The organism is Leclercia sp. EC_58 (assembly GCF_019584355.1).
In the GTDB taxonomy this organism is placed as follows: Bacteria; Pseudomonadota; Gammaproteobacteria; order Enterobacterales; family Enterobacteriaceae; genus Enterobacter.
In genome coordinates, this window is the sequence record NZ_VDAM01000001.1 from 2,302,311 (window position 1) to 2,359,981 (window position 57,671).

47 protein-coding genes, 2 pseudogenes and 1 CRISPR repeat array (1 of these 50 only partly in view) are annotated in these 57,671 nt (G+C 60.2%); of the genes and pseudogenes, 28 read left to right on the top strand and 21 right to left on the bottom strand.

The window, feature by feature from the left end; translation table 11 throughout:
* Window positions 1–87: 87 nt before the first annotated feature.
* Entirely contained in the window at window positions 88–660 is a 573-nt protein-coding gene (gene cas6f / locus FHC51_RS11295) for a type I-F CRISPR-associated endoribonuclease Cas6/Csy4 (RefSeq protein WP_220435559.1), read from the top strand.
* Between the two features lie 129 nt (window positions 661–789).
* Window positions 790–1,899: direct repeats of the CRISPR family, unit length 28 nt; unit sequence GTTCACTGCCGTACAGGCAGCTTAGAAA.
* A gap of 123 nt (window positions 1,900–2,022) precedes the next feature.
* On the opposite strand, the gene FHC51_RS11300 is transcribed toward cas6f, so the two are convergent.
* From FHC51_RS11300 to FHC51_RS11315, 4 genes are read right to left on the bottom strand one after another with little or no spacing between them, the layout of a single operon-like run.
* Complete coding sequence (locus tag FHC51_RS11300) at window positions 2,023–3,522, bottom strand: FGGY family carbohydrate kinase (protein ID WP_220435560.1); 1,500 nt, start codon at window positions 3,520–3,522, stop codon at window positions 2,023–2,025.
* A gap of 14 nt (window positions 3,523–3,536) precedes the next feature.
* Window positions 3,537–4,955, bottom strand: a complete 1,419-nt coding sequence (locus tag FHC51_RS11305) for an L-fucose/L-arabinose isomerase family protein (protein WP_220435561.1) — start codon at window positions 4,953–4,955, stop codon at window positions 3,537–3,539.
* 34 nt (window positions 4,956–4,989) lie between these two features.
* Window positions 4,990–5,940 carry a transketolase family protein gene (locus FHC51_RS11310; protein ID WP_220435562.1) on the bottom strand — a complete coding sequence of 317 codons (951 nt, stop codon included), beginning with the start codon at window positions 5,938–5,940 and terminating at the stop codon, window positions 4,990–4,992.
* Window positions 5,933–6,763 carry a transketolase gene (locus FHC51_RS11315; RefSeq protein ID WP_220435563.1) on the bottom strand — a complete coding sequence of 277 codons (831 nt, stop codon included), beginning with the start codon at window positions 6,761–6,763 and terminating at the stop codon, window positions 5,933–5,935. Before FHC51_RS11315 ends, FHC51_RS11310 begins: the two co-directional genes overlap by 8 nt.
* A 296-nt stretch (window positions 6,764–7,059) precedes the next feature.
* Between FHC51_RS11315 and FHC51_RS11320 the strand changes: the two genes are divergently transcribed.
* A complete protein-coding gene (locus FHC51_RS11320) occupies window positions 7,060–8,013 on the top strand; it encodes a sugar-binding transcriptional regulator (RefSeq protein WP_220435564.1) in 954 nt (317 codons plus the stop codon).
* A 115-nt stretch (window positions 8,014–8,128) separates the two neighbouring features.
* Here FHC51_RS11320 and FHC51_RS11325 read toward each other — a convergent pair whose 3' ends face one another.
* From FHC51_RS11325 to flhA, 6 genes are all read right to left on the bottom strand, one after another.
* Window positions 8,129–9,217: an ABC transporter permease gene (locus FHC51_RS11325; protein ID WP_103824133.1), complete on the bottom strand. Its 1,089-nt coding sequence runs from the start codon at window positions 9,215–9,217 to the stop codon at window positions 8,129–8,131.
* Between the two features lies 1 nt (window position 9,218).
* Window positions 9,219–10,745, bottom strand: coding sequence for a sugar ABC transporter ATP-binding protein (locus FHC51_RS11330; RefSeq protein WP_199182739.1), 1,527 nt, complete (start codon window positions 10,743–10,745; stop codon window positions 9,219–9,221).
* Window positions 10,745–11,353, bottom strand: coding sequence for a DUF2291 family protein (locus tag FHC51_RS11335; protein ID WP_220435565.1), 609 nt, complete (start codon window positions 11,351–11,353; stop codon window positions 10,745–10,747). The genes FHC51_RS11330 and FHC51_RS11335 overlap by 1 nt, the downstream gene beginning before the upstream one ends.
* An 11-nt stretch (window positions 11,354–11,364) precedes the next feature.
* Window positions 11,365–12,306: a D-ribose ABC transporter substrate-binding protein gene (locus FHC51_RS11340; RefSeq protein WP_103824134.1), complete on the bottom strand. Its 942-nt coding sequence runs from the start codon at window positions 12,304–12,306 to the stop codon at window positions 11,365–11,367.
* 135 nt (window positions 12,307–12,441) lie between these two features.
* Window positions 12,442–13,086 carry an enterobactin synthase subunit EntD gene (gene entD / locus FHC51_RS11345; protein WP_220435566.1) on the bottom strand — a complete coding sequence of 215 codons (645 nt, stop codon included), beginning with the start codon at window positions 13,084–13,086 and terminating at the stop codon, window positions 12,442–12,444.
* Between the two features lie 57 nt (window positions 13,087–13,143).
* Entirely contained in the window at window positions 13,144–15,228 is a 2,085-nt protein-coding gene (flhA, locus tag FHC51_RS11350; protein WP_220435567.1) for a formate hydrogenlyase transcriptional activator FlhA, read from the bottom strand.
* 95 nt (window positions 15,229–15,323) lie between these two features.
* Here flhA and FHC51_RS23230 point away from each other — a divergent pair.
* The 9 genes and pseudogenes from FHC51_RS23230 to fdhF (FHC51_RS11390) all read left to right on the top strand — a co-directional run.
* Window positions 15,324–15,389 (top strand): annotated as a pseudogene (locus FHC51_RS23230) (IS1 family transposase); the annotation flags it as partial.
* A pseudogene (locus FHC51_RS11355) lies at window positions 15,383–15,478 on the top strand (IS1 family transposase); the annotation flags it as partial. The pseudogenes FHC51_RS23230 and FHC51_RS11355, both read left to right, overlap by 7 nt.
* A gap of 461 nt (window positions 15,479–15,939) precedes the next feature.
* Entirely contained in the window at window positions 15,940–16,629 is a 690-nt protein-coding gene (locus FHC51_RS11360; protein WP_220435568.1) for a hypothetical protein, read from the top strand.
* A gap of 216 nt (window positions 16,630–16,845) precedes the next feature.
* Complete coding sequence (locus FHC51_RS11365; RefSeq protein ID WP_114387711.1) at window positions 16,846–17,325, top strand: type VI secretion system tube protein TssD; 480 nt, start codon at window positions 16,846–16,848, stop codon at window positions 17,323–17,325.
* Window positions 17,326–17,483: 158 nt separating this feature from the next.
* Window positions 17,484–18,029: an electron transport protein HydN gene (hydN, locus tag FHC51_RS11370; protein ID WP_114315672.1), complete on the top strand. Its 546-nt coding sequence runs from the start codon at window positions 17,484–17,486 to the stop codon at window positions 18,027–18,029.
* A 37-nt stretch (window positions 18,030–18,066) separates the two neighbouring features.
* Complete coding sequence (gene fdhF, locus FHC51_RS11375) at window positions 18,067–20,217, top strand: formate dehydrogenase subunit alpha (protein WP_220435569.1); 2,151 nt, start codon at window positions 18,067–18,069, stop codon at window positions 20,215–20,217.
* Window positions 20,218–22,440, top strand: coding sequence for a carbamoyltransferase HypF (gene hypF, locus FHC51_RS11380; protein ID WP_220435570.1), 2,223 nt, complete (start codon window positions 20,218–20,220; stop codon window positions 22,438–22,440).
* A gap of 20 nt (window positions 22,441–22,460) precedes the next feature.
* Window positions 22,461–23,474: a HoxN/HupN/NixA family nickel/cobalt transporter gene (locus tag FHC51_RS11385; protein WP_375373821.1), complete on the top strand. Its 1,014-nt coding sequence runs from the start codon at window positions 22,461–22,463 to the stop codon at window positions 23,472–23,474.
* 150 nt (window positions 23,475–23,624) lie between these two features.
* A complete protein-coding gene (fdhF, locus tag FHC51_RS11390; RefSeq protein ID WP_220435572.1) occupies window positions 23,625–25,772 on the top strand; it encodes a formate dehydrogenase subunit alpha in 2,148 nt (715 codons plus the stop codon).
* Between the two features lie 711 nt (window positions 25,773–26,483).
* Here fdhF (FHC51_RS11390) and FHC51_RS11395 read toward each other — a convergent pair.
* Together FHC51_RS11395 and FHC51_RS11400 are read right to left on the bottom strand one after the other, a co-directional pair.
* Window positions 26,484–26,747, bottom strand: coding sequence for a hypothetical protein (locus FHC51_RS11395; RefSeq protein ID WP_220435573.1), 264 nt, complete (start codon window positions 26,745–26,747; stop codon window positions 26,484–26,486).
* A gap of 238 nt (window positions 26,748–26,985) precedes the next feature.
* The gene (locus FHC51_RS11400; protein ID WP_114315666.1) at window positions 26,986–29,226 is read right to left on the bottom strand and encodes a TonB-dependent siderophore receptor; all 2,241 of its coding nucleotides are present in this window, start codon (window positions 29,224–29,226) and stop codon (window positions 26,986–26,988) included.
* Between the two features lie 254 nt (window positions 29,227–29,480).
* Between FHC51_RS11400 and fes the strand changes: the two genes are divergently transcribed.
* Genes fes through entF form a run of 3 tightly spaced genes read left to right on the top strand, consistent with a single transcriptional unit; the run spans window position 29,481 to window position 34,773 of the window.
* Entirely contained in the window at window positions 29,481–30,683 is a 1,203-nt protein-coding gene (gene fes, locus FHC51_RS11405) for an enterochelin esterase (protein ID WP_220435574.1), read from the top strand.
* 14 nt (window positions 30,684–30,697) lie between these two features.
* Complete coding sequence (locus FHC51_RS11410) at window positions 30,698–30,910, top strand: MbtH family NRPS accessory protein (RefSeq protein WP_103824164.1); 213 nt, start codon at window positions 30,698–30,700, stop codon at window positions 30,908–30,910.
* A complete protein-coding gene (gene entF / locus FHC51_RS11415) occupies window positions 30,907–34,773 on the top strand; it encodes an enterobactin non-ribosomal peptide synthetase EntF (RefSeq protein ID WP_220435575.1) in 3,867 nt (1,288 codons plus the stop codon). Before FHC51_RS11410 ends, entF begins: the two co-directional genes overlap by 4 nt.
* A gap of 160 nt (window positions 34,774–34,933) precedes the next feature.
* Here entF and fepC read toward each other — a convergent pair whose 3' ends face one another.
* Genes fepC through fepD form a run of 3 tightly spaced genes read right to left on the bottom strand, consistent with a single transcriptional unit; the run spans window position 34,934 to window position 37,718 of the window.
* Complete coding sequence (fepC, locus tag FHC51_RS11420; RefSeq protein WP_114315663.1) at window positions 34,934–35,728, bottom strand: iron-enterobactin ABC transporter ATP-binding protein; 795 nt, start codon at window positions 35,726–35,728, stop codon at window positions 34,934–34,936.
* Complete coding sequence (gene fepG, locus FHC51_RS11425; protein ID WP_220436683.1) at window positions 35,725–36,714, bottom strand: iron-enterobactin ABC transporter permease; 990 nt, start codon at window positions 36,712–36,714, stop codon at window positions 35,725–35,727. Before fepG ends, fepC begins: the two co-directional genes overlap by 4 nt.
* On the bottom strand, window positions 36,714–37,718 hold the full coding sequence (fepD, locus tag FHC51_RS11430) for a Fe(3+)-siderophore ABC transporter permease (RefSeq protein ID WP_220435576.1): 1,005 nt from the start codon (window positions 37,716–37,718) through the stop codon (window positions 36,714–36,716). Before fepD ends, fepG begins: the two co-directional genes overlap by 1 nt.
* A gap of 111 nt (window positions 37,719–37,829) precedes the next feature.
* Here fepD and entS point away from each other — a divergent pair, with 111 nt between their 5' ends.
* A complete protein-coding gene (gene entS / locus FHC51_RS11435) occupies window positions 37,830–39,065 on the top strand; it encodes an enterobactin transporter EntS (RefSeq protein ID WP_220435577.1) in 1,236 nt (411 codons plus the stop codon).
* A gap of 318 nt (window positions 39,066–39,383) precedes the next feature.
* On the opposite strand, the gene fepB is transcribed toward entS, so the two are convergent.
* Window positions 39,384–40,343, bottom strand: a complete 960-nt coding sequence (gene fepB / locus FHC51_RS11440; RefSeq protein WP_220435578.1) for a Fe2+-enterobactin ABC transporter substrate-binding protein — start codon at window positions 40,341–40,343, stop codon at window positions 39,384–39,386.
* A 187-nt stretch (window positions 40,344–40,530) separates the two neighbouring features.
* Between fepB and entC the strand changes: the two genes are divergently transcribed.
* The 9 genes from entC to FHC51_RS11485 all read left to right on the top strand — a co-directional run bounded on the left by entC (window position 40,531) and on the right by FHC51_RS11485 (window position 48,948).
* Entirely contained in the window at window positions 40,531–41,706 is a 1,176-nt protein-coding gene (gene entC / locus FHC51_RS11445; RefSeq protein WP_220435579.1) for an isochorismate synthase EntC, read from the top strand.
* 9 nt (window positions 41,707–41,715) lie between these two features.
* Entirely contained in the window at window positions 41,716–43,314 is a 1,599-nt protein-coding gene (gene entE, locus FHC51_RS11450) for a (2,3-dihydroxybenzoyl)adenylate synthase EntE (RefSeq protein ID WP_220435580.1), read from the top strand.
* 10 nt (window positions 43,315–43,324) lie between these two features.
* On the top strand, window positions 43,325–44,179 hold the full coding sequence (locus FHC51_RS11455; protein WP_220435581.1) for an isochorismatase: 855 nt from the start codon (window positions 43,325–43,327) through the stop codon (window positions 44,177–44,179).
* Window positions 44,176–44,928: a 2,3-dihydro-2,3-dihydroxybenzoate dehydrogenase EntA gene (entA, locus tag FHC51_RS11460; RefSeq protein ID WP_220435582.1), complete on the top strand. Its 753-nt coding sequence runs from the start codon at window positions 44,176–44,178 to the stop codon at window positions 44,926–44,928. Before FHC51_RS11455 ends, entA begins: the two co-directional genes overlap by 4 nt.
* The gene (entH, locus tag FHC51_RS11465; RefSeq protein ID WP_220435583.1) at window positions 44,929–45,342 is read left to right on the top strand and encodes a proofreading thioesterase EntH; all 414 of its coding nucleotides are present in this window, start codon (window positions 44,929–44,931) and stop codon (window positions 45,340–45,342) included.
* 159 nt (window positions 45,343–45,501) lie between these two features.
* On the top strand, window positions 45,502–46,020 hold the full coding sequence (locus FHC51_RS11470) for a hypothetical protein (RefSeq protein ID WP_246842299.1): 519 nt from the start codon (window positions 45,502–45,504) through the stop codon (window positions 46,018–46,020).
* Entirely contained in the window at window positions 45,998–46,378 is a 381-nt protein-coding gene (gene bamE, locus FHC51_RS11475; protein WP_255584834.1) for an outer membrane protein assembly factor BamE, read from the top strand. Before FHC51_RS11470 ends, bamE begins: the two co-directional genes overlap by 23 nt.
* A gap of 207 nt (window positions 46,379–46,585) precedes the next feature.
* Window positions 46,586–48,691, top strand: a complete 2,106-nt coding sequence (gene cstA / locus FHC51_RS11480; protein WP_114315654.1) for a pyruvate/proton symporter CstA — start codon at window positions 46,586–46,588, stop codon at window positions 48,689–48,691.
* Between the two features lie 59 nt (window positions 48,692–48,750).
* The gene (locus tag FHC51_RS11485) at window positions 48,751–48,948 is read left to right on the top strand and encodes a YbdD/YjiX family protein (protein WP_014169079.1); all 198 of its coding nucleotides are present in this window, start codon (window positions 48,751–48,753) and stop codon (window positions 48,946–48,948) included.
* Here FHC51_RS11485 and FHC51_RS11490 read toward each other — a convergent pair.
* The 4 genes from FHC51_RS11490 to FHC51_RS11505 all read right to left on the bottom strand — a co-directional run bounded on the left by FHC51_RS11490 (window position 48,945) and on the right by FHC51_RS11505 (window position 51,719).
* The gene (locus tag FHC51_RS11490; RefSeq protein WP_114315653.1) at window positions 48,945–49,349 is read right to left on the bottom strand and encodes a helix-turn-helix domain-containing protein; all 405 of its coding nucleotides are present in this window, start codon (window positions 49,347–49,349) and stop codon (window positions 48,945–48,947) included. The two genes, FHC51_RS11485 and FHC51_RS11490, sit on opposite strands and share 4 nt — an antisense overlap.
* Window positions 49,330–49,626 (bottom strand): type II toxin-antitoxin system RelE/ParE family toxin, encoded by a 297-nt coding sequence (locus FHC51_RS11495; RefSeq protein ID WP_114387690.1) that lies wholly within the window; start codon window positions 49,624–49,626, stop codon window positions 49,330–49,332. The genes FHC51_RS11490 and FHC51_RS11495 overlap by 20 nt, the downstream gene beginning before the upstream one ends.
* A 190-nt stretch (window positions 49,627–49,816) precedes the next feature.
* Window positions 49,817–50,560 (bottom strand): SDR family NAD(P)-dependent oxidoreductase, encoded by a 744-nt coding sequence (locus FHC51_RS11500; RefSeq protein ID WP_220435584.1) that lies wholly within the window; start codon window positions 50,558–50,560, stop codon window positions 49,817–49,819.
* 61 nt (window positions 50,561–50,621) lie between these two features.
* Window positions 50,622–51,719 carry an oxidoreductase gene (locus tag FHC51_RS11505; RefSeq protein ID WP_220435585.1) on the bottom strand — a complete coding sequence of 366 codons (1,098 nt, stop codon included), beginning with the start codon at window positions 51,717–51,719 and terminating at the stop codon, window positions 50,622–50,624.
* A gap of 158 nt (window positions 51,720–51,877) precedes the next feature.
* On the opposite strand from FHC51_RS11505, the gene FHC51_RS11510 reads away from it, so the two are divergent.
* The 4 genes from FHC51_RS11510 (at window position 51,878) to FHC51_RS11525 (ending at window position 56,784) form a co-directional block, all read left to right on the top strand.
* Entirely contained in the window at window positions 51,878–53,380 is a 1,503-nt protein-coding gene (locus tag FHC51_RS11510) for a sugar ABC transporter ATP-binding protein (protein ID WP_220435586.1), read from the top strand.
* The gene (locus FHC51_RS11515) at window positions 53,377–54,372 is read left to right on the top strand and encodes an ABC transporter permease (RefSeq protein ID WP_114315648.1); all 996 of its coding nucleotides are present in this window, start codon (window positions 53,377–53,379) and stop codon (window positions 54,370–54,372) included. The genes FHC51_RS11510 and FHC51_RS11515 overlap by 4 nt, the downstream gene beginning before the upstream one ends.
* 20 nt (window positions 54,373–54,392) lie before the next feature.
* Window positions 54,393–55,457, top strand: a complete 1,065-nt coding sequence (locus FHC51_RS11520) for a sugar ABC transporter substrate-binding protein (RefSeq protein WP_220435587.1) — start codon at window positions 54,393–54,395, stop codon at window positions 55,455–55,457.
* Window positions 55,458–55,542: 85 nt separating this feature from the next.
* Window positions 55,543–56,784, top strand: a complete 1,242-nt coding sequence (locus FHC51_RS11525; RefSeq protein ID WP_220435588.1) for an LVIVD repeat-containing protein — start codon at window positions 55,543–55,545, stop codon at window positions 56,782–56,784.
* 90 nt (window positions 56,785–56,874) lie between these two features.
* On the opposite strand, the gene mtnK is transcribed toward FHC51_RS11525, so the two are convergent.
* A protein-coding gene (mtnK, locus tag FHC51_RS11530; RefSeq protein ID WP_220435589.1) for an S-methyl-5-thioribose kinase crosses the window boundary here: on the bottom strand, window positions 56,875–57,671 show its 3' portion. Its footprint extends 403 nt past the window's final position; the window shows 797 of its 1,200 coding nt (coding positions 404–1,200); its start codon lies beyond the right edge, outside the window; it ends in the stop codon at window positions 56,875–56,877.

Below are 57,671 nucleotides of genomic sequence, written 5' to 3' on the forward strand. Positions count from 1 at the left end.
ATTTCCATACGAATCTCAAAAGTGATCATAAGCTCCCCTGTATTCAGAGGAGCAGATTAACCCCTGGATCAATTTTCAACCGCTGGGGTGGATCAGTTTTGCACCGTTGGTAACAATCAGGAAATCCGTGTACTGCCCGATCCTGAGTTTACCGAGGAGACGCTGATGGCTGCACTGTTTGCCAAACTGCATCGGGCGTTAGGGGCATATGGAAAGGGAGATATTGGTGTCAGCTTCCCGGAACATGCTCAAACACTGGGTGGCGTTATTCGCTTGCACGGTAGCCAGGCTGCGCTCAGCAAACTCGAGGAGAGCAGGTGGCGAGCAGGTTTGAATGACTACAGTACCGCGACGGCGATCCAGGCGATACCAGACGTGACCGGCTGGCGCGTGGTCAGCCGTGTGCAGGTAAAGAGTAGCGTCGAGCGTCTGGTTCGTCGTTCGTTACGTAAGGGGTGGATAACCGAGGAGCAGGCGCAGCAGCGAATAGCGGAAGGGAAAGACAAACGCTGTCATTTACCGTTCTTACATCTTAAAAGCTTATCTACTGGTCAGCGTTTTAGGTTATTTATCAGTCATAGTGAATTACAAACGGCACCTGTCAGCGGTTCGTTCAGTAGCTATGGCCTGAGTGACACGGCAACAGTCCCCTGGTTTTGACCCTTTTTTCTCGTAATATGCTAATGCGCTGATTTTTAAAAGTTAATATTAACGGCAATAAAAAAGGGTTAAACGGTGAGAAAGTAGTTTTATTTAGAAGGAACAAAAGGATAGCGGTTTTTTGTTCCAGTTCACTGCCGTACAGGCAGCTTAGAAAAATACCAGCGACGCCGATCGCCACGATTAAAAGTTCACTGCCGTACAGGCAGCTTAGAAAGATGATGATCGGGTCGGCCAGGTCCTCATTGAAGTTCACTGCCGTACAGGCAGCTTAGAAATGTGCTGCGTGGCGTTCGTTAGCGTTCATGGTGTTCACTGCCGTACAGGCAGCTTAGAAAACACAACGAACCCGCCCCGGCGAAGCCAAAGAGTTCACTGCCGTACAGGCAGCTTAGAAATCACCGCCGCTATCAACCCCCATGCAAAGAATGTTCACTGCCGTACAGGCAGCTTAGAAAAGTTTCCTGGCGAGTTTATCGGCCCTGGCGTGGTTCACTGCCGTACAGGCAGCTTAGAAATGAAAACGCGTTAACCCGGTCAGCCAGATTGTTGTTCACTGCCGTACAGGCAGCTTAGAAAGATCACCGCCGAATCAATGTCGGTGATCATCGGTTCACTGCCGTACAGGCAGCTTAGAAATTCCTGCAGCTTCGGCTTATAGGTTTCCGCACGTTCACTGCCGTACAGGCAGCTTAGAAAACTCCCATGAGCCATCTGGCGTTGGGTATGCAGTTCACTGCCGTACAGGCAGCTTAGAAAACAAAAGAAGCTGATCGTTAACGTGGGCCACGGTTCACTGCCGTACAGGCAGCTTAGAAATGGATAACTTTCTGCGGGTCAGCTGACGCACAGTTCACTGCCGTACAGGCAGCTTAGAAAGTGATGCGGTATCTGCAACACACCGTGTTGAGGTTCACTGCCGTACAGGCAGCTTAGAAAAGTAGCAAAGCACAGCCAGACCAAACCAAACCGTTCACAGCTGCACAAGCAGCTTAAAAAAGTACGGTGAGGTCGATAACGTGGTGCCGGGGGTTCACTGCCGTACAGACAGCTTAGAAAAGCTCTATGTTGCTGCCGTTCATAGCGTAGATGTTCACTGCCGTATAGGCAGCTTAGAAAATTCGGTCAACGCAGCCACGGATGCGGATCATGTTCACTGCCGTATAGGCAGCTTAGAAAGCAAAAGAGGAGGCCGCAAAATGATCCTGACCGTTCACTGCCGAACAGGCAGCTCAGAAATCGGCTATCAAAGAGCCTTGCATAACTGGCGTACACGAATATCAATCCCCGCTTAATCCGTGCCGGTCTGGTACAGGCACCCGTTTTTTTGCCCCGTCTGGCGTATCGCCGGACGGGGCATTTTTATTGGCGTACCAGCGCAACGGCCTGCTGCCAGGCCTGCCAGCGGCTCTGCAACCGGACGTGACGTGCCATATCCGGCGTAAAAGTGACATGCTCTGGCAGATACTGGCGCAGCTGGGCGGTGGTCAGGTTAAACAGCGCCTTACGGGCCAGCAGTGCCGCCCCCATCGCTGAGAGTTCCGCCACGTCGCTGCGCATCACCGGGCAGCCGAGCAGGTCCGCCTGGTACTGCATCAGCCAGTCGTTTTTTGTCGGCCCGCCGTCAACCATCAGCGCGTTCAGGGTAAAGCCCGGATGGGCGCGCATCGCCTGCACCACGTCGGCAATTTGATAGGCGATCGACTCCAGCGCCGCGCGGATCAGGTGCGCCCGCTTCACGCCGCGGCTCAGGCCGTGGATCATCCCGCGGGCGTTTTCATTCCACCACGGCGCGCCAAGGCCGGTCAGCGCCGGAACAAAGTAGACGCCGAGCGTGGAATCTACCGAGCGGGGGAGGGTGTTGAGCTCATGGATAAGCTCCGCCTGCGACAGCTCGCTTAGCCCGGTGCTGTCCGCCATCCACGCCACCGCGTCACCGGTATGGGGGATATTCCCCTCCAGCCCGTAGACCAGCGTATCGCCGTCGTGCCAGGCCACGGTGGTGGCCAGCGCGCTCACCTCGCTGCGGGCGGAGGCCACCGGCGCCATCACCGACGAGCCAGTGCCGTAGGTCGCCTTCACGCAGCCCTCCGCCCCCAGACCGTGGGCAAACAGCGCGGCGTGAGAGTCACCGATCATCGCCATCACCGGCAGTCCGTCCGGAATGGAGGGGCCGCCGCGGGTGTAACCAAACAGTCCGCTGGAAGGTTTGATATCAGGCAGGGCCGCGCGGGGGATGCCAAACAGCGCCAGCATCTGCGGGTCCCACTCGGCGCTGTGCAGGCTCATCAGCTGGGTGCGGGCAGCGTTGGCGTAATCGCAGCTAAACGCCTGCCCCTGGGTCAGGTTCCACAGCAGCCAGCTGTCAACGGTGCCGAGGCAGATCTCACCCCGGGCGGCACGCGCTGCGCCGTCGGGGATGTTCTCCAGCAGCCAGCGCATTTTGGAGGCAGAAAACAGCGGCGCGATGGGCAGGCCCGTGGCCGCTCTAATCTCCGGGCCGTGGCCCTGCTCACGCAGCTGGTGGCAAAAGGCCGCGGTGCGGGAACATTGCCAGCTCAGCGCCGGAGCAATAGGTTTGCCCGTTGCCCGCTCCCAGCCCACCACGGTTTCACGCTGATTGCTGATCGCCAGCGCCGCCACTCTCTCTACCCCGACGGTGGCCAATGCGCGGGCCACCACCTCCAGAGAGGCCTCCACCAGCAGGTCGGCGGATTGTTCAACCCAGCCTTCGTGAGGCGTCTGGATCGCCAGCGCCCGGGAGAAGCTCGCCACCACATGCCCGCTGGCATCCAGCGCCACCGCTTTGGCATTGGTGGTGCCCTCGTCGAGGGCGATGATAATGTCCTTGTTCACCGACATAGCGGCCTCCAGCCTTAACGATGAAGGTAAGTTGAGACGCCGAGGTAGCGGGTAAAGGCTTCATGCAGGATCTCCGCGCTGGCGGAGTGGTTCATCGCCACGTGATGCTCAAAGCCGTTGCGGCAGATCCAGTTCAGCAGGTTCTCCAGATGTGGCACCTGGATCACCGCCCGGCAGCCCACCGTGTCGAGCGGATCGTCCACCGACTGGCCCTGGCCCACGTAGGCTTTAATTTCCCCGGTCAGATCGTCGGTGCTCAGGCGGAAGTAGGTGAGGGGGCCGCTTTTCAGACGACCATGCACCGCGCCGCAGGTGTTCTCTTTCCCGACCGTGGTGCCGATGATGTCGGCAGTGCCCATATGCGGGGATTCCAGGCTTTCGGCGGCGAAGTTACCGCAGTGGAACAGCACGCACTTGTCGCGCTCGTCGCCGAAGTTGTTGTTCCAGTCGGCAATGGAGGCCGGGTTCATATTGCTGCTGGCCAGGGCGTACATGGAGAGTGCCCCCATCACGTCCACCTCGCAGGCGCTTGGCATCAATTGCCCGGACATGACGCTCATGATCGAGCAGACGTTAATGCCCAGGTTCTCCTGCAGCGAGGTCCAGCACTGGATGGCGGTAGTATCGATATCGTTGGCAACCACCCACTCGCTGATGACCACAAACAGCTTCGCCATGGTCACCAGCTTGTCGGCCGGAATGCGGCTGGCGTCGGCGTTATCGATCAGGATCCGCCGTTTTTCATCCACGCGGATGTCATCGTCGCGCAGGGTTTTAATCCGGGTAAAGACTTCGGACAGATCGAGTGTCTCCACGGCGATGCCCAGTCTCTCCAGTAATTTTTCGCTGTAGCGGACGGTGTTAAAGCCCGCCGGACGCGCACCGATCGCCCCCACGCGCACGCCGCGCATGCTGCTTACCACGCGGCAGACCTGCTCGAAACGCTTCAGATCCTGCTCAAACACCTCACCGTTGAGGGCGCAGACGTGCTGGGTGGTAAGGGTAAAAGGAATGCCGTACTGACGCAGGTTGTTGCACAGGGAGATTTTGCCGCAGAAGCTGTCGCGGCGGGTCGCCAGCCCCATTTTATCGAGGTTGTCCTCCTCGGCCTGCACCAGCACCGGCACGTTCAGGCCGGAGAGACGCAGGGTCTCGGCGATGGCTTTTTCATCGCCAAAGTTAGGCAGCAGCACCACCATGCCGTGAATGCTGTCGCGGTGGGCGCGAAACAGCTCGGCGCAGGCTTTTGCATCCTGACGGGTTTCCACGCCGCCGAGTTCGGTCTGGCTGGGGTCGAGCATAATGGTGTTGATACCCAGACGGCCAAAGAGGGCGATCGCCTGCTCGCGCGCTTCCGCCACCAGATAGCTTGGGAAGAACCCCCGGTTGCCGATGACCACGCCCATTGTCAGTTGTTGAGGAATTCGGGACATTGCTTTTCTCTCCAGTAAGATGTTGTTGTTATTTTCAGCAAACCTGTCGCGTCAGCATTTCCCGGGCGTGCTTCACCACCCCAGCGACATCAATCTCGTGGCGTGCCCGCGTTGACGCTCTGTCGGCAGCAATCGCGTATTCTCCATCCGGGATCCCCAGCCGTTTCAGCGGCACGGCGCATCCCGCTTCGGCCAGCACTTCCGCCACCAGGCTGCCGACGCCGCCGTTGACGTTATGCTCTTCGACGCTCACCACTGCCTTGCACGGGGCGAGGGCGGCAAGCAGCTGTTGGGTATCACAGGGACGAATAGATGGAATGCTGATAACAGTTGCGTCAATACCTTCTTCCGCGAGTTGTGCAGCAGCTTCCACAATTTCATGTACCGTCGAGCCCATCGCCACCAGCGCCACGTCCTGGCCTACGCGCAGGACGTCAATCTTGCCCGGCGCAAAACGGTAGCTGTCGTCATGCAGTTCCGGCAGGTTTTTCCCGTCGAGACGGATATAGACCGGGCCCACATGATCGAGGGCGTAGTCGATGATCTGGCGGCACTCGTTCGGGCTCGACGGGGCGTAAATTTCGATATTGCCGAAGCCGCGCATAATGGCGATATCGTCGATGCTGTGGTGGGTGCTGGCGAGCGGCCCGTAGCTGGCCCCCGCGTTCAGGCCGAACAGCTTGACGTTGGTGTTGTTGTAGCAAATGTCGACTTTGATCTGCTCGTTAGCGCGGGAGATCAAAAATGGCGCGGCGTTGCAGGTGACGGCGATCTTGCCGCCGATTGCCAGACCGGCAGCGGCACCCACCAGCGTCTGCTCAGCGATGCCGACGTTGACCAGGCGGCCCGGGAAGCGCTGCATAAAGGGGGCAATTTTCGCCGTGGAGGTGGAGTCCGCCACCACCGGCACCAGGTCCACGCCGCGTTCAACGGCGTCAATAAAGGCATTCACCATCACCGTGGCGAGGTGTTCGCTATTACTCATCTTTCAGTTCCTCCAGCGCCAGTTCAATCTCTTCCCCTTTCGGCACCCGGTGGTGCCATTCAGGCCGTCCCTGAATAAACGAAATTCCCGCGCCCTTGGTGGTGTGGGCGATCACCACATGGGGTTTGCCGTTGGGTTTCAGCCCTTCCAGGGTGGCGACCACGTCCGCCATGTCGTTGCCGTTGCAGGCGGTCACCTCCAGGCCGAACGCTTTCCATTTCTCATCCAGCGGATCGGTATTGAGGATCTCTTTGGTGGAGCCCGCCAGCTGCAGATTGTTTTTGTCGTTGATAATGAACAGGTTATCCAGCTGATAGTGGGCGGCGACCAGCGCAGCCTCCCAGTTGCTGCCTTCCGCCAGCTCCCCGTCACCGGTCACTACAAACACCCGGCGCTTGCTGTTGTTGCGTTTTGCCGCCAGGGCGATCCCGACCGCTACCGGCAGACCATGCCCCAGCGCGCCGGTATTCAGTTCAATCCCCGGCGTTTTATGTTTCACCGGATGGCCCGGCAGATGGGAGTCGGCATGCTGATAGGTGGAGAGCCACTCAACGGGGATAAACCCGGCTTCGGCCAGCACGCAGTAATAACCGCCCACCGCGTGGCCTTTCGACTGGATATAGATATCGCGTTCATCGCTATCCTTCAGCTGCGGGGAGCAGTTCAGAATGCGGAAGTAGAGGGCGGTGAGCAGTTCGACCTGCGACAGATCGGCCCCGGTGTGGCCGCCCGCCGGGCTTTCGGCATTCAGCACGATGATCCGGCGACGAATCGAGCGCGCCCGGGTTTCGAGCTCCGCGATGGAGAGCGAAAACGGATTCATAACATACCTCCTGAATTTATAATCTGATATGAATAATTATTCCAGCCGGGTGAGCTATTTCCCTGTTCTCTCTGTCAGAGCAGGGGTTTATGACCGCTTTGAATATATATTCAATGCTGATTTATTATTCATATAATGTAAGATATGCCCAGTCAGGAGGTTTGTCTACGGTTTGAGCGGGCAAATTTCGAAGAAAGGAGAAAAGGATCACATTTGCCTGGCGGATCGGGCGGGCGCTTGCTTGTTAAATATTCAGTGATGAATAAAAATAACGACAGCCGATTAAGGGGAACGTTATGTCGAAACAGGATGAACAGCGATTGCTGGTGAAGATCGCCACACTTTACTACAGCGAAAATAAAAAGCAGTCCGAGATTGCCTCCCTGCTGCACCTCTCGCAATCCTTCGTGTCGCGGGCGCTGACGCGCTGCCAGAAAGAGGGGCTGGTCAAAATTACCGTCGTTCAGCCTACCAATATTTTTGTCTCGCTGGAAAAGGCGCTGGAGGAGCAGTACGGCATTCGACAGGCCATCGTGGTGGATGTGGGCGAGAACCCGTCCAGTGCCCAGATCAAGCACGCCATCGGCAGCGCGGCGGCGCACTATGTCGAAACCCGTCTGCGTCCGGAAGACCTGGTGGGGATCTCCTCCTGGAGCAGCACCATCCGCTGCATGGTGGATGAGATGCACCCGCAGAATATTCGCGCCGCGGGGGTGATCCAGCTTCTTGGCGGCGTGGGTCCCAACGGCAACGTGCAGGCGACCATTCTTACCCAGCAGCTGGCGGCGCATCTTGGCTGCCCGGCGTGGCTGTTGCCGTCGCAAAGTATTGAGCACTCGGTAGAGGAGCGCGCCAGGCTGGTGAGCAGCCCGGACGTGGCGGCGGTGGTGAGCAAATTTGCCGAAGTGGATGTGGCGATCGTCGGCATCGGCGAGCTGGAGCCGTCGCAGCTGCTGAAAAACTCCGGCAACTACTACAACGAAGAGATGCTTAAACTGCTGGCCGAACGCGGGGCGGTAGGGGATATCTGCCTGCATTACTACGATGCGAAAGGCGAGCCGGTGCTGAGTGCGGAAGAAGATCCGGTGATTGGTATGGAGCTGGCGCAGATCCGCGCCTGCCCGCAGGTGATCGCCCTGGCGGGCGGGGAAGAGAAACGCAACGCCATTCGCGGGGCGCTGGAAGGGAAGTATATCGACGTGTTAATCACCGATTACCCGACGGCGCGGAGTTTGTTGAAAACGGCATAAGGCAAAACGCCCGGGATCGGCGCGGCCTGATGCCCTCACCCTGGCCCTCTCCCACGGGGAGAGGGTACAAACATCAAAAACGGCAACGTGCGTTGCCGTTTTGCTTTTACCTCCGCTACTTCCCTTCCATCACCGCCTTCTGCGCCACCACCGCCGCTTTCTGCTGCATCCGGTTTTGCATCTGGTCGATAATCACCGCCACGATAATCACAATCCCTTTGATCACCATCTGCCAGAACTCGCTCACCCCCATCATCACCAGGCCGTCGGCCAAAAAGCCGATGACGAAGGCGCCGATCAGGGTGCCGAGGATGGTGCCGCGGCCTCCGGCAAGCGAGGTGCCGCCCAGCACCACCGCGGCGATGGCGTTCATCTCAAAGGCGGTGCCGTTGGCCGGATGGCTGGCTAACAGCTGGGCAGAGACCACAATCCCGGCGATAGCGGCGCAGAAGCCGGACAGGGTATAGACCAGCACTTTCACCTGCTTGACCCGCACCCCGGAGAGTTCTGCCGCGCGCTCGTTATCGCCGATGGCGTAGACGTGGCGGCCAAAGGGCAGGCGGCGGGCGATGTAGGCGATCACCAGCGCCAGCACGATCATCATCCAGATGGCCCACGGAATGCCGAGGAACGTGCCTGCGCCAATCTCATCAAAGCCGGTATTCCCCAGCTGCGGGTTACCGGAGAGCCCCGGGAAGGTCTGGCCGTCGGAGGTCAGCATCGACGCGCCACGCAGCACGTACATGGTGCCCAGCGTGCAGATAAAGGGCGCCACGTTATAGCGGGTGATGATCCAGCCGTTCACCGCCCCTATCAGCGCACCAATCAGCAGCACCACGGGCACAATCACCCACACGCTCGGGAAGATGGCGATGCCAAACATCGGCAGCACAATCCCTTTGGTGATCATCCACCCGGCAATCATCCCGCACAGCCCCAGGGTGGCGCCGATAGAAAGGTCGATCCCGGCGGTGATGATCACAAAGGTGATCCCCAGCGCCAGAAATGCGTTGATGGCGATATGCTTAATCATGATCACCAGGCTGCCGGTGGAGAGAAAGCCCGGCACGGTCATGGTGAAGAAGCCGACAATCAAAAACAGCGCAATGAAGGTGCGCATTTTCAGCAACAGCAGCAGAACATTTTCCCGGGAAAGCGCGGCCCCTTTATGCGGCGCCAGCGCGACAGACTGTGTCGTTTTCATCTTAGAACCCCTGAGCACTTGCGGTTACCAGTGCCGACTCTTCGGCCCGATCGCGAACAATATCGGCGGTCAGTTTGCCGCCGGACATCACCAGAATGCGGTCAGATACCGCCATAATCTCTTTCAAATCCGAGGTGGAGAAGACCACCGCGATCCCCTGCTCAGAGAGCTGCACCATCATACGGAACACGTCCGCTTTGGCCCCCACGTCGATGCCGCGGGTCGGCTCATCAAGGAAGAGCACCTTCGGGTTGGTCAGCAGCGAGCGGCCAATCACCACCTTTTGCTGGTTGCCGCCGCTGAGCGCCTGGATCTCTACTTCCGGGGTGGAGACCTTGATCGACAGGTTGCCGATGGTGCTGGCGACGACCTGCTGCTCCGCCTTTTGCGCGATGGCAAAGCCGCGCTGCAACCGACGCCACAGGCTGGCGATGGTCAGGTTGCTGGCCACCGACGAGCCGGGAAAAATGCCGGTGCGTTTGCGGTCTTCCGGCACCAGGCTCATCCCCATGCGGATACGCTCGGCGGTGGTTAAGCGCTGGGGCACCGGCTTACTGTCGAGCCACAGCTTGCCCAGATAGTTGCGCTCGGTGCCGAGCATGCACTCGAACAGCTCCGTGCGTCCGGCCCCCATCAGGCCGTAGATGCCGACGATCTCCCCGGCTTTGACCTGGAAGCTGACGTCGTTGACCACCGTATTGCCGGCAGCGTTGACGCAGGTGATGTGCTCCGCCTCCAGCACCGGCGCGCCGAAGGTACGGCCCGGCTCAAGGAAGTTACTCACCGGGTCGCTGCCGAGCATCTCGCGCACAATCCACGGCACGTCGATATCCTGCACCTTCGCCTCAGCCTGGAATTTGCCGTCGCGCAAAATGGTGATCACATCACCTATCGCCATCAGCTCTTCCAGCCGGTGGGAGATATAGATGATGGAGACCCCCTGACGGGTCAGCTCGCGGATCACCCGAAACAGGATCTCCACCTCGGTTTTACTCAGCGCCGAGGTGGGCTCGTCGAGGATCAGGATGTCGGCATCCTCGGCCAGCGCCTTGGCGATCTCGATCAACTGCTGCTGTCCCACCTTCAGATTGCCCACCAGCTCCCGCGGGGAGATTGGCTGATCGAGGCGCTTCAGCAGCTCCGCGGTGCGGGCCTCCTGTTCCGCCTCGTTGATCGGCGTTATCCCTTTTTGCAGCTCGCGGCCAAGGAAGACGTTCTCCGCCACGTTGAGGTTCTCAAACAGGTTCAGCTCCTGGTGCACCATGCCAATGCCGTGGGCGGCGGCATCCCGGGTACTGGCGAACGAGACCTGTTTGCCGTTGAGCCACATCTCGCCGAGGCTGGGCTGCTGGACGCCTGCGAGGATCTTCATCAGCGTCGATTTCCCGGCGCCGTTCTCGCCAATAATCACGTTCACTTTGCCGCGCCAGACGCGGTAATCGACCTTATCCAGCGCCACGGTGCCGGGAAAGAGCATCGAGATGCCGCGGGTGCTGAGGATAATGTCGTCTGCCGGGGTATCGCTCATCACGGCGTCTCCTGTTTCAGTTCCAGCGCTGCCGCCTCATTCGCCTTGCCGCCCGTCAGGGTGGTGGCGAACAGCACGGTGGCATTTTTGCCGCTCCAGCTGTCGTCGATTTTCGGCAGATGCTTCGCCGCCTCGCGGTTCAGGGCGCGGGAGAGCTGGGCATACTGAACCTGGTTGGTAAATTCATCGAAGCGGAACCCGGCGGCGTCGCGGATGGCGTTGCCGCGCATCACCGGCCCGCTCTGGATCTCCATCGGCTGGCCGTTCACCGTCATCACCAGCTTCTGCTCACGCGCGTTGCTGGCATCCACGCGCTCCACCTTGCCGGTGAGGCGCACGAAGACGCTCTGCGGTGTGGCTGCGGGCGTGTTCAGCTGGGTGGAGAGGGCGCTGGCGTCCAGGGCATGATTTTTCGCGGCGTCGAGGATCCGCGGCTGCCAGGTTTGTTGCGCGATCTGCTGTGGGGTCTGGTTGTCAAAGCTCGCTTTGGCGTTGGGATCGGCAGGCATGATCGGCTTGCCGTTCTCATCCAGATCCACCACGGTGCAGGCCGTCAGCAACAGGGCGGCTGCGCCTGTCAGCGCGGCGCCCCATTGTGTTAATCGCATACTGCCTCCGCTTATTTGCTGAGGTTAAACAGGTTCAGCTTGCTGGCGTTGGATTCGTCGATGAGCACGCAGTCCATCAGCTGCTTCTCATCTTTTTGCGCTTTGCCGTTTTTCAGGTAGTAGTCGGCCTGCTCAACGGCCATCTGCGCCTGCTGCCAGCCTGGCTGCAGCACCGTGGCTTTGATGTTGCCGTTCTTCAGGATCGAGTCGCGGGTGTAGTCGCTGCCGTCAAAGCCGACCACAATCACGTTGTTCTTCCCGGCGGCCTTCAGGGCGGCTTCGGCGCCCAGCGCCATGGTGTCGTTACCGGAGATCACGCCCACGATATCGGGGTTGGTCTGCAGGATGGCTTCCATACGGGTGAAGGCTTCGGTCTGGCTCCAGTTGGCGGTCTGCTGCGCCACCATCTTCATGTCCGGGTAGTCGTCGATGACGTCGTGATAGCCCTGGGAGCGCACGTGGGCGTTGGTGTCCGACGGACGGCCCAGCAGCTCAACGTATTTCCCTTTGCCGTCCAGCAGCTTGACGAATTTCTCCGCACCGAGCTGCGCCCCCTGATAGTTGTTCGAGACAATTTGCGCTACCGCCACGCCGGTTTTGTTGATTTCACGATCGATCAGGAAAGCAGGGACGCCTGCCGCTTTGGCCTTCTCCAGCGGACCGACGGTGGCATCCGCCCCGGCGTTATCCAGGATGATCGCTTTCGCCTTACGGGCAATGGCGGTTTCAATCAGCTGGTTTTGTTTGTTCACGTCATCGTCGTGCGAGGCGACAAGGGTGGTGTAGCCCAGCTCCTTTGCCTTCGCCGCCGCGCCGTCGGCTTCAGCCTTGAAGAACGGGTTGTCGTGTGAGGGGGTAATAATCGCAATGAGTCCGTTATCGGCGGCAAACAGGGAACCGGAAGCGGCGATCATTGAGGCCAGTAAAGCGGATTTTACAAAGGTCGTGTTCATTCTTTTTCTCCACATTGAATATTTATTCAATAATGATTTATTATTCAATGTAACGATAAGACTGCCTGATAAAACTGTCTACGGTTCAGGCAGCTAATTTGTTTAAAAGGAGAAAAGGATCACGATCCTGAGCAATTATTCATCACAGATCAGCGTCACGACCGTCGCGTCTTTACGCAGCCAGTGCGCGGTAAATACCTGATTTTGTGTGAAGGGAGGAAGCGGGCGGGTCAGCGTTAAGGTCAGAGCGTCGGCGGTCAGGGAGGTGACGCGCGCGCATTCAAACCCCATCCACGCCTGTACCTGAGGGAAGAGCGCTTTGAACAGGCTCTCTTTGGCGCTAAACACCAGAGTGAAGGCGAGAGCGAAGGGAAGACCGCAGTCGGCCAGCACCTGGGCTTCAGCAGGATCAATCACGCCATCCTGAATCTCACGCGCTTCGTTTTCCGCGATAATCGCTTCGCAATCGATCCCCACCAGGCCATTATCGCGGCAAATCGCTACCGCCTGCGTGCCGCTGTGGGAGAGGCTGCCCCGCACCCCGGCAGGCCACAGCGGTTCGCCGCTGCTGCCGATGCCGGGAATGGCCTGCCGGTTCAGGGCATGAAAGGCAGCGATGCGCCCGGCCAGGTGGTCGGCTTTGCGTTTGCGTCCGGCGTCAGAAAGCTGGGGATGGTGCGGAAGCCAGAGCAGATCGGCCTCGGTGAAGGTGGCGGGATCGAAGGTGACGCGGTGCACGGTCTGTCCGGCGAGAAGAAATGTGGCGTGGGTGGTCTGCATGTTCTTCTCGCGGTGGACAAAAGGAGCGCTATCTTAACCTGTTTGCGGCCCGGTTGCTCAAAGGAGGGCGTTTTTGTCGATCCCCAGGCGCTTCATGCGCGACAGCAGGGTGGTGCGTTTCAGCCCCAGACGCTGGGCTGCGCCTCGCGGTCCGGCGATCACCCCGTTGGTCTCTTTCAGCACCCGCACGATGTGCTGATACTCCTCCTCGCCTTCGCGGATATCGCTTACCACGGTCTCCGGCGCGGCACTGCTGGCGCGATGAAAATCGATATCCGGCATCGAAAGCTGCAGGACATTGCCGCGGGTGAGCAACACGGCACGCTCAATCACGTTTTCCAGCTCGCGCACGTTGCCCGGCCACTCCATCCTGCTGAGCTGGCGCAGGGTCTCTGCCGGTATGCTGTCGATGTTGCGTCCCAGCCGGTGGGCAATCTTAAAGGTGAAAGATTTCACCAGCAGGGGAATATCTTCCGGCCGTTCGCGCAGCGGCGGAAGGAAGATGGGGAAGACGTTAAGGCGATAGTAGAGATCGCTGCGGAATTCGCGGTCGGCCACCATCTGCGTCAGGTCGCGGTTGGTGGCGGCAATCAGCCGCACGTCGGTGTGGATGATGCGGTTGCTGCCGAGGCGCTCAAACTCCTGCTCCTGGAGCACGCGCAGCAGCTTGGGCTGAAGCTCAATGGGCATATCGCCCACTTCATCCAGGAACAGGGTGCTTTTGTCTGCCAGCTCAAAGCGGCCAATGCGCTGGGCGCTGGCGCCGGTAAAGGCCCCGCGTTCGTGACCAAACAGATCGCTCTCCAGCAGTCCGGCAGGCATCGCCGCGCAGTTCATCTTCACCATCCGCCGATCGCGGCGCCCGCTCAGGTTGTGAATGGCGCGGGCAATCAGCTCCTTGCCGGTGCCGGTCTCGCCGAGGATCAGCACGGTGCTGTTACTCTGGGCGACCATCTCCACCTGCTTCATTACCGTCATCATGGCGCTGCTGCGGCCAATGATTTCGCCAAAGTCGGTGGCAACGTTGTTGATCTGCTCGGTCAGGGCCAGGTTTTCGTCGATCAACCGCTCCTTAAGATGGCTGATTTCCCGGTAGGAGAGGGCATTATCCACGGCGATGGCGACACGTTCAGCAATCTGGTTCAGCAGCTTCAGATTGGACGGGGTAAACACCTGGGCTTTGCACTGCGCCAGCTTCAGGGTGCCCAGCACCCGATCGCGGAACATCAGCGGGAACAGGCACAGGGTCTGATCCTGCTCCCCCCACATATCAAACAGCATGCGTTCGTAGGGGGCGTGCTGATCCCGGTGATGCAGGTTAAGCATCAGCATCTGCTTGTTGCGCATCACTTTTTCAGACAGCGTGCCTTTTTCGTCCACCTCGCTCTGGTCGTGCAGGGGCGCCTCTTTATCGAGATAATGGGTGGAATAGACAAGGAGCTTCCCTTTGCGATCGCTGCGCAGCACCATGCTGATGGAGTCAATGCCGAAGTTGCGCTGGATCTCCTGCGCCACCTCCGACACCAGCTCATCAAGGTCGAGCTTCGACAGTACGGCGTTGGTGATCGCCACCAGCAGGCGAAAATCGTTACGCTCCCGCCAGAGCAGGTCATAGTTGTCGCTGTTGTGCATCCGCGCCTGGATCTGCTCCACGGCCAGTCCGGCCGCCTGGGTCAGGGTTTGCAGGCGGGAAAAATCGCTGTCGCTCCAGGGCTTCTCCTGAGCGCGCAAGAACTCGCAGCCGCCGAAGATGCGGCCGTCGGCGGCGATGGGCGTCAGGCAATAGTGAGCAAACGAAGGATAACGATCGAGGGCGGCAAGCTGCGGCCAGGTCTCGTTAAAGGCCGCCGCCGTGCAGTGCAGCACGTCCGGGCGGGAAAGCATGCGGCGGAAAGGGCCGCTCGCCAGCAGGGGCTCATCTTCGTAGCGGATATCACAGCCCTGTTCGTCGGTGCTGTAGAGATAAACCCGGCGCGATTCCGACTGCCAGAGCAGAATATGGACGCTATCGGCGAGGTTTATCTGCCGGACATGCTGGGTCAGCGCCTGCGCCAGGGCGCAAAGATCGGTCTGTTGCAGCAAAGTACGGGTAATGTCGAACAATCCGTGATCGACAGGATCGTTGGTGGGTGTATACGACATGCGTTTTATCCAGAGTATCCAGAAAAATGAGAGACGAATGGGTAATGCTGCCAACTTACTGATTTAGTGTATGATGGTGATTTTAAGGTGCTTGCGTGGCTTCCATTTCCATCAGATGTCCTTCCTGCTCCGCTACTGAAGGCGTGGTGCGTAGGCAAGGCTGGGACGGAAGTCACTGTCGTTCTCAAAATCGGTGGAGCTGCATGACAAGGTCATCGGGCATTATCTGAACATAAAACACTATCAGTAAGTTGGAGTCATTACCCGCTGCTGCGACTTATAAATATCGCTATGTAGAATACGGGTTCCTGCGACCGATTGTGGATTTGCCGCAACGCAGTCACTCTACGAGCCTGATTACAGTTATAAAAGCGTTAACCATGAATTGGATAAGGTTAATTTAGAGGTTGCGAGGCACTTTCCAGAAAGTCTATGCCGGGCGCGCTTCGCTTGCCCGGCCTACGATGTTGATACTATTGCTTATCATGAAAATGATATTTCCTGCCCCTTTAACATCCGCAGCGAAAATATCAAAACTGTCATCGTTACTTATGTCGATGACAGCCCCTATAAATGCCATAACTATTACCCAGAACGTTTAAAAGTTCTCTTATGAACTTATTAGATGCAAAATATAATTTGCTTATTTACTCATTAAATTTTACCTCTTATACTCGCTGGGTTGACTTAAGCTAAATTGCCAGGGCGGCTATGAATTATAACAATGACGTTATTAGCTATTTACAAGCAAACAATATTCTTGCGTTAAAGCTCGATCGTGCGCTAACAGGCGTTAGAGAAGTGGTTTCCACGCAGATAGAAACCATAGGCGCAGGTGCTAAACGAGCCCTTTATTACACATCCTATTTTACAGATGATTATCAGGATGTTTGTAGAAACCAAAAGAATGAAGATGTTCGTTTTGCAAATGGCGTTGTACAGGTCTTTCAGAACAATGATATTGCCTGTGAAATGCTTCGTATTTATTTCAATGATATATTTCAGTACAAAACGTCTGAGCAGTTAGAGAATATCAAGCGTAAGTTAATGGCGGTTAACGTTCATATTGACGCAAATGCTCTCACCAGCGCAGGATTCGCGCTAGCGGTCGCTTACTGTGTCGCTATTGGTATGAACTTAAGTCTTGAAATGAGTGCGTCGGTTGGCGGTAAGGCCGGAGGAGTTGTTGCCGTTGTGGGTATGTATGGCGTCGTGCAGAAAGCGGCCGACAGTGCGCAACGTCTGAAATATATCTATCCAGCCTATTACGCAGCGTTGTGCTCACGGGAGCTTGAAATGATGTATTTCCTGGTAGAACCATTATTTGAACGAGCCGGAGCATTCTCTCATTCAACATCGGATAGCGATATAGCTGATATCATCACTAAGATGATTAGTTAACCATGATTAATATAATATATAGAATATTCAGGCGGATATTTAAGTCTTTACTCTCTTACTATGGTCCGTCCATTTTAACAATATTATTCGCATTGGTGCTGATACATTTTTTTCCAAACGGTCCTTTATGGCCTATACCTGTGTTTTTTTTAGTTGTTCTAATTTTCATTAAGTGGTAAAGCTCAATTTAAATTTTTGAAATAATAAGGACGTTATATGTCTACACCCGCCCATTTATGGCTTGAAGATGAAAATGGCTCTCCAGTTGTAGGTGGCTGCATTATGCCGCTACGGTTAGGCTCAATTGAGCTTAAGTCATTCTCCCACGGTGTCACCATTCCGGTGGATCCGAATCTGGGAAAGCTTACCGGGACGCGTGTCCATCGCCCCGTCACTATAGTAAAAGAGTTCGACCGGACCACGCCGCTTCTTTATCGTGCAGTATGTGAAGGAAGAACGATGAAGAAAGCCACAATTAAGATGTACCGAATCATTGATTCAGGTATTGAGGCTGAATATTTTAATATCATTCTGGAGAATGTGAAATTTACAACTGTTGCACCCTATCTGGCTCCGAATGGAATGAGTAGTACTCATCTTGAAACGCTGGAGTTACGTTACGAGGCGATCACCTGGAAATATACAGATGGGAATATTATCTACCGTGACTCATGGAATGAGCGATGCTGTGCATGATCGAGTTCATCATTTCTAAATAAAAGTGCAATCCTGTCATCGTCACTTCTGACGACGACAGTGACACCTCTCAATAAAACCCTTTAAATTCAACGCTATAATTTCTGGCGCGATTTATGCATACCCCCTCCCGCTTATTACCCAGCCGGAGTTAAAGGATGAATCGCTTTATCATTGCCGATGCCAGCAAATGCATCGGCTGTCGTACCTGTGAAGTGGCCTGCGTTGTTTCCCATCACGACACCCAGGACTGCGCGTCGCTGACCCCGCAGAACTTCCTGCCGCGTATTCACGTCATTAAAGGCGTCAACGTCTCCACCGCCACCATGTGCCGCCAGTGCGAAGATGCTCCCTGTGCCACCGTCTGCCCGAACGGGGCGATCACCCGCGATAACGATTTTGTTCACGTCCACCAGGAGCGCTGCATCGGCTGCAAAACCTGCGTGGTCGCCTGTCCGTACGGCGCGATGGAGGTGGTCCTGCGTCCGGTTGTACGCAGCATCGGTAGCGGGCTGAACGTGATGTCGGAGAAGGCCGAAGCCAACAAGTGCGATCTCTGCTACCACCAGCCGGACGGTCCGGCCTGCGTGCAGGCCTGTCCGACCAACGCCATTGTCTGCATCGACAGACAAAAACTTGAGCAGCTGAGCCAGGAGAAACGCCGTCGGGCGGCACTGGACACTGTCTCTTCCATGATGCTGTAAGCATTTTCTCTTTTCACTTTTAGCAGGTCTGTTACTGATGAAAAAAATCACCAGCGTTTGCCCTTACTGCGGTGCGGGCTGCAAATTAAAACTCGTCGTTGAGAACAACAAAATCGTCCGTGCCGAAGCGGCAGAGGGGGTGACCAACCAGAACCAGCTGTGCCTGAAGGGCTACTACGGCTGGGACTTTCTCAACGACACCCGCATCCTGACGCCACGCCTCACGCAGCCGATGATCCGCTACCAGAAGGGCGGCAAGTTTGTGCCAGTCTCCTGGGAGGAGGCCATTCGCTACACCGCGAAGCGGCTGGGGGAGATCAAGGCGAAGTTTGGCCCGCGGGCCATTATGACCACCGGCTCGTCCCGCGGAACGGGGAACGAAACCAACTACGTGATGCAGAAGTTTGCCCGCGGGGTGCTTAACACCAACAACGTCGACTGCTGCGCCCGGGTATGTCACGGCCCGAGCGTGGCCGGGCTGCAGGAGACGCTCGGCAACGGGGCGATGAGCAACTCCATCAGCGATATCGAGCACTCAAAATGTCTGCTGATCTTCGGCTACAACTGTGCCGACTCGCACCCCATTGTCGCCCGGCGGGTGATCAAGGCGAAACAGCACGGCGCGAAGGTGATCGTCTGCGATCCGCGCAAAATCGAAACCGCGCGCATCGCCGACCGCCATCTGCAGATCAACAACGGCTGCAATATGGCGCTGGTGAACGCCTTCATTTATACGCTGCTGGAGGAGAACCTCTACAACAGCGACTACGTGGCGCGCTACACCGACGGGCTGGAGAGGCTGCGCGAGACGGTGCGCGAGTACGCCCCGGAAAACGTCGAGGGCATTACCGGCGTCAGCGCCCGGCAGATCCGGGATGCGATGCGCATCTACGCCGCCGCGCCATCCGCCACCGTGATGTGGGGGATGGGCGTCACCCAGTTCGGGCAGGCGGTGGACGTGGTGAAAGGGCTCTCAACCCTGGCGCTGCTCACCGGCAACCTCGGGCGCGAACACTGCGGCGTCGGCCCGGTGCGCGGTCAGAACAACGTCCAGGGGGCCTGCGACATGGGTGTCATTCCCAACCAGTTCCCCGGCTATCAGGATGTGACCGACCCGCAAGTGCGGGAGAAGTTCGCCCGGGCGTGGGGCGTCGATCCCCAGCGGATGGATGACCAGGTCGGCGTGCGCATCACCGAGGTGCCGCACCTCGCCCTGGAGGGTAAGGTCAAAGCGTACTACATCATGGGCGAAGATCCGCTCCAGACCGAGGCGGACCTGGGCCTGGTGCGCAAAGGCTTTGCGGCCCTCGATTTTGTGGTGGTGCAGGACATCTTCATGACCAAAACCGCCGAGGCGGCGGACGTGCTGCTGCCCGCCACCTCCTGGGGCGAGCATGGCGGGGTCTTTACCTGTGCCGACCGCGGCTTCCAGCGCTTTGAAAAAGCCGTTGAGCCAAAAGGCAACGTCAAGCGCGACTGGGAGATCATCAGCCTCATCGCCACAGAGATGGGCTACCCGATGCACTATCGCGACAACCAGCAGATCTGGGACGAGATGCGCGAGCTCTGCCCGCTCTTCTACGGCGTCACCTGGGAAAAAATGGGCGAGATGGGGCACATCCAGTGGCCTTGCCCGACCCTCGACCATCCCGGCACGCCGTGGCTCTATGCGGATAACCGCTTCGACACCCCGAACGGCAAAGGCCAGCTTTTTGCCGCCCCGTGGCGCAAGCCGGCGGAAGTGCCAGACGATGAATACCCGCTGGTGCTCTGCACCGTGCGCGAGGTGGGGCACTACTCCTGCCGCTCCATGACCGGCAACTGCGCCGCGCTGCAGGCCCTGGCGGACGAGCCGGGCTTTGTGCAGATGAACCCGCAGGACGCGGCAAAACTGGGCGTTCAGGATCGCCAGCTGGTGTGGGTCAGCTCCCGCCGCGGGAAGGTGATCAGCCGGGCGGACGTCAACGAGCGCATCAACCAGGGGGCGGTGTATATGACCTATCAGTGGTGGATCGGGGCCTGTAACGAGCTGACCCAGGACAACCTCGACCCGGTCTCGAAAACGCCGGAAACCAAATACTGCGCCGTCAAAATCGAGGCCATCGCCGATCAGCCCTGGGCGGAACGCTACGCCCAGACTACCTATCGCGACATGAAAACCCGCCTGCGTGAGGCGGTGGAGAGTTAAATGAGTACAAACGGCACGCGGGTGCGCATTCGCGGTAAAGTCCAGGGCGTCGGGTTCCGCCCCTGGGTCTGGCAGGTGGCCCAGCAACTGGGGCTCAGGGGCGACGTCTGCAACGACGGGGCAGGGGTGGAGGTGCGTCTCGTCGGTGGGGCGCAGGCCTTTATCCGCCAGCTTGCCGTCGGCTGTCCGCCGCTGGCGCGTATCGATGATATCCAGGAGCAGCCCTGGCGCTGGGCGCAGCCTCCGGTGGATTTTACCATTCGTGCCAGCGCCCACAGCCAGATGACCACCCAGGTGGTGCCGGATGCCGCTACCTGTCCGGCCTGTCTGGCGGAGATGAACGACCCGCGCGAGCGCCGCTACCGCTACCCGTTTATCAACTGCACCCACTGCGGGCCGCGCTTCACCATTATCCGGGCGATGCCCTACGATCGCCCGGCCACCACCATGGCGGGGTTTGCGCTCTGCCCGGCCTGCGAGGCGGAGTACCGCAACCCGGCGGACCGGCGCTTTCACGCCCAGCCGGTGGCCTGCCCGGAATGTGGGCCGCAGGTCAGTTGGGTGTGCGGCGAGGCGCGAGAGGAGCGGGAAGCCGCCCTGAAGGCCGCCGTATTGATGCTGAAACAGGGCGGGATCGTGGCGGTAAAAGGGCTGGGGGGCTTCCATCTGGCCTGCGATGCGCAAAACGTTGCGGCGGTAAACAGGCTGCGGGAACGTAAACGCCGCCCGACCAAGCCGCTGGCGGTGATGATCCCCGCGCGTCTCGCCGCATGGCTGCCTGACGACGTGCAGGCGCTGCTGCGCTCCCCGGCCGCGCCGGTGGTGCTGGTGGCAAAACACACTCTCTTCTGCGAGGCCATCGCCCCCGGGCTTAATGAGGTGGGGGTGATGCTGGCCGCCAATCCGCTCCAGCACCTGCTGATGCAAGATCTCGATCGCCCCCTGGTGATGACCTCCGGCAACCTGAACGGCTGCCCGCCTGCGCTCACCAACGCGCAGGCGCTGCGCGATCTCGCCGGGATCGCCGACGGCTGGCTGCTGCATAACCGCGATATCGTCCAGCGCATGGACGACTCGGTGATGCGCGCCAGCGGGGAAATGCTGCGCCGCGCCAGAGGCTTTGTGCCGGATGCGCTGCCCCTGCCGCCCGGTTTTGAACAGGCGCCTTCGCTGCTCTGCCTGGGGGCGGATCGTAAAAATACCTTCTGCCTGGTGCGCGGCGGCCAGGCGGTGCTGAGCCAGCATCTGGGGGATCTGCATGATGACGATGCCGAACGTCAGTGGCAGCAGGCTCTGACCACCATTCAGGACATCTGGCAGTTTATCCCTGAGCGGGTGGTGACCGACGCCCACCCTGGATACCGCGCCACGCAGCTCGGTCAGCAGATGCCCTATCCGCAGCATCAGGTGCTGCATCATCACGCCCACGCTGCGGCCTGCATGGCAGAACACGGCTGGCCGCGGGACGGCGGGGATCTCATCGCCCTGGTGCTGGACGGTATCGGTCAGGGGGAAAACGGCGCGCTGTGGGGCGGGGAGTGCCTGCGGGTGAACTACCGCACCTGCGAAAAGCTGGGTGGGCTACCGGCGGTGGCGCTGCCCGGCGGCGATCTGGCGGCGCGCCAGCCCTGGCGCAACCTGCTGGCCCAGTGGCAGGCGTTTGTCCCCGAGTGGCGGACGCTGCCGCAGGCCGCCCTCCTTCTGAACAAACCCTGGCAGCCGCTGGCCCGGGCGGTTGAACGCGGGGTGAATGCGCCGCAGGCCTCCTCCGCCGGGCGGCTGTTTGACGCCGTGGCCGTGGCGCTCAACTGCGCCCCGGAACAGATCAGCTACGAAGGGGAGGCCGCCTGTCGGCTGGAAGCCCTGGCCCTGAGCGCCGCGCCGCAAAGCCACCCGGTCACGATGCCGGTGCGCAACGGCGAGCTGGATATGGCCACCTTCTGGCGCCAGTGGCTTAGCTGGCAGGCGCCGGACAACGCCCGGGCGTGGGCCTTTCACGACGCGCTGGCCCAAGGGCTGGCGACCCTTGCGGGCGAACATGCCCGGCGGCTGGCGCTCTCCACCGTTGTCTGCAGCGGCGGGGTGCTGCACAACCGCCTGCTGCGCGAGCGTCTGCAGTTCTGGCTGAGCGATTTTACCGTGCTGTTTCCCGGGCGGCTTCCCGCCGGTGACGGGGCGGTGGCTTTTGGGCAGGCAGTGATTGCCGCCGCGACTTTTCTTTGAATCTGGATCTGACTATGTACATGAAATATTTCAATAACCATCCCAAAGCCATGGCGCTGATGCTGGCGTTAATCGCAACCAATATTCTCGCCTGGGGACTGGCGTTCTACCTCTTTCACGCCACGCCGTCGCTGCTGGCGGCGAGCCTGCTGGCCTGGTGCTATGGCCTGCGCCACGCAGTGGATGCCGACCACATTGCCGCCATCGATAACGTCACCCGCAAGATGATGCAGCAGGGCAAGCGTCCCTGCGGCGTGGGGGCCTGGTTCTCGCTGGGGCATTCGACGATTGTGGTGCTGGCCTCCATTGCCATCGCCGCCACCGCTACGGCGTTCAGCCGCAATATGGCATGGTTCCACGAAACCGGCGGCACCATCGGCACGGCGGTCTCCGCCTTCTTCCTGCTGGCGATGGCGCTGGTCAACCTGGTTATTCTGCGCGACGTCTGGGGCAGCTTTAACAAAATGAAGCGCGGCGAAAGCGTGCCGGAAACGGTGTCGTTTGCCCGCGGCGGGGTGATGAACTGGCTGTTCCGCTCGGCGTTTCGCCTGGTCACCCGCAGCTGGCACATGTATCTGGTGGGCTTCCTGTTTGGCCTCGGTTTTGATACCGCCACCGAGATCGGGGTGCTGGGGATCTCCGCGGCGGGTGCCTCCAGCGGCATGTCGGTGTGGGCGATCATGGTCTTCCCGCTGCTGTTCACCAGCGGCATGGCGCTGATCGACACCCTCGATAACCTGATTATGGTGGGCGCATACGGCTGGGCCTTCAACAAGCCCCAGCGCAAGCTCTATTACAATATGACCATCACCGGCACCTCGGTGGTGGTGGCGCTGTTTATCGGCGGGCTGGAAGCGCTGGGCCTGCTGGCAGATAAGCTGGGCCTTGAAGGTGGCCTGTGGAACGGCGTCGCGGCGCTGAACGATAATCTCGGCAATGCCGGGTTTATCGTGGTCGGGCTGTTTGTCGCCTGCTGGGTTATCTCGTTAATCAACTACCGCTTTAAAGGCTACGACGCCCTGGTCGTACGCTAACGTCATCGCTGTCCGTTCGTCATGACACTTTTGACGAACGGACCACTCCCCGCCATTTATTCCTCTTATTTTCAATGACTTAATTTTATATTTCAGACTGGCATAGTTAATGTATACCGCTGGGGACATATTACCAACGGAGTAACACCGATGAAGAAAGTCGTCACGGTTTGCCCCTATTGCGCATCGGGTTGCAAAATCAACCTGGTGGTCAATAACGGCAAAGTCGTCAAGGCTGAAGCAGCACAGGGTAAAACCAACCAGGGCGATCTCTGCCTGAAGGGGTATTACGGCTGGGATTTTATCAACGACACCAAAATTCTCACCCCGCGCCTGAAGACGCCAATGATCCGTCGCCAGCGCGGCGGCAAGCTGGAAGCCGTCTCCTGGGACGAAGCGCTGGACTATGTTGCCAGCAAGCTCAGCGCCATTAAGGCTGAGCACGGCCCGGACGCGATCATGACCACCGGTTCATCCCGCGGTACCGGGAATGAAACCAACTACATTATGCAAAAATTTGCCCGCGCGGCAGTCGGCACCAACAACGTCGACTGCTGCGCGCGCGTCTGACACGGCCCATCGGTTGCAGGTCTGCACCAGTCGGTCGGTAACGGCGCTATGAGCAACTCCATTGTCGGCATTGAAAAAGCGGACATGGTCTTTATTTTTGGCTACAACCCGGCGGATTCGCACCCTATCGTGGCGAACCGCGTGATCAAGGCCAAACGCAACGGGGCGAAGATTATCGTCTGCGATCCGCGCAAGATCGAAACCGCGCGCATCGCCGATATGCACCTGGCCCTGAAAAACGGCTCCAACATCGCACTGCTTAACGCGATGGGGCATGTGATTATTGAAGAAGAACTTTACGACCGCGCCTTTGTGGCGGCGCGTACCGAGGGCTTCGAGGAGTATCGTAAGATCGTCGAAGGCTATACGCCGGAATCCGTTGAAGAGATCACCGGGGTCAGCGCGGCGGAGATCCGCCAGGCGGCGCGGATGTACGCGGCGGCTGAAAACGCGGCGATCCTCTGGGGCATGGGCGTGACCCAGTTCTACCAGGGCGTGGAAACCGTGCGGTCGCTCACCAGCCTGGCGCTGCTGACCGGCAACCTCGGCAAACCGTATGCAGGGGTGAACCCGGTGCGCGGACAGAACAACGTGCAGGGCGCGTGTGATATGGGTGCGCTGCCGGATACCTATCCGGGCTATCAGTACATCAATAACCCGGAAAACCGGGCCAAGTTTGCCAAAGCCTGGGGCGTGGATTCACTGCCGGCCCATACCGGGTATCGCATCAGCGAACTGCCTCACCGGGTGGCCCACGGGGAAGTGCGCGCCGCGTACATCATGGGAGAAGATCCGCTCCAGACGGACGCCGAGCTCTCTGCGGTGCGTAAGGCGTTTGAGGGGCTGGAACTGGTCATTGTGCAGGATATCTTTATGACCAAGACCGCCGCCGCCGCGGATGTGATCCTGCCGTCCACCTCCTGGGGTGAGCACGAAGGGGTCTACACCGCTGCTGACCGCGGTTTCCAGCGCTTCTTTAAAGCGGTTGAGCCGAAGTGGGATCTGAAAACGGACTGGCAGATCATCAGCGAAATTGCCACGCGGATGGGCTACCCGATGCACTACAACAACACCCAGGAGATCTGGGATGAGCTGCGTCATCTGTGTCCGGATTTCTATGGTGCCACCTACGAGAAGATGGGCGAGCTGGGCTATATCCAGTGGCCGTGCCGGGACGAGTCCGAGGCCGATCAGGGGACCGATTACCTGTTCGAGAAGGAATTCTCCACCCCGAACGGGCTGGGGCAGCTCTATACCTGCGACTGGGTTGCGCCGATCGACAAGCTGACGGAGGAGTATCCGCTGGTGCTCTCAACCGTGCGTGAAGTGGGGCACTACTCGTGCCGCTCGATGACCGGGAACTGTGCGGCGCTGGCGGCGCTGGCCGATGAACCGGGCTATGCGCAGATCAACACGGCGGACGCCGCACGTCTGGGCATCGAGGATGAAGCGCTGGTGTGGGTGACGTCGCGTAAAGGCAAAGTCATCACCCGCGCGCAGGTGAGCGATCGTCCGAACAAAGGGGCGGTCTATATGACCTATCAGTGGTGGATCGGGGCTTGTAATGAGCTGGTGACGGAGAACCTGAGCCCGATTACCAAAACGCCGGAGTATAAGTATTGCGCCGTGCGCGTGGAGGCGATTGCTGACCAGCAGGCTGCGGAACAGTATGTGATTGATGAGTATCATAAGCTGAAGAAGCATCTTAGGGAGATGGCAATGGGTTGAGGGGAACATGCGGATGCTGTGGTGGTTCCGTTCACCTTGCGTTCGCTGCTTCTCTGTTAACCACGTCGCTCGTGAACGTGCCAGGGGGGCTCGCCGCCTCCCCCCTGGCAACCCCGGCTCCCGGCCAGGAAAATCGCCGCTACGCGGTCCCTTCGGCTTATTCCCTTCGGCTTTCGGGTCGGGGGCGATCCTACATCCCTGTAGGTCGCCCCCTCTCGGCGCGTCCCTGCGCCTCGCCCCGGCCTGCGGTCAACGCCTCAGCGATTTTCAGCCGGACACGGGCATCGCCGTGAGTCATTTATTCTTTTTACGATTCTTCAGTGCTGTGATTTTGCTGGTGCAGGTTTTGTGTTTTGTAGGCCCGTGCAAGCGTAGCGCCGCCGGGCGGGGGCTGGGCTTGGGTGGCGGAATAAGTGGCGGTGGAGGGGGTTCCGTTCACCATACGTTCGCTGCTTCTTTGTTAACCACGTCACCTGTGAACGTGCCAGGGGGGCTCGCCGCCTCCCCCCTGGCAACCCCGGCTCCCGGCCAGGAAAATCGCCGCTACGCGGTCCCTTCGGCTTATTCCCTTCGGCTTTCGGGTCGGGGGCGATCCTACATCCCTGTAGGTCGCCCCCTCTCGGCGCGTCCCTGCGCCTCGCCCCGGCCTGCGGTCAACGCCTCAGCGATTTTCAGCCGGACACGGGCGTCGCTGTGAGTCATTTATTCTTTTTACGATTCTTCAGTGCTGTGATTTTGCTGGTGCTGGTGCTGGTGCTGGTGCTGGTTTTGTGTTTTTGTAGGCCCGTGCAAGCGTAGCGCCGCCGGGCGTGGGCGCAGCACGACATCAACGCCGGGTGGCGGCTTCGCCTTACCCGGCCTACAAAACCAAAAAAACAGCGATGAAGAAATAACAAAAAACAAAGGCCTTACAGCGGCTTCCTGGTCCGGCTGAAAATCGCCGAAGCGTTTCCGGAAGGCCGGGGCGAGGCGCATGGATGCGCCGAGAGGGCATAGCCTGCAGGGATGCAGGCTGGTGCCCGACCCGAAAGCCTGAAGGAATAAGCTGAGGGCACCGCGAAGCGGCGATTTTCTTGCCGGGAGCCGGGATTGTTAAGGGGGCGGCGATAGCCCCCTTAACACGTTCACGGGTGACGTGGTTTACAGAGAAGCAAGGAAAGTATGGTGAACGGAACCACCTCCACCGCCACATGTTCCCCCACCCGACAAACTATCAGAACCGCGTATTCACACTCATAAACCACGTCCGTCCCGGTTCATTATAGGTATACGCCCCCGCACCATACATATACGCCCCCGTCGTCGCATTCCCCGTCGTCTGGGCATTCCCCGCACGCCACTGGCGTTTATCGAAGACGTTATCCACGCCCCCGGTCAGGCTCACGTATTTCGTCACATCCCAGGTCGCGCTCAGGCCGACGATGCTGTACGGGCTCACTTCGTCTTTCTCAGAGCCGCTCACCGGCTGACCTTTGTAGTTGTACTTCTTCGGCTGCTGCTTGCCGTACCAGGTAAAGGTCGACTGCAACGACACATCCTGCTGCACCTGCCAGCTCAGGGTGGAGTTCAGCGTATACTCCGGGATGATCGACAGACGGTCGCCGGTCTCCTTGTTCTTGCTTTGCAGCATATAGGTAATGTTGTTGGTCCAGTTGATGGCGTCGCTGACCGGCACATTCAGGGTGCCTTCCAGCCCTTCAACTACCGCCTTCGGCACGTTTTCCCACTGATAAATATCAGTGCGGGTTCTCCCGGCAGAGGTCTGGCCGATCGGCGCATAGCCCGCTTCAATCTTGTCGCGGTAGTCGTTGCGGAACCAGGTCACGCCCGCCAGCCAGCCGTCGCGTTTCCACTCCAGACCAATCTCTTTGTTGATGCTGGTTTCCGCTTTCAGATCTTCGTTACCCAGCATGTAGCAGCCCACGCCGTCGGCGCTGGCATAGCAGCCCTGGCCCTTGCTGTAGAGCAGGTAGTTCGGGTTGGTCTGGTAGAGGCTCGGCGCTTTATAGGCCCGGGCGATGCCCATCTTCAGGGTGAAATCATCTCCCAGCCCCTGGGAAAGGTTCAGGGACGGGCTCCAGTTGTTGCCGACGATGGAGTGATGATCGAAGCGCAGCGCCGGGGTCAGCATGGTGGTGTCGGTCAGCTCCATGTTGTTTTCAGCGAACAGGGAGAAAATTTCCGCATCGGAGTAAGGGCTGCGATTATCGCTCATTCCCGCAATGGCGCCGCCCTGCAGGGCCTGGCCGTTGGAGGACATATCCTTCATCCGCTGCTGATCCCACTCGGCGCCCAGGGTCAGGTTCTGGTTGACGATAAAGTCGATCGGCAGGTTGATCTCACTGTGCAGCATCACGTCGGAGAGGTCTGTGTCGGTGAACTTATCGCTGTTGAACAGTCCCTCCAGACCGCCCGCCAGCCCCTCGCCGAGACGGGAGTTGCGGGTGTGCTCGTACTGCGCCCAGTTATTGGTGGTGATGCCGTTATCCCAGCCGCCGGTCCAGGTCAGGGCGAAGTTCTGGCGATAGATCCGGTTGGTCTCTTTGCCATAATTTTTCTTCACCAGCCCGTTGCTGCTGTTGTCGTTGTTGGTGTTCTGGGTATCCCCGGCATAGAGGTTGTTCTGGCGGCTGTAGCCCGCTTCGAACTGCAGGGCCTGCATCGGGGCAAACTCCCAGCGCAGCACGCCGTTCACGTCTTTATTCTCCACGCCTTCACGTCCGGCGGGCAGCGTGTCGGCATAGGCGCCGGTACGTTCAGACTGATGGCCCTGGTTGATATCCCAGGCGTCGGCCTGGGTTTTATCCAGGTTGCCATACAGACGGAAGCTGAACGCGTCGCTCAGCGGGCCGCTCAGGCTGAAGTTGGTGCGTTTGGTGGAGCCTTCTTCGTTGTGCTCCGGGGCATTCAGGTAGGTGTTCCAGGAGCCATGCCACTCGTTGCTGACCTTTTTGGTGATGATGTTCACCACGCCACCTGCCGCGCCGTTACCGTAACGCGCCGCCGCCGGGCCACGGATCACTTCGATACGCTCGATCATCTCTGGCGGCACCCAGCCGGTGTCGCCGCGAGTGTCACGCTCGCCGCGCCAGCCCAGACGGATGGAGTTGCGGCTGGTCACCGGCTTACCGTCAATCAGGATCAGGGTGTTTTCCGGGCCCATGCCGCGGATATCAATCTGGCGATTGTTGCCGCGCTGGCCGCTGGTGGAGTTACCGGTCAGGTTAACGCCCGGCATGGTGCGGATGATCTCCGACACATCGCGCGCCGACGGGTTTTTACGGATCTCATCCGCGGTAATGGTGGAGACGCCCGGCGCCTGCAGGTTCTGCTCGGCGGCGGTGATCACCATGGTATCTTCGTGCCCGGCGGTTTCGGCTGCCATCGCAGGCAGTGCCACACCGTAAATTCCCAGATTGACCAGTAAGGTCAGCGAGTGAAGCTTATTATTCATTGTATGTCCTGCTTTTCGATGCCGCATGCCTCATGGCTCCGTCCCGAATGGGTGAGGCGGCGGAAGGATATCGCCCGCAGTCTGCGAAAACCCCTCGATCCTGAGTCAGTACGCAGCGCAGAGCATGGTTATTAACTGTTCGCGCTTCCCACAGCGCGCCCATACGCTATTGCAAATGCAAATAGTTATCAATAATATTATCGATATTGTTTATCTTTAATCAACAATTCAGAACAAATCATGGGGTTGAATCGGTGACGACGCTGGAAACGGGAAGTGATGCCTGGTGGCAGTCGAAACAGGGGCCCGACCGGGTGCGGGAGGGGGATCATTATCGGGTGACGTTCTGCTGGCGCGACCCGCAGGGCACAGAGCAGACCTCGCCGCTAAAAAGGGTCTGGCTCTATATCACCGGCGTGACCGATCACCACCATAACGCCCGCCCCCAGACGCTGGAGCGCATTGACGGAACCGACGTCTGGCAGTGGCAGGGCGAGTTCAGCCCCCACTGGCGCGGCAGCTACTGTTTTATCCCCTCTGAACGCGACGACGACTTTGCGGATGCGGTGTTTGCCAGCGATCCCCCGGACCGCATGGCCCTGCGCGAAGGCTGGCGCAGGCTGCTGCCAAAGGCCATCGCCGATCCGCGTAACCCGCAGCACTGGCGCGGCGGACGCGGCCATCCGGTCTCGGCTCTCGAAATGCCCGAGGCGCCGCTACAGCCTGGCTGGGATCGGCCGGATACCCCGTATCAACCGGCGCAGTGCATCACCTGGCAGAGCGCAAGGCTCGGCAACACCCGCCGGGTATGGATCTTCACTACCGGCGAACAGAATCCGCAGGAACGTCCACTGGCGGTGTTGCTCGACGGGCAGTTCTGGGCCGAGAGCATGCCGGTCTGGCCCGCGCTGACGGCGCTCACCCTCGATGGCCAGCTGCCGCCTGCGGTCTACGTGCTGATCGACGTCATCGACACCGACCATCGCAGCCGCGAGCTGCCCTGCAATCCCGATTTCTGGCTCGCCGTTCAGGAGGAGCTACTGCCGCAGGTGCAGGCGCTGGAGCCGTTCAGCGACCGCGCCGATCGCACCGTGGTCGCCGGGCAGAGCTTTGGCGGCCTCTCGGCGCTCTATGCCGGGCTGCACTGGCCCCAGCGCTTTGGCTGCGTACTCAGCCAGTCGGGGTCGTTCTGGTGGCCACATCGCGGCGGCAAGCAGGATGGCGTGATCATCGAACAACTTAAAAATCAACAACTTTCAGCGCAGGGGCTGCGCATCGTCCTTGAGGCGGGGCGACGTGAACCGCTGATTTTTCGCGCCTGTCAGGCGCTGTATGCCGAGCTACAGCAGACACAGCAGCCGGTTTTCTGGCGTCCGGTGGACGGCGGACATGATGCACTTTGCTGGCGGGGAGGGCTGACGCAGGGGCTGATGACTCTCTGGCAGCCGCTTATTTAATAATGGAGTCTGGTATGGAATTCAGTAACCCCTTCGACGATTCGCAGGGTCTGTTCACCATTGTGCAAAACGCCCAGGATCAGTACAGCCTCTGGCCGCAGCAGTGCGTCTTGCCCGACGGCTGGCACGTGGTGTGTGAGGCACAGTCGCAGGAAGCCTGTCAGCAGTGGCTGGCGGCCCACTGGCAAACCCTGATCCCGGCCCATTTTGCACAGGTGACTCCATGAGCATAAAACACCCTCTCGTGGCGGCCCAGCCGGGGATCTGGATGGCGGAACAGCTCTCCGACCTGCCCAACGCCTGGAGCGTGGCCCACTATGTCGAGCTGACCGGCCCGGTGGATGCGCCATTGCTGGCGAAAGCGGTGGTGGCGGGCATGATGCAGGCCGATACCCTGCGTATGCGGTTTACCGAGGATAACGGCGAGATCGGGCAGTGGGTGGACGAGAGTGCTACCCTGCCGGAACCGCAGATTATCGACCTGCGCCACCACGCCGAGCCGCATGCCGCCGCGTTGGCAACCATGCAGGCCGACCTCAACCAGAACCTGCGCGTCGACAGCGGCCAGCCGCTAGCCTTCCACCTGCTGCTTCAGGTGGCGGATAACCGCTGGTACTGGTATCAGCGCTATCACCACTTAGTGGTGGATGGCTTCAGTTTCCCCGCCATTACCCGACAGATCGCCGCGATTTATCGCGCCTGGTCTAAGGGGGAAACCACGCCGGAATCGCCGTTTACCCCCTTTGCTGAAGTGGTGGAGGAGTATCAGCGCTACCAGCAGAGCGACGCATACGCCCGCGACGGCGCCTTCTGGGCGGAGCAGCGCAGGCAGCTGCCGCCGCCGGTGTCGCTCTCCAGCGCGCCGCTGCCGGGGCGCGCCGCCACAACTGATATTCTGCGACTGAAGCTGAACGCCGATCGCCACGCCTTCAGCCAGCTGGCGAATAACAGCCAGAGCCAGCGCACCGACCTTGCCCTGGCCCTGGTGGCCCTCTGGCTCGCCCGCCTGACAGGACGGATGAGCTACGCCGCCGGGTTTATCTTTATGCGCCGGATGGGCTCCGCGGCGCTGACCGCCACCGGCCCGGTACTGAACGTGCTGCCGCTGGCGGTGAACATCAACCCGCAGGAGACGCTGCCGGAACTGGCCCAGCGCCTGGCCGGGCAGATGAAAAAGATGCGCCGTCACCAGCGTTACGACGCCGAGCAGATCGTCCGCGACAGTGGGCGTGCCGCCAGTGACGAGGCGCTGTTTGGCCCGGTGTTTAACGTCAAGGTCTTCGACTATCAGCTGGATATCGACGGCGTACAGGCGGTGACCCATACCCTCGCCACCGGCCCGGTCAACGATCTGGAGATAGCACTGTTCCCGGACGAGCAGGGCGGGCTGAGCATTGAGATCCTCGCCAATAAACAGCGTTACGACGAGGCCACCCTGGTGCGCCACGTCGAACGCCTGCACGGGCTGCTGGCGCAGTTTGCCGCTAACAGCGACCTGCGCTGCGGCGAGGCCGAAACGGTCTCTGACGCTGAATATCAGCAACTGGAAAAGATTAACCAGACAGCGGTTCCGCTGCCGCCCACCACCCTGAGCGGGCTGGTGGCGGAGCAGGCGGCGAAAACCCCGGACGCCCCGGCGCTGGCCGATGCGCAATACAATCTCACCTACCGCCAGATGCGCGAGCAGGTGGTGGCCCTGGCGCATCTCCTGCGCGAGCGCGGGGTGAAGCCCGGCGACAGCGTGGCGGTGGCGCTCCCGCGTTCGGTATTCCTGACCCTGGCCCTGCATGCCATTGTCGAAGTGGGGGCCGCGTGGCTGCCGCTGGACACCGGCTATCCCGACGATCGCCTGCAGATGATGATCGAGGATGCGCAACCCTCGCTGCTGATCACTACCGACGACCAGAGCCCGCGCTTCGATCATCTGCCGGTGGCGATTCTTAGTTACAACATACTATTGCCTGCGGCGGACGCCACACCTCTGCACCTGAGCAGGCCGGAACAGACCGCCTATATCATCTTTACCTCTGGCTCGACAGGGCGGCCTAAAGGGGTGATGGTGGGCCAGACCGCCATCGTCAACCGCCTGCTGTGGATGCAAAACCACTACCCGCTCACCGCCGCAGACGTGGTGGCGCAAAAAACGCCGTGCAGCTTTGACGTCTCGGTATGGGAGTTCTGGTGGCCGTTTATCGCCGGGGCGAAGCTGGTGATGGCCGAGCCGGAGGCGCACCGCGATCCGCTGGCGATGCAGGAATTCTTCGGGAAATATGGCGTCACCACCACCCACTTTGTGCCGTCGATGTTAGCGGCCTTTGTCGCGTCGCTGACCCCGGAAAATGTTGCCTGCTGCGCCAGCCTGAAGCAGGTGTTTTGTAGCGGCGAAGCCCTGCCCACCGTCCTGTGCCGGGAGTGGGAGCAGCTCACGGCGGTGCCGCTGCATAATCTCTATGGCCCCACCGAAGCGGCGGTGGATGTCAGCTGGTATCCGGCATATGGCCCGGAACTGGCACGGGTGACAGGTAATAGCGTGCCGATTGGTTTCCCGGTGTGGAATACCGGCCTGCGCATTCTGGATGGGATGATGCGCCCGGTGCCGTTCGGCGTGGCGGGGGATCTGTATCTCACCGGCATCCAGCTGGCGCAGGGCTATCTGGGCCGGCCGGATCTGACCGCCAGCCGTTTTATCGCCGATCCCTTTGCCCCCGGTGAGCGCATGTACCGCACCGGGGACGTGGCCCGCTGGCTGGATAACGGCGCGGTGGAGTATTTAGGCCGCAGCGACGATCAGCTGAAAATTCGCGGCCAGCGCATCGAGCTGGGTGAAATCGACCGGGCAATGCTGACCCTGCCGGACGTGGCCCAGGCGGTAACCCATGCCTGCGTCATCAATCAGGCGGCAGATACCGGCGGCGATGCTCGGCAACTGGTGGGCTACGTGGTTTCGGAATCCGGCCTGCCGCTGGATCGCGATGCGCTGTTAAATACCCTTAAAACTCAACTGCCGCCACACATGGTGCCTGTAGTGTTATTGCAGCTCAGTGACCTGCCGCTCAGCGCCAACGGCAAGCTGGATCGCAAGGCGCTGCCACTGCCGGAACTGACGGTTAAAGCCCAGGGGCGCCCGCCGGAAACCGACACCGAATGGACCATTGCCGCGGCGTTTTCCGCCCTGCTGGGGTGTGAGATTAACGACATCGAGGCGGATTTCTTCGCCCTCGGCGGCCACTCGCTGCTGGCGATGCGTCTTGCCGCCAGCCTCAGCCGTCACTTTGCCCGTCAGGTGACCCCCGGCCAGGTGATGGTGGCCCCGACGGTGGGCAAGCTGAGCGCCTTACTGGCATCCGACATCAGCGACGAGCAGGCTCAGCGTCTGGGTTATGAGACGATATTGCCCTTGCGCGAAAGCCACGGCCCGACGCTCTTCTGCTTCCATCCCGCCTCCGGTTTTGCCTGGCAGTTCAGCGTCCTGGCCCGCTACCTGAGTCCGCGCTGGTCGATCACGGGCATTCAGTCGCCGCGCCCGGGGCCGATGCAAAACGGCGCTACCCTGGACGAGGTGATCGAGCACCATCTGGCGACGCTCCGCGCTCAACAGCCGCACGGACCTTATTATCTGTTCGGCTATTCGCTGGGCGGCACCCTGGCCCAGGGGATCGCCGCCCGCCTGCGCGCGCAGGGAGAAGAGGTGGCGTTTCTGGGGCTGCTCGACACTTGGCCGCCCGAGACGCAAAACTGGTCCGAAAAAGAGGCCAACGGCCTGGATCCTGAGGTCTTAGCGGAGATCGAGCGTGAGCGACAGGCGTTCCTCGCCGCCCAGCAGGGGCAAACATCCGGGGAGCTGTTTAGCGCCATCGAGGGTAACTACGCCGATGCGGTGCGCCTGTTGACCACGGCGCACAGCTCGACCTTTGACGGCAAAGCGACGCTGTTTGTCGCTGAACGCACACGAACGATGGATCCCCACAAGGCTTGGGCGCCGTGGGTAGGGGAGTTAGAGGTCTACCATCAGGATTGCGCCCACGTGGAGATCATCTCCCCGCAGGCGTTTGAGCAAATCGGCCCGGTGTTGAAGGAAATATTGGGGTAGCCACAATGCCCGGCGGCGCTACGCTTGCCGGGCCTACGGTTCGTGCCATAAGGGTTTTGTAGGCCGGGTAAGGCGCAGCCGCCACCCGGTATTGAGGCACAGGTTCAGACCGCAGTGGTTTTGTAGGCCGGGTAAGGCGTAGCCGCCACCCGGCGTTTTTCTACCGCCGCCCCAGCGGCACCACCAGCGGTGTGCCTGCCACCGGATCGTCAATAATCATGCAGCGCATGCCGTAGATCCGCTCGATCAGATCCGGGGTGACGATCGCTTTCGGTGCCCCCTCCGCCACAATCTTGCCGTCGCGCAGGGCAATCAGATGGGTGGCATAGCGGCAGGCCTGGTTCAGGTCATGCAGCACCGCCGCCAGGGTAAAGCCCTGGGTGCGGTTGAGGTCGCTCAGCAGCTCCAGCAGATCGATCTGATGGCTGATATCAAGCCAGGTGGTCGGCTCATCCAGCAGCATGATCGACGTCTCCTGGGCCAGCACCATCGCAATCCACGCCCGCTGGCGCTGCCCGCCGGAGAGGGTATCCACGCTCTGCGCCGCCAGGTCGGTAATGCCGGTGGCCTGCATCGCTTTGGCTACCGCCACTTCATCCTCTTTACGCCAGCGGGTAAACAGCGGCTGGTGCGGATAGCGCCCGCGCGCCACTAGCTCCTGCACCGTGATATCCCCCGGCGTGGTGGCGTTTTGCGCCAGCAGCCCGACCCGGCGCGCCACCTCTTTGCTGGCATAACGCTGGATCTGCTCGCCATCGAGATAAACACTGCCGTGCAGCGGCGTCATCAGACGGCTCAGGGTACGTAAGAGCGTCGATTTTCCGCAGCCGTTGGGGCCGATAATGGCGGTAAAGTGGCCGTCGGGGATCGCCACCTGCAGATCCTCGGCCACAATTTTCTTACCGTAGCCAAGGGTCAGATTGTCGCCGCGCAAGCGGGTCAGATTGGCACTCATTTCTTGCGGGACTCCTGAACAAGCAAGACGATGAGGTAGATGCCGCCAAGACTGACGGTCACCACCCCCACCGGAAGTTGATAGGGCATAAACAGCCGCTGGGCGCAGAGATCCGCCGCCAGCAGCAAGAGCGATCCGCACAGCGCCGACTGGGTTAATCCCCAGCGGACGGTGCCGCTCAGGCGGCGGGCGATGTGCGGTGCCACCAGCGCAATAAAGGAGATCGGCCCGGCGATGGCGGTGGCCGCGGCGGTTAACACCACCGCCACCAGCATCAGCATCAGGCGTGAACGCTCGACGCTCACCCCCAGCGCACAGGCGCTGTCATCGCCCATCTCCAGCAGCCGCATGCGCTTCACCAGCAACAGAGCGCAGATAAACATCAGCAGGATCAGCGGGGCGGCGGGCAGGGTTTTGGCCCACGTCAGGCCGTTAAGCGACCCGGCGAACCACAGCCCGGCAGAGAGCGAGGTCTCCAGCGACGCCTGCAGCAGCAGCCAGGTATTAAAGGCCATCAGCATGGCGCGTATGCCGATGCCGATGATGATCAGGCGGAAGGTCTCGATCCCATCGCGCCAGGCAAGCGCCCAGACAATCAGCGAAGTGAGAATACCCCCCGCCATGGCCGCAAGCGTAATGGCCGTCAGGTGCTGACCAAACAGCACCATCGCCACCAGCACGCCGCTCCAGGCTCCGGTGTTAAAGCCCATTACGTCCGGGCTGCCCAGCGGGTTACGCATCAGCGACTGGAAAATCGCACCGCTGATCCCCAGCGCCGCGCCGACCAGCAGGGCCATCATCACCCTTGGCAGTCGCCATTCCGTCACCACCATGGTGATATTGCGCGGCGCGCTGCCGGTGAGGGCGTTAAAGACCTGCGAGAAATCGAGCGTCACCGCGCCGCTTTGCAGGCTGACGATCGCCACGGCGAGACTCACCAGCACCAGCAGCAGGCAACTGAACACTAAACGACGGGAAGGGGCCATCACACTCCACCTCCACGCTTGCGGCGCACCAGGAAAATCAGCACCGGCGCGCCGATAAAGGCGCTGACCACCGATACCCGGAGTTCACCCGGTACCAGCAGCCGTCCCAGGATATCGGCAAACAGTAGCAGGGCAGGGGTGGCAAGCAGGGTGACCGGCAACGACCAGCGGTGATCGGCCCCCACCAGCCAGCGGGCCATGTGCGGCATCATCAGGCCGATAAAGGCGATGGGACCCACCACCGCCGTGGCGCTCCCGCACAATACGGTGATGGTCAGTAATCCCAGAAGCTGGGTGCGCGCCACCCGGCTGCCGAGCGCGGTAGCGGTGTCGCTCCCGAGGCTCAGGCTGTTGAGCGCCCGGCTTAACAGCAGCGCCACGGCGGCGGCGATCAGTACCGGCACGCTCACCACCTGCAACGTTTGCAGGGTGCGGATATCCAGGGAGCCCGCCTGCCAGAAGCGCAGCTGGTCGTAAACGTCCGGGTTGAGCAGGGCGATGCCGTTGGAGAGGCCCTCCAGCACCGCGCCGAGCGCCACGCCCGCGAGCGTCAGGCGCACCGGGCTGAGCTGACCGCCGCCCTGGCTGCCGGTAAAGGCCACCAGCAGCGAGGCGGCAAAGGCGCCGCACAGCGCCATCACCAGCTGTTCGCCGGGAGAGGAAAAGCCAAACAGCGCCGCGCCCAGCACGATGGCGAAGCTAGCTCCGGCGTTAACGCCAAGAATGCCCGGGTCGGCCAGCGGGTTGCGGGTCAGGGTTTGCATCAGCGCCCCGGCGAGACCGAGGGCAGCACCGGCCAGCAGGCCGGCCAGGGTGCGCGGCAGGCGGGCATCCCGCACGATGGTGCAGTCGGCGCTTTGACAGGTAGCGGAGAGGGCATCCACCACCACCGAAAAGGGCAGCGGTTTGGAGCCCACCAACAGGCTGAGGGCAATCGCCAGCGTGAGCAGTAACAGTAAGCCGGGCACGGCAACGGCGCGTGACGCGGAAAGGGAGTACGACATAGCTACGTCCATGATTTGATAATGATAGTAATTATCGTTATCTATCTTATTTAGCTATGTTAGCATGTGCGGCCATGGAATTGGTACAAAAGAAACCATTAAGGCTTTGTAATGACCCGACAATCCTGGCTGCTCAATCTGAGTTTGCTGAAGACCCATCCGGCGTTTCGTGCTGTTTTTATTGCCCGTTTTATCTCTATTTTATCCCTTGGCCTGCTCGGCGTGGCCGTCCCGGTCCAAATCCAGATGATGACCCACTCCAGCTGGCTGGTGGGGCTCTCCGTCACCCTCACCGGCGGGGCGATGTTTATCGGCCTGATGGTGGGCGGGGTGCTGGCGGATCGCTACGAGCGTAAGAAGCTGATTCTGCTGGCACGCGGCACCTGCGGGGTGGGCTTTGTCGGCCTCTGTCTGAATGCCAAGCTGCCGGAGCCGTCATTAATCGCCATCTATGCCCTCGGCCTGTGGGATGGCTTTTTTGCATCATTAGGGGTGACGGCGCTGCTAGCGGCGACGCCTGCGCTGGTGGGGCGTGAGAACCTGATGCAGGCGGGGGCCATTACCATGCTCACCGTGCGTCTGGGATCGGTAATCTCGCCGATGGTCGGCGGTCTGCTGCTCGGCACCGGAAATGTGGCCTGGAACTACGGCCTGGCGGCGGCGGGCACCTTTATCACCACCTTAACCCTGCTGCGGCTGCCCCTGCTGCCGCCTCCGCCCCAGCCGCGCGAGCATCCGCTTAAGTCGCTGCTGGCGGCGATCCGCTTTCTGTTCAGCAACCCGCTGATTGGTGGTATCGCTCTGCTGGGTGGGCTGCTGACGATGGCGAGCGCAGTGCGGGTGCTCTATCCGGCGCTGGCGATTGCGTGGCAGATGAGCGTGTCGCAGATTGGCCTGCTCTATGCCGCCATCCCGCTGGGCGCAGCCTTTGGCGCCCTGACCAGCGGCAATCTGGCGCAGAGCGCGCGTCCGGGGCTGATTATGCTGCTGTCGACCCTGGCCTCGTTTGTTGCCATCGGCTTCTTCAGCCTGATGCCGGTCTGGGCGCTGGGGGTGATCTGCCTGGCGCTGTTTGGCTGGCTGAGCGCGGTGAGTTCGCTGCTGCAATACACCCTGATCCAGACCCAGACCCCGGAGGCGATGCTCGGGCGGATCAACGGCTTGTGGACGGCGCAAAACGTTACCGGCGATGCGATTGGTGCCGCAATATTGGGTGGCCTGGGGGCGATCATGACCCCGGTAGCCGCGGCGAGCAGTAGCGGGTTTGTGCTGGCTATAGTGGGGGCGATATTGCTGGTGGTGCTGGCGGAGCTACGTCGGTTCCGGCAAGAGGTTGCCACGGCGTAACGCGGTGGAATGTGCCGGGTGGCGGCTACGCCTTACCCGGCCTACAAAACCTACACCGGCACGAACCGTAGGCCCGGTAAGCACAGCGCCACCGGGCATCAGGCCGCACGGTACAACACCCACACCCGCCCGAACCGTAGGCCCGGAAAGCGCAGCGCCACCGGGCATCAGACCGCACGGTACAAAACCCACACCCGCCCGAACCGTAGGCCCGGTAAGCGAAGCGCCACCGGGCATCAGACCGCACGGTACAAAACCCACACCCGCCCGAACCGTAGGCCCGGTAAGCGCAGCGCCACCGGGCATCAACAGGCACGACTATTTAAACAAGGTCTCTAACCGCTCCAGCACCCGGGTGGCGCTGAAATAATCCAGACGGAAGGTTTCAGTCCCCAGCGCCCAGACGCGTTTGTTCTGCACTGCCGGCAGATGGGACAGCAGGGGGTTGGCGTAGATCGCACCCACATCCTTCTGATCCCCGGCAAACAGGAACAGCCCTTCGCCGTTCAGACCGGCGGCCAGGTTTTCCCCCCCTAACTGCACAATGTCGTGGCGCTTGCCCTGGCTCTGGGACGGATTCAGCCCGGCGGGCAGAGTGGCAAGAGAGAAGCCGAGCTGTTGCAGCAGCTTGCCCTGCGCCGACTCGGCAGTCCAGAGGTTGGCGCTGTGGGCAGCAGCGGTGTAGACAATGGCATTCACCGGCTGCGGCGGCAGTTTCATCTGCGCTTTCACCCGGGCGAGCTGCTTATCAAACTCCGCAATCCGCGCCGCGGCCTGCTGCTCCTGACCGGTAATCGTGCCGAGCTGGGTCAGCAGCGCCTGCCAGCTTTTATCGTCGTAATTGATGATAAGGGTCGGGGCGATGGCGGAGAGCTGATCGTAGAGCGCGACGGCGGAATCGCCCCCGGTGGCGCTAATGAGGATCAGATCCGGCATCTGGGCGGCCACCGCTTCTGCGCTCGGCTCGCCGATGTAAAGCCGGGCCAGCTTACGCTGTTTCGCGATATCACCCCACTGACGCAGGAAACCCTGATCGTCCGCCACCCGGTTGTTCGGGGTGGTGGCACCGCTGGCGACCACCGGGGCGTCAATGGCCAGCAGGGAGCCGGTGAGGGTCACGCTGGTGGAGACAATCCGCGTTGGTTTGCTCTCAAGGGTGTGCGTTCCGCGGCTGTCCGTCACCTGACGCGGCCAGTCGGCGGCGACGGCTGAGGTTAATCCTGAAAATAAAAGGCTGATAAAAAGCAGGGTGTTACGGCAAAAGGCGGGCAGTTTCACTAAGGGGCATCCTGTTTTTGTTGAAGTTAATGCTTCTCATTTTCATGAATGAACCGCAGGGATGCAAGCGATAGTCGCACAAGTTACACGCTGGGCTGTTGACACCATTGCGCTCTGGGATTAGGTTAGCCAGCGAAAATATAAATGATAATAATTCTTACTGCTTTTATCATTTCAGGAGGATGATATGGATACGTCACTGGCTGAGGATGTTCAGCACAACGCGACCACGTTGGAAAAAGAGAGCTTCTTTTTTATGTCGCCTTACCGCAGTTTCACCACGTCTGGCTGCTTTGCCCGTTTCACGACCCCTGCCGTCAATGGCGACGATCCGGCCAGCGCGTTTCAGCAAAAGCTGGCCCAGGCCTTTGCCGATGCCAAAGCCGCCGGGATCGCTAACCCGGTGATGGTGGGGGCCATCCCCTTTGATACCCGCCAGCCGTCGTCGCTGTTTATCCCGGAGCAGTGGCAATCTTTTGCCCGCCCGGCGCGTCAGCAATCTGCCCGCTATGCCGCCCGGACCTCACCGCTGACGGTCAAATCCCGTACCGAGATCCCGGCCCAGTTAGCCTTTGAAGAGATGGTGGCCCGCGCCGCCGCGTTGACCGCCACCCCGCGCGTCAACAAGGTGGTGCTGTCGCGCCTGATCGATATCGCAACCGAAGAGAAACTCGACAGCGGCGCGCTGCTGGAAAAACTGATCGCCCAGAACCCGGCCAGCTTTAATTTCCACGTCCCACTGGAGGATGGCGGGGTGCTGCTCGGCGCCAGCCCGGAGCTGCTGCTGCGTAAAGAGGGTGCTCACTTTAGCTCCCTGCCGCTGGCCGGTTCCGCGCGTCGTCAGCCGGACGATATGCTCGATCGCGAGGCGGGCAACAAGCTGCTGGCCTCGGCAAAAGATCGTCACGAACATGAGCTGGTCACCCAGGCGATGAAGGCGGTGCTGGCCCCGCGCAGCCATCAGCTGACCATGCCCGCCTCGCCGCAGCTGGTGACTACCCCAACCCTGTGGCACCTCGCCACCCCGGTAGAAGGCGAAGCGCGTGAAGATGAGAACGCCCTGACCCTGGCCTGCCTGCTGCACCCGACCCCGGCATTGAGCGGCTTCCCGCACCAGGCGGCGAAAGAGCTGATTGCCGAGCTGGAGCCGTTCGACCGCGAGCTGTTCGGCGGCATCGTCGGCTGGTGCGACAGCGAAGGCAACGGCGAGTGGGTGGTCACCATCCGCTGCGCGCGTATTCAGGCCAACAGCGTACGTCTGTTTGCCGGTGCCGGGATTGTTCCGGCCTCTTCCCCGGTGGCCGAATGGCGTGAAACCGGCGTGAAGCTGACCACCATGCTCAACGTTTTTGGTTTGCATTAAGGATTAATCATGACCCTTCCCTTTACCCGCTGGCCCGACGAATTTGCCCGCCGCTATCGTGAAAAAGGTTACTGGCAGGATCTGCCCCTGACGGACATTCTCACCCGCCACGGCGACAGCGACGCGCTGGCGATTATCGACGGCGAACGCCGCATCACGTACCGCCAGTTCCAGCAGTCCGTCAATAACCTGGCGTCTGCGTTGCAGGCGCAGGGCGTTCAGCGGGGTGAAACCGCCCTGGTGCAGCTGGGCAACGTCGCCGAGTTTTACATCACCTTTTTCGCCCTGTTGCAGGTGGGGGTGGCCCCGGTTAATGCGCTCTTCAGCCATCAGCGCAGCGAGCTGAACGCCTACGCCAGCCAGATTGAACCCGCGCTGCTGATTGCCGATCGCGCTCACGGCCTCTTTGCTGGCGACGACTTCCTCAACACCTTTATTGACCAGCACCGTTCCTTGCGCGTGGTGCTGCTGCGCGGCGACGGGCTGGAGGCAACGATGGCCCGCCCGGCAGAACATTTTATCGCCACCCCGACCCCGGCGGACGAAGTGGCATTCTTCCAGCTTTCCGGCGGCAGCACCGGCACGCCGAAGCTGATCCCGCGTACCCATAACGACTATTACTACAGCATTCGTCGCAGCAACGAGATCTGCGGCATTACCGCTGATACCCGTTACCTGAACGCGTTACCTGCGGCGCATAACTTCGCGATGAGTTCCCCCGGCTCGCTGGGGGTCTTTATGGCCGGGGGCTGCGTGGTGCTGGCGAACGATCCGAGCGCCACGCTCTGCTTCCCGCTAATCGAACAGCATCAGATCACTGTCACCTCGCTGGTGCCGCCCGCGGTCAGCCTGTGGTTGCAGGCCATTGCGGAAGGGGCGGGTAAGATTCAACTGGCATCCCTGCAACTGTTGCAGGTGGGCGGGGCGCGCCTTTCCGCCACCCTGGCCGCCCGCATTCCAGCTGAGATCGGCTGTCAGCTCCAGCAGGTGTTCGGCATGGCCGAGGGGCTGGTGAACTACACCGCGCTGGACGATACGCCGGAGCGCATCATCAATACCCAGGGTCGCCCGATGTGCCCGGATGATGAAGTGTGGGTGGCCGATGAGCACGGTAATCCGCTGCCGCGCGGCGAGGTGGGGCGCCTGATGACCCGCGGGCCGTACACCTTCCGCGGCTACTACAAGAGCCCGGAGCACAACGCCAGCGCCTTCGATGAGAACGGCTTTTACTGCTCCGGGGATCTGATCGCCATTGATGAGCAGGGCTACATCACCGTGCAGGGGCGAGAGAAAGATCAGATAAACCGCGGCGGTGAAAAAATTGCCGCCGAAGAGGTGGAAAACCTGCTCCTGCGCCACGAGGCGGTGATCCACGCCGCGCTGGTCAGCATGGAGGACAGCCTGCTGGGCGAGAAGAGCTGTGCGTATCTGGTGGTGAAACAGCCCCTGCGCGCGGTGGAGGTGCGCCGCTTCCTGCGCGAGCAGGGCGTGGCTGAATTTAAGCTGCCGGATCGCGTGGAGTGCCTGGAGGCACTGCCGCTGACGCCGGTAGGGAAAGTCGATAAAAAACAATTACGCCTGTGGCTGGCCGAACGGGCGCAGGGTTGAGGAGCAGAAAATGGCAATTCCAAAATTAACCGGTTACGCGCTGCCAGGCGCGGCAGATCTGCCGACCAATAAGGTGAGCTGGACGATGGAGCCCGCGCGCGCCGCGCTGCTGATCCACGATATGCAGGAGTATTTCCTCAACTTCTGGGGCGATAACTGCCCGATGATGGCGCAGGTGGTGGCGAACATCGCCCGCCTGCGCGACTACTGCAAACAGCAGGGGATCCCGGTCTACTACACCGCCCAGCCGAAAGAGCAGAGCGATGAAGACCGCGCCCTGCTGAATGACATGTGGGGGCCGGGCCTGACCCGCTCGCCGGAGCAGCAGCGCATCGTGGCTGAACTGACGCCGGACGAAGCGGACACCGTGCTGGTGAAGTGGCGCTACAGTGCGTTTCACCGCTCGCCGCTGGAGCAGATGCTTAAAGAGAGCGGCCGCGATCAGCTCATCATCACCGGCGTGTACGCCCATATCGGCTGCATGACCACCGCCACCGACGCCTTTATGCGCGACATCCAGCCATTCTTCGTCGCCGACGCGCTGGCAGACTTCACCCGGGACGAACACCTGATGTCGCTCAACTATGTGGCCGGTCGTTCTGGGCGCGTGGTGACTACCGACGAGCTGCTGCCCTCGCTGCCAGCCAGCAAAGCGGCGCTGCGCGAGCTCATCCTGCCTCTGCTGGATGAGTCAGACGAGCCGATGGATGATGAAAACCTGATCGACTACGGGCTGGATTCGGTGCGGATGATGGCCCTGGCGGCGCGCTGGCGCAAGGTGTATGGCGATATCGACTTCGTGATGCTGGCGAAAAACCCGACCCTTGATGCCTGGTGGGCGCTGCTCTCCCGCGAGGTGAAATGATGCTGGATTTCACGGGTAAAACCGTCTGGGTGACCGGGGCCGGAAAGGGCATCGGTTACGCCACGGCCCGGGCATTTTCGGCGGCGGGCGCGGAGGTGACGGGCTTTGATGTCGCCTTCCCACAGGCGGAATATCCCTTTGCCACCGAAGTGCTGGATGTGGCGGATGCGCAGCAGGTCAACGCGGTTTGCGGGCGTCTGCTGGCGAGCCTCGAGCGGCTTGATGTGCTGGTGAATGCCGCCGGTATTTTACGCATGGGCGCCACCGACCAGCTCTCACAGGCGGACTGGCAGCAGACCTTTGCGGTCAACGTCGGTGGGGCGTTCAACCTTTTTCAGCAGACGATGGGCCAGTTCCGTCGTCAGCAGGGCGGGGCGATTGTCACCGTGGCCTCCGACGCGGCCCATACGCCACGCATCGGCATGAGCGCTTACGGCGCCTCGAAAGCGGCGCTGAAAAGCCTGGCGCTCACCGTCGGCCTGGAGCTGGCGGGGAGCGGCGTGCGCTCTAACCTGGTGTCGCCGGGCTCGACCGATACCGACATGCAGCGCATCCTGTGGAAAAGCGACGATGCCGAGCAGCAGCGTATTCGTGGGTTTGGCGAGCAGTTCAAGCTCGGCATTCCGCTGGGTAAAATTGCCCGTCCAGAGGAGATCGCCAGCACCGTGCTGTTCCTCGCCTCCGACCACGCCAGCCACATCACGTTGCAGGATATCGTGGTGGACGGCGGCTCCACGCTGGGGGCCTAGATGATCTGGAAACGTCATTTATCGCTGGAGGCGCTGAACGCCACCAGCCTGAACACGATGGTGGCGCATCTGGGGATCGTCTACACCCGGCTGGGAGACGACACCCTGGAGGCTGAGATGCCGGTAGATACGCGGACGCATCAGCCGTTTGGTTTACTGCACGGCGGCGCCTCGGCGGCGCTGGCGGAGACCCTGGGATCGATGGCTGGTTTTCTGATGACCCGCGACGGGCAGAGCGTGGTGGGCACGGAGCTGAACGCCACCCATCACCGGGCGGTGGCGCAGGGCAAGGTGCGAGGGGTGTGTCAGTCGCTACACCTCGGGCGCACCAGCCAGAGCTGGGAGATTGTGGTCTATGACGAACAGGGACGGCGCTGCTGTACCTGCCGGTTGAGTACGATGGTGTTAGGTTAATATCGGGGCGAGATTATTCTCGCCCTGAATCATTTGTATTTACTTTAACGACATTAACAGGACCTTTATCCTAAAAACCTTTTTTTAATTGCGCCAGGATGGTCGCCGTTACGAATTTTCGCTATGCTGCGCGGCGGCATGAATATACAGGAAATGACAATGAAAAAAATGGGATATATTCCAGGGACGCTCGCTGCATCATTATTATTATCAGGATGCGCTACCTACTGGGGAAAAGTACCTTATACGCCGCCGCCGGATTCCGAGCAAAATACGGCAAATGTTCGCATGATTGGTAATCCGCCAGGGTTTACCATCAGTCAGCACGGTAATAAAGATGGTGCGGTTGATTTTACCAGCATTGTCGTATTACGACCCACCCACGATCTGGGCTTCCCGAAAGCCAGCAACGATCCGGATCGCTATAAAGACACCTATTACGACACAAAGGTGTATGCCGGAACGCCGACCCGGGTTGGGTTCAGGTTTCTCTATGGCTGTAGCTTTGTAAGCTATACCTTTGTGCCGCAAAAAGGGGAAACCTATGAGTTCCGCCTTTCCGTTTCGGATAAGAGTGGCTACTGCGTCCTGTACGCGACCCATCTGAAGTATGACAGTGAAAATCAGATCTACCTGGACGAAAAGGTCGAACAATATGAAGGTTACACCAGTAAATAGGATCACCATAAAAACATCAGCCTTTATTCTGGCGGGGGTATTTTTTATGGGGATGCTCAGCGGTTGTATTGGCAATATCGATCGGACGCAACAGGGAAGCTTCAGTAAACTCCAGGAAAGCGAACTGGATAAAAAACTGGTGCCGGGTAAGACGACCAAAAAGGATGTATTACTTTTGCTGGGGCGACCAGATATTCCGCAGGATTACAACCACCAGAATACGTGGTTATATCACTCGAAAGTCAAAGGACGTGCGCTCTATGTTATCGTTCCGGTAAATTATGATGAATCCGTGACGCTGGTGCTGACCTTTAATGAAAATAAAGTACTTACCCACCGTGAATATAAAAAGGTGTAATTAAGCGCCTTTGCTTTCTCTCGCTCCCCGCCTCTGTGCGGGGATTTTTCGTTAGCCCCCAGGGGGCCTGGTCGTGATCGGCTTAACACTGTGGTGTAAATCTCTGGTTTGACCACACATTATTGCGTTTTAAAGTTGTTAAATTTTAAGGGTTGTTCTAGAAACAAAATGTAACATCTCACTGTTTCACGACAACGGACAACGACTATGAACAACTCAGGGAAATACCTTTTATGGGCAGGGCTCTCCGTTGTGGGTGCCTTTGCCCTGGGCTATATCGCCCTTAACCGGGGGGAGCAGATCAATGCGCTGTGGATAGTCGTCGCGGCGGTCTGTATCTATCTGATTGCTTATCGCTTCTACGGCAAGTTTATTGCCCATAACGTCCTCTCGGTCGATTCGACGCGCATGACGCCTGCGGTGCGGCATAACGATGGGCTGGACTATGTGCCAACCGACAAAAAAGTGCTGTTCGGTCACCATTTTGCCGCTATTGCCGGGGCCGGGCCGCTGGTGGGGCCGGTACTGGCCGCGCAGATGGGCTACCTGCCAGGGATGATCTGGATCCTCGCAGGGGTGGTGCTGGCAGGCGCAGTCCAGGACTTTATGGTGCTGTTTGTCTCTACCCGCCGCGACGGGCGTTCCCTCGGCGAGCTGGTGAAAGAGGAGATGGGGCCGACCGCCGGGGTGATTGCGCTGGTGGCCTGCTTTATGATCATGGTGATCATCCTTGCGGTGCTGGCGATGATCGTGGTGAAAGCCCTGACCCACAGCCCGTGGGGGACATATACCGTCGCCTTTACCATTCCGCTGGCAATTTTTATGGGGATCTACATCCGCTACCTGCGCCCGGGGCGCATCGGCGAAGTGTCGGTGATTGGCCTGGTCTTCCTGGTCTTCGCCATTATCTCCGGCGGCTGGGTGGCCGAGAGCCCAACCTGGGCGCCGTACTTTGACTATACCGGCGTGCAGCTGACCTGGATGCTGGTGGGCTATGGCTTTGTGGCGGCGGTACTGCCGGTGTGGCTGCTGCTGGCGCCGCGGGATTACCTCTCCACCTTCCTGAAAATCGGCACCATTGTCGGCCTGGCGATTGGCATTCTGATCATGCGCCCGACCCTGACCATGCCTGCGGTAACGAAGTTTATTGACGGCACCGGTCCGGTCTGGTCCGGCAATATGTTCCCGTTCCTGTTTATCACCATCGCCTGTGGCGCGGTCTCTGGCTTCCATGCCCTGATCGCCTCCGGCACCACGCCGAAGATGCTCGCCAATGAAAACCAGGCCTGCTTTATCGGCTACGGCGGCATGCTGATGGAGTCCTTCGTTGCCATTATGGCGCTGGTCTCCGCCTGCATTATCGATCCGGGCGTCTACTTTGCGATGAACAGTCCGATTGCGGTGCTGGCGCCTGCCGGTACGGCGGACGTGGTGGCCTCTGCGGCGCAGGTGGTCAGCGGCTGGGGCTTTAGCATTACCCCGGATACCCTCTCTCAGATCGCCAACGAGGTGGGCGAGCAGTCGATTATCTCCCGCGCGGGCGGTGCGCCGACCCTGGCGGTGGGCATGGCCTACATTCTGCACGGCGCGCTGGGCGGTCTGATGGATGTGTCGTTCTGGTATCACTTCGCCATCCTCTTCGAAGCGCTCTTTATCCTGACGGCGGTGGATGCCGGGACACGTGCGGCGCGCTTTATGCTGCAGGATCTGCTGGGAGTCATTTCACCTAACCTGAAACGCACCGAATCGCTGCCCGCGAACCTGCTGGCGACGGCGCTCTGCGTCCTGGCCTGGGGTTACTTCCTGCATCAGGGGGTAGTCGATCCGCTGGGCGGCATCAACACCCTGTGGCCGCTGTTCGGTATCGCTAACCAGATGCTGGCCGGTATGGCGCTGATGCTCTGCGCGGTGGTGCTGTTCAAGATGAAACGCCAGCGTTACGCCTGGGTCGCTCTGGTGCCAACCGCCTGGCTGCTGATCTGTACCCTGACCGCAGGCTGGCAGAAAGCCTTCAGCAGCGATGCCAAAGTGGGCTTCCTGGCCATCGCCAACAAGTTCCAGGCGATGATCGACAGCGGCAAGATCCCGGCGCAGTACACCGAGTCGCAGCTCTCCCAGCTGGTCTTTAACAACCGTCTGGATGCCGGGCTGACCATCTTCTTTATGGTTGTGGTTGTGGTACTGGCGCTCTATTCTCTGAAGACCGCGCTGGCTGCCCTGAAACAGGACAAACCTACGGCGAAAGAGACGCCGTATGAGCCGATGCCAGCCAACTATGAAGAGATTGTGACCCAGGCGAAAGGGGCGCATTAACCTGTGTGCCGGGTGGCGCTAGCGCTTACCCGGCCTACCTTTTTTGTGAGAGAAACGTGATGTTCGATACCCTGTCAAAAGCCGGTAAATATTTAGGGCAGGCCGCAAAAATGATGATCGGCGTGCCGGACTACGACAACTACGTCGAGCATATGCGCGTCAACCATCCTGACCAGACGCCGATGACCTACGAAGCGTTTTTCCGCGATCGCCAGGATGCCCGCTACGGCGGTAAAGGCGGTGCGAAGTGCTGTTAACCCTCTTTCGGTAAGTAGAGGCTGATCTGCTCCTGCTTACAGCCATAAATGGCCGCCAGCTTTTCGCGGGTGCGTTTTTGCGGGCGTGAGTCCACGGCCTCAAGCTGTGATACGGCGGACTGGCTGATGCCCAGCTTGTCGGCCACCTCCTGCTGGGACAGACCGCGGTAAATGCGCCAGGCCGCCTGCAGGCTGACGTTTTCGCTATGCATTACGTTGCAGACCTCTCCCGGCAAGCCAACATTATCGTAGATATCTGATTCGTATGGAATGTCTTCCCATTCGCTTTCATCGTCGTCATCCTGCTCCAGCATGGCTAAGCGCATGCGAAGATAGTCCCTGTACGGAATGACGGCATATTGCGTTTTTCCCTCTTCATCCTTAATCAACTGCACAGTCATATTCCATATGCTCCTCATGAAGATAGGTGGTTGTTGTTCGACGCTTAACGGATACCACATAACAGGTATCACTTTGCTGATTTTCAAGGGTGTAGATGACCCTGTAATCACCCACCCGCAATCGATGGTGGTTTTCGGGTGAGGACAATTTTTTAATATCTGCCACGGGAGCGGCATGGTCATCCAGACTCGCCAGCCTGCGTGCAATGCGCCAGCGATAGCGAGAATCGATTTTCGCTAACTGCTTCTCCGCGGTTTTTGACCAGACAATCTTCATCCGTACCTCCACTGTACGCCCACACAAAATATAAGGAAATAATAAGACTATTAGATAAATTCCGAATTACTTATGGGGTACTGTAGGGCGAGGGGGAGAGCGGAAAAAGCGGCAAAAGTGCGTTTGTCGAGGCGGGTCGAAAACGCCTCTGCCGGACGACAGAGGCATACATCAATTCTGCGAGCAAGCGTCAGGCGTTCAGCCCGCCGTCCACATCCAGTCCGGTGCCGGAGATCTGCCCGGCGGCGGGGCTGGCAAGAAAGGTCACCGCGGCGGCGACATCCTCCGCCTGCCCGTAGTGTCCGAGGGCAATAAGCTGACGCTGGGCAGGCGCCTGCTCGCCATCTTCCGGGTTCATATCACTGTGTGTTGGGCCAGGGTGGACCAGGTTGACGGTGATCCCGCGTGGTCCTAGGTCGCGCGCCAGCCCGCGGGTCAGGGAGTTAAGTGCCGATTTGGTCATGGAGTAAACGGCGATGCCCGGCTGGGCGACGCGGTTCGCCAGACAGCTGCCGATGTTGATGATGCGCCCGCCGTCGGACATGTGAACCAGCACCTCCTGAATGGCGATCACCACCCCGCGAATATTGACGTTGATAAGGGCATCAATGTCCGCCAGGGTCATCGTCTCCAGCGGACCACCGCGCGCAATCCCGGCGTTGTTCACCAGGATATCCAGCCCGCCGAGGCTTCGCGCCGCCTGGGTGACGGCATCCTGAATCGCCTGCGCACTGGCGCTGTCGGCTTGGATCGCCTCGGCGTGCCGCCCCAGCGCGCGGATCTCATCCGCGACGGCCTGGGCTTTATCGGCGGATTTCTCATAGGTGATAACCACATCGGCGCCAGCACGTGCCAGGGAGAGCGCAATGGCACGGCCTATCCCACGACTGGCACCGGTAACCAGCGCCTTTTTACCTGTTAAATCGATCTGCATGATGACCTCGTTACGAGAGTGGTGATGATCATCATTAGGTATAGAGGGCCAGTTCCCGGCGTCAATGCGCCGGGCGGCTGAGGTTTTCTACTTTTTCAAACGCGGCGCGCAGAACCTCTGGCGTCAGGGCGATCGGCAGGGCGTGGATCGACTCCACCGGGCGCAGGGTATGGGCGATCACCTGGTCCAGCGCCTCGCGGTTATGGATGTCCACTTCCAGCTCACGCAAGGTGGTGGGCAGGTTAAAACGCTGGTACGCCGCGACCAGCTCGCGCAGCACATCATCCTGGCCGAGCAGGGCGCTCTGTACCAGGATCCCGTACGCCACCTTGGTGCCATGGAGGAATGGCGCGGTCTGAGGCAGCACCGTTAAGCCGTTATGCACCGCATGCGCTGCCGCCACGCGGGTGTAGCGCTCCCCGAGCCCACCAACCATGCCGCCACCGGCGATGATGGCGTCCACCACGTCATGAAACTCGCGCGTCACCTCGCGCCGCGTCTGGTCGGCTAACGCCTGCTCGCTGTGCGCCAGCAGCACGTCGCGGATCGCCAGCGCCCCGTTAATGCCGAGCCTCACCGTCAGCGGCAGCTGTTCGGGCTCTGGCGCCAGCACCACCGCTTCATACCATTTCGCCAGCGTGTCGCCGATCCCCGCCAGCAGATACTCTGCCGGGGCATTGAGGACGATCTCGGGCTCGACGAGCACCAGATAGTTGGCATCGTCAAAGATCTCAAAATGGAGCGCCTGCCCGGCGTCGTTGTACCACACCGACAGCGGGGTCCATGCCGCGCAGGTGGCCGCGATGGTGGGAATAGCCACCAGCGGCAGACCCAGACGGCGGGCCACCGCTTTGGCGGTATCCAGCAGCGCGCCGCCGCCGACGCCAATCACCACGCTGCGATCCGCGCCGGAGGCTTCTGCAAGCTGATTCACATCGCGCTCGCTACAGTGGCCTTTAAAGAGCAGCCGTTTTGCCCCAGCCGCGTCAAAACTTTCCGGAAGGAACGGTCGGGCCCCGGCCAGGGCGCGTTCACCGTAGATCCATACCGCCCGGGAGAGTTGCTCCGGGGTAAGAAAATCGTCCAGGCGAGCCAGGGCACCGCGGTGGGAGTAGTAGTTTGCCGGGCCGGGAACGACGCGGATGTCAGTGTTGCTCATGAGGGTTTCCTTTTTGCGAAGCGCTAACCTGATGTTATGTCTGGACATCCGGATGGCTAATACTATTTTGCTTTATCTTATGCTTTTTCCGTCGTTGCCAGCCAGCCAGTGCTGTGAAAAATTCTATAAATCAAAAGATTAATACAGGATTGCAGCGGATGATACCCAGTCGCCTCGAGATGCGCGGCATCAGCCTGGCTTTTTCTGGCTTTCAGGCGTTGTCGCAGGTGGATTTCACCCTGACGGGCGGATCGGTACACGCGCTCACGGGCGCGAACGGTGCCGGGAAGTCCACGCTGATGGCGGTGCTGTGCGGGACGCACGCCCACTATGCGGGCGAAATCAGCATTAACAATCAGCCCGTCGTCATTCGTGAGCCGGTGGATGCCAAACAGTTGGGTATCCACCTGGTGCAGCAGGAGGTGGACGTGGCGCTGATCCCCGGCCTCAGCATCGCAGAAAACATCATGCTCGACCATCTGGCACAGCCGGGGCACCGCTTCCGCTGGGGCGCGATGCGCGAGCAGGCCCGGCAGGCGCTGGCGCAGCTCGACGTCTCCCTCGACGTGCGACGTTCCATCGACAGCTGCACCCTGGCGGAGAAGCAGCAGATCCTGCTGGCGCGGGCGCTCTCCCATCACTGCCGCTTTCTTATTCTCGACGAACCTACCGCGCCGCTGGATGCCCATGAGAGCGAGCGGCTGTTCGCTGTGGTGCGTCGCCTGCAACAGCAGGGGATCGGGGTGGTGTTTATCTCCCACCGCATTCATGAGCTGAAGGCGATCTGCGACACCTTAACGGTGCTGCGCGACGGCAAGCTGATTGAGTCCGGCCCGATGGCGGATCTCAGCGGGGAGGCGATCGTCGAGAAGATGCTCGGCCATGTGCTGAGCGATATCTACCCGCCTGCGCGACCAAAGCACAGCACCGAAACGCTGCTGCGCGTGGAAGGGCTGCACGACGAAGGGCTGCTGAAGGATATCTCCCTGCATCTGCGTAAGGGGGAAATCCTTGGTATCGCCGGGCTGGCGGGAGCCGGGAAAACCGAACTCTGCAAGGCGCTGTTTGGGGCGACCAAAAGCCAGGTGGCGACGGGCGAGCTGAACCATCAGCCCTGGACGCCGCGCGACCCGGCAGACTCGGTGCTGCGCGGGCTGGCGCTGGTGCCGGAGGAGCGGCGCAAAGAGGGCATCTTTATCGATGAGCCGGTGAGCATGAACCTGGCTGTGTCAGCGGATAAGACCTTTTCGCGCTGGAGCCTGTTTGGTCATCGCCAGGCGTGGCGCTGGGCCGAAGAGGTGATCGCCCGGGTGGGGGTGCGCACCCGCGGGCCAGGGCAGGTCCTGCGCCGTCTGTCGGGCGGTAACCAGCAAAAAGTGGCGATTGGCAAGTGGCTGCGCGGCAACGCCCAGGTGCTGATCTTCGACGAGCCCACCAAAGGGGTGGACGTGAAGGCCAAAACCGATCTGTTCCAGCTTATTGACGGCCTGGCGCGGGAAGGCAAAGGGGTGATTTACGCCTCGGGCGAGTTCGCCGAACTGGTGGGGCTGTGTGACCGCATCTGCGTGCTGTGGGACGGGCGCATTGTGGCGGAAGTGGACGGGGCAAGCGCCCGTGAAGAGACATTACTTTATTATTCAACCGGAGGAACGGCGTCGTGAGCAAGGCCCTTTCAGTCAATGCGGCGGCGTCTGGCCGTCAGCACATTTTCGATTTTCTCTACAAATGGGGCATGTTGCTGACGGTGGTCGCGCTGGTGGCCATTTTCGGCCTGGCGTCAGAGAACTTCCTCGACCCCAATAACATCATCAACATTCTGCGCTCCATCGCCATTGTGACGGTGATTGCCGTCGGGGTCTCCATCTCGCTGACCATCGGCGGGTTTGATCTCTCGGTGGGGTCGACGGCGTCGCTGGCGAATGCGCTGGTGATCTCGCTCTTCGTCTGGCACGGCTTTGGCACCACCGAATCGATTCTGATCACCCTCGCGCTCTGTACTCTGGTGGGGCTGTTTAACGCCTTTTTGATCGTCATTCTGCGCATTCCCGACATGCTCGCCACCCTCGCCAGCCTGTTTGTGATCCAGGGGGTGGCGATGACCTACAGCTACGGCGGGTCGATTACCGAAAACATGGTCCTGCCGAGCGGCGACATGGCGGAGGGGACCATTCCGGCGGCCTTTGGCGCGCTGGGGCAGGTGCCGACCATCGTCATTATCATGCTGGCGGTGACGCTGCTGGCGCAGCTGGGGCTGTCGCTCACCACTCACGGTCGCCGGATGTACGCCATTGGCGGTAACCCGGAAGCGGCGCGCTTATCCGGGATCCGCACTACACGCTACAAGGTGGCGGCTTACGTCATCGCCTCGCTGCTGGCGGGCCTCGGCGGCATTCTGCTCGCCTCGCGCATTGGCTCCTCGCAGGTGAATGCGGGTGGCGGCTATCTGATGGATGCGGTGGCCGCGGCGTGGATCGGTTTTTCGCTGGCGGGCTCCGGTAAACCGAACGCGCTGGGTACCCTGGTAGGGGCGGTGATCCTCGGGGTGCTCTCCAACGGGCTGGTGATGCTCTCGGTACCCTATTACGCCATGGACATTATAAAAGGGCTGGTGCTTGCAGTGGCACTGGCGATGACGTACGTACAAAAACGCTAACAACACAACGGGATAACAGAATGAAAAAAGTTGCACTCTCTTTGCTGACGCTGGGATTACTGAGTTCACTGCCGGGCTATGCGGCGACGCCTGCGCCGGTGCCAGCGGCCATTGCTAACCACGAGGGGCAGATCCGCATCGCGGTGATCCGCAATCTCGGCTCTGACGACAACACCACCCAGTTTGTGGCCGGGGCGATTCAGGAAGGGAAAAAGCTCGGCTTTAAGGTCAGCACCTTTTTAAGCAACGGCGACGATGCCAAATTCCAGGACTTCGTTAACCAGGCTATCAGCCAGAAGTATGACGGGATTATTCTCTCTCAGGGGCGTGACCCGTACTCCACCGCGCTGGTGAAAAAGGCGGTGGATGCCGGGATCAAGGTGGCGGTGTTTGATACTGCGGTAAACGGCGAGATCCCGGGCGTGACGGTGACCCAGCAGGATGACGCCTCCCTGACCAACCTCTCGTTCGGCCAGCTGGTGAAGGATTTTAACGGCAAGGCCAACATCATCAAGCTGTGGGTGGCGGGCTTCCCACCGATGGAGCGCCGTCAGACCGCTTACCAGGCGCTGCTGAAGGAGAACCCGGGCATTAAAGAGCTGGAGTCCATCGGGGCGGTATCGTCCGATGTGCAGGGCGACACCGCCAACAAGGTGGGCGCGGTGCTGGCGAAATACCCGAAAGGCAAGATCGACGCCATCTGGGGCACCTGGGATGCCTTCAGCCAGGGCGCTTATAAAGCGCTGAAAGAGAATGGCCGCACCGAGATCAAACTCTACAGCATCGATATCTCCAACCAGGATCTGCAGCTGATGCGCGAAGCGGGCAGCCCATGGGTGGTGAGCGTGGCGGTCGATCCGAAGCTGATTGGCGCGACGAATGTGCGTCTGATCGCCAACAAAATTGCCGGAGAAGCGACGCCTGCAACCTATGACTTTAAAGCTGCGGCTATTCCGCAGGCGCTGCTGTCGGCGCAGCCGGGTGCGGTGAACGTGGCCTCTTTAGGCAAGATCATTCCAGGCTGGGGCCAGACCGACGACTTTATCGCCCCGTGGTTCGCGACGTTAGAAGCGAAGGCAAAATAAACTTTGCCGGGTGGCGGCTGCGCCTTACCCGGCCTACGGACTGTAGGCCCGGTAAGCGCAGCGCCACCGGGCAACAGGAGATTGCGTGACCGCATTACCCACTCCCGAATACAGCCGCAATATGCGCTTAATCGGCCACAGCGACCAGGGCGGACGCCCGGACGGCGTACAGCTGATGGTGCATCGCGGCTTCGCCTATATTGGGCATATGGTGTCGCAGGGCTTTTCCATCGTCGACGTGCGCGATCCGAAGAACCCGAAGGCGGCGGGCTATGTGCCCGCACCGCCTGGCACCTGGAACGTGCATCTTCAGGCGCACGACGATCTGCTGCTGGTGATCAACGCCCGGGATCTGTTTGCCGATGCCCGCTTTGCTGACGAAAAGGTCTACTACACCCGCCAGGTGGGGGAGACGGTCAGCGACGTGCAGGACAAAGGCTGGAGCGCCGGGCTGCGCATCTTTGATATTTCGACCCCGGATAAACCGCGGGAAATCAGTTTCCTGTCGCTGAACGGGATCGGCATTCACCGCATCTGGTACGTGGGCGGGCGCTGGGCCTACGTCTCGGCGCTGATCGACGGCTTTACCGATTACATTTTCCTGACCATCGATCTGGCGGACCCGCGCAAACCCGAAGTGGCGGGACGCTGGTGGCTACCGGGGATGAACCAGGCGGCAGGCGAAACCCCAAACTGGCCGGAAGGCAAACGCTACGCCCTGCATCATGCGATTATCGCCGGGGATACTGCCTACGGCAGCTGGCGCGACGGCGGCCTGACCTTGCTGGATGTAAAGGATCGCAGCCAGCCGAAATTGATCAGCCATCGCAACTGGAGCCCACCGTTTGGCGGCGGCACCCATACCGCGCTGCCGCTGCCGGACCGGGATCTGCTGGTGGTGCTGGACGAAGCGGTGCTCGACAATCAGGAAGACGGCGAGAAGCTGATCTGGCTGTTTGATATTCGCGAGCCGTCGAACCCGGTGAGTATCTCCACCTTCCCGCAGCCGAACGAGCGGGATTATGTGGCGAAAGGGGCGCACTTCGGACCGCATAACCTGCATGAGAACCGTCCCGGGAGCTTTGTCAGCTCAAGGCTGATTTTTGCCACCTACCAGAACGCCGGGGTGCGGGCGTACGATATCTCCGATCCCTATCGCCCGGTGGAAACCGGGGCGCTGGTGCCTGCCGCACCGGAGAGGATGATGGACACGCGGCCCAACCGCCCGCAGGTGATCCAGTCCTGCGATCTGTTTGTCGATGCGCAGGGGATTATCTACAGCACGGATTACAACGGCGGGTTGTCGGTGATTGAGTATCTGGGGTGAGTTTTGCCGGGTGGCGGCTTCGCCTTACCCGGCCTACATTCGAATCGTAGGCCCGGTAAGCGTTAGCGCCACCGGGCAAACAGACCGCACTTAACTGTACTGACGCACCCGCGCCACCAGCTCATCCACGCTGTCGATACGGTCGGCAATCACGATTAACGCTTTACCGAGGGTGATGGCGTGACGCAGGCATTCGTGGCGCATCTCGTCATCACAGATGGTGTCGATATCCGCCACGTGTGACAGGCCCACGCTGCGGCGGATCAGCTCTGTACCGCAGAAGCCAATGGCGTCGTGCCAGACCTTTTTCAGAAACGCGCTGGCATAACCCGGCACGCTGAGCGCCGCATCGCGGGACTTCTCCGTTGCCAGCGCCTGGAAACGTTCCGCGAAGGTATTCCAGAGTTCCTGGATATCGATCAGGCGCTGTTCACGCCCGGCCGCTGCATCCCGGATGCCGAGGTGGCCCGGCAGGCCGCAGAAGTTAAGCAGCAGGTTGCCGATCGCTGTGCCGATATCAAACCCAATCGGGCCGAAATAACCGAACTCGGCGTCAATGGCCTTCAGGCTGCCCTCGGCGACAAAAATTGAGCCGCTGTGAATGTCGCCATGCAGCAGCGCTTCGGCCTGGGAGAAGAAGCGGTGTTTCAGGGCGGCGACGGCAATTTTCAGCTGGGCGTCTTCGCGCAGGGCGGCGACATCACTTTCCAGCGCCGCCGGGTAGTTATTACGCTCGTGGATCTGGTACGGATCGTTGAAGAAGAGATCTTCGGTGATCTCGCACATTTCCGGGTTGAGGAACTTTGCCACCTGCGCTTTTTTGGTATGCGGATGCAGGTAAAAATCGCTGGTGTGGAACAGGGCATGAGCCAGGTATTCACCCAGCT

Coding starts and splice junctions, on each gene's coding strand:
- hydN (WP_114315672.1), top strand. CDS start 17,484: ATGAATCGCTTTATCATTGCCGATGCCAGCAAATGCATCGGCTGTCGT.
- fepC (WP_114315663.1), bottom strand. CDS start 35,728: ATGAGTGCCAATCTGACCCGCTTGCGCGGCGACAATCTGACCCTTGGC.
- entD (WP_220435566.1), bottom strand. CDS start 13,086: ATGCAGACCACCCACGCCACATTTCTTCTCGCCGGACAGACCGTGCAC.
- entE (WP_220435580.1), top strand. CDS start 41,716: ATGACCCTTCCCTTTACCCGCTGGCCCGACGAATTTGCCCGCCGCTAT.
- FHC51_RS11300 (WP_220435560.1), bottom strand. CDS start 3,522: ATGTCGGTGAACAAGGACATTATCATCGCCCTCGACGAGGGCACCACC.
- FHC51_RS11315 (WP_220435563.1), bottom strand. CDS start 6,763: ATGAATCCGTTTTCGCTCTCCATCGCGGAGCTCGAAACCCGGGCGCGC.
- FHC51_RS11360 (WP_220435568.1), top strand. CDS start 15,940: ATGAATTATAACAATGACGTTATTAGCTATTTACAAGCAAACAATATT.
- FHC51_RS11330 (WP_199182739.1), bottom strand. CDS start 10,745: ATGAGCGATACCCCGGCAGACGACATTATCCTCAGCACCCGCGGCATC.
- FHC51_RS11455 (WP_220435581.1), top strand. CDS start 43,325: ATGGCAATTCCAAAATTAACCGGTTACGCGCTGCCAGGCGCGGCAGAT.
- entS (WP_220435577.1), top strand. CDS start 37,830: ATGACCCGACAATCCTGGCTGCTCAATCTGAGTTTGCTGAAGACCCAT.
- cstA (WP_114315654.1), top strand. CDS start 46,586: ATGAACAACTCAGGGAAATACCTTTTATGGGCAGGGCTCTCCGTTGTG.
- FHC51_RS11325 (WP_103824133.1), bottom strand. CDS start 9,217: ATGAAAACGACACAGTCTGTCGCGCTGGCGCCGCATAAAGGGGCCGCG.
- FHC51_RS11340 (WP_103824134.1), bottom strand. CDS start 12,306: ATGAACACGACCTTTGTAAAATCCGCTTTACTGGCCTCAATGATCGCC.
- FHC51_RS11485 (WP_014169079.1), top strand. CDS start 48,751: ATGTTCGATACCCTGTCAAAAGCCGGTAAATATTTAGGGCAGGCCGCA.
- FHC51_RS11385 (WP_375373821.1), top strand. CDS start 22,461: ATGAAATATTTCAATAACCATCCCAAAGCCATGGCGCTGATGCTGGCG.
- FHC51_RS11320 (WP_220435564.1), top strand. CDS start 7,060: ATGTCGAAACAGGATGAACAGCGATTGCTGGTGAAGATCGCCACACTT.
- FHC51_RS11400 (WP_114315666.1), bottom strand. CDS start 29,226: ATGAATAATAAGCTTCACTCGCTGACCTTACTGGTCAATCTGGGAATT.
- FHC51_RS11365 (WP_114387711.1), top strand. CDS start 16,846: ATGTCTACACCCGCCCATTTATGGCTTGAAGATGAAAATGGCTCTCCA.
- FHC51_RS11410 (WP_103824164.1), top strand. CDS start 30,698: ATGGAATTCAGTAACCCCTTCGACGATTCGCAGGGTCTGTTCACCATT.
- FHC51_RS11335 (WP_220435565.1), bottom strand. CDS start 11,353: ATGCGATTAACACAATGGGGCGCCGCGCTGACAGGCGCAGCCGCCCTG.
- FHC51_RS11470 (WP_246842299.1), top strand. CDS start 45,502: ATGAAAAAAATGGGATATATTCCAGGGACGCTCGCTGCATCATTATTA.
- FHC51_RS11490 (WP_114315653.1), bottom strand. CDS start 49,349: ATGACTGTGCAGTTGATTAAGGATGAAGAGGGAAAAACGCAATATGCC.
- entA (WP_220435582.1), top strand. CDS start 44,176: ATGATGCTGGATTTCACGGGTAAAACCGTCTGGGTGACCGGGGCCGGA.
- entH (WP_220435583.1), top strand. CDS start 44,929: ATGATCTGGAAACGTCATTTATCGCTGGAGGCGCTGAACGCCACCAGC.
- fepD (WP_220435576.1), bottom strand. CDS start 37,718: ATGTCGTACTCCCTTTCCGCGTCACGCGCCGTTGCCGTGCCCGGCTTA.
- FHC51_RS11305 (WP_220435561.1), bottom strand. CDS start 4,955: ATGTCCCGAATTCCTCAACAACTGACAATGGGCGTGGTCATCGGCAAC.
- flhA (WP_220435567.1), bottom strand. CDS start 15,228: ATGTCGTATACACCCACCAACGATCCTGTCGATCACGGATTGTTCGAC.
- FHC51_RS11500 (WP_220435584.1), bottom strand. CDS start 50,560: ATGCAGATCGATTTAACAGGTAAAAAGGCGCTGGTTACCGGTGCCAGT.
- hypF (WP_220435570.1), top strand. CDS start 20,218: ATGAGTACAAACGGCACGCGGGTGCGCATTCGCGGTAAAGTCCAGGGC.
- entF (WP_220435575.1), top strand. CDS start 30,907: ATGAGCATAAAACACCCTCTCGTGGCGGCCCAGCCGGGGATCTGGATG.
- FHC51_RS11495 (WP_114387690.1), bottom strand. CDS start 49,626: ATGAAGATTGTCTGGTCAAAAACCGCGGAGAAGCAGTTAGCGAAAATC.
- entC (WP_220435579.1), top strand. CDS start 40,531: ATGGATACGTCACTGGCTGAGGATGTTCAGCACAACGCGACCACGTTG.
- FHC51_RS11310 (WP_220435562.1), bottom strand. CDS start 5,940: ATGAGTAATAGCGAACACCTCGCCACGGTGATGGTGAATGCCTTTATT.
- bamE (WP_255584834.1), top strand. CDS start 45,998: ATGAAGGTTACACCAGTAAATAGGATCACCATAAAAACATCAGCCTTT.
- fepG (WP_220436683.1), bottom strand. CDS start 36,714: ATGGCCCCTTCCCGTCGTTTAGTGTTCAGTTGCCTGCTGCTGGTGCTG.
- FHC51_RS11395 (WP_220435573.1), bottom strand. CDS start 26,747: ATGCGCCTCGCCCCGGCCTTCCGGAAACGCTTCGGCGATTTTCAGCCG.
- FHC51_RS11520 (WP_220435587.1), top strand. CDS start 54,393: ATGAAAAAAGTTGCACTCTCTTTGCTGACGCTGGGATTACTGAGTTCA.
- fdhF (WP_220435569.1), top strand. CDS start 18,067: ATGAAAAAAATCACCAGCGTTTGCCCTTACTGCGGTGCGGGCTGCAAA.
- FHC51_RS11505 (WP_220435585.1), bottom strand. CDS start 51,719: ATGAGCAACACTGACATCCGCGTCGTTCCCGGCCCGGCAAACTACTAC.
- FHC51_RS11510 (WP_220435586.1), top strand. CDS start 51,878: ATGATACCCAGTCGCCTCGAGATGCGCGGCATCAGCCTGGCTTTTTCT.